This is a genomic window from Streptomyces zhaozhouensis (assembly GCF_900230195.1).
GTDB lineage: Bacteria > Actinomycetota > Actinomycetes > Streptomycetales > Streptomycetaceae > Streptomyces > Streptomyces zhaozhouensis.
Map to the genome: position 1 here is coordinate 1 of NZ_OCNE01000028.1, position 54,946 is coordinate 54,946.

63 protein-coding genes (1 of these 63 cut by a window edge) are annotated in these 54,946 nt (G+C 70.4%); 40 read left to right on the forward strand and 23 right to left on the reverse strand.

The genetic code is table 11. The annotated features are described in order from the left end of the window. The first annotated feature begins 528 nt into the window (after positions 1 to 528). Together CRP51_RS26340 and CRP51_RS26345 are read left to right on the forward strand one after the other, a co-directional pair. Positions 529 to 3,030, forward strand: a complete 2,502-nt coding sequence (locus CRP51_RS26340; protein ID WP_439333218.1) for a helicase associated domain-containing protein — start codon at positions 529 to 531, stop codon at positions 3,028 to 3,030. A 171-nt stretch (positions 3,031 to 3,201) separates the two neighbouring features. Continuing rightward, positions 3,202 to 3,699 (forward strand): hypothetical protein, encoded by a 498-nt coding sequence (locus CRP51_RS26345; RefSeq protein ID WP_245880817.1) that lies wholly within the window; start codon positions 3,202 to 3,204, stop codon positions 3,697 to 3,699. Between the two features lie 19 nt (positions 3,700 to 3,718). On the opposite strand, the gene CRP51_RS26350 is transcribed toward CRP51_RS26345, so the two are convergent. The 3 genes from CRP51_RS26350 to CRP51_RS26360 all read right to left on the reverse strand — a co-directional run bounded on the left by CRP51_RS26350 (position 3,719) and on the right by CRP51_RS26360 (position 5,282). Next, entirely contained in the window at positions 3,719 to 4,228 is a 510-nt protein-coding gene (locus CRP51_RS26350) for a HEPN domain-containing protein (protein WP_141514666.1), read from the reverse strand. Positions 4,229 to 4,393: 165 nt separating this feature from the next. Next, positions 4,394 to 4,825, reverse strand: a complete 432-nt coding sequence (locus CRP51_RS26355) for a DUF6233 domain-containing protein (protein WP_097233862.1) — start codon at positions 4,823 to 4,825, stop codon at positions 4,394 to 4,396. A 55-nt stretch (positions 4,826 to 4,880) separates the two neighbouring features. Beyond that, the gene (locus tag CRP51_RS26360; RefSeq protein ID WP_097233863.1) at positions 4,881 to 5,282 is read right to left on the reverse strand and encodes a hypothetical protein; all 402 of its coding nucleotides are present in this window, start codon (positions 5,280 to 5,282) and stop codon (positions 4,881 to 4,883) included. Positions 5,283 to 5,475: 193 nt separating this feature from the next. On the opposite strand from CRP51_RS26360, the gene CRP51_RS26365 reads away from it, so the two are divergent. After that, positions 5,476 to 6,162, forward strand: a complete 687-nt coding sequence (locus tag CRP51_RS26365; protein ID WP_097233864.1) for an HNH endonuclease family protein — start codon at positions 5,476 to 5,478, stop codon at positions 6,160 to 6,162. A gap of 90 nt (positions 6,163 to 6,252) precedes the next feature. On the opposite strand, the gene CRP51_RS26370 is transcribed toward CRP51_RS26365, so the two are convergent. Beyond that, a complete protein-coding gene (locus tag CRP51_RS26370) occupies positions 6,253 to 8,241 on the reverse strand; it encodes a pentapeptide repeat-containing protein (protein ID WP_097233865.1) in 1,989 nt (662 codons plus the stop codon). Positions 8,242 to 8,385: 144 nt separating this feature from the next. Here CRP51_RS26370 and CRP51_RS26375 point away from each other — a divergent pair, with 144 nt between their 5' ends. From CRP51_RS26375 to CRP51_RS29225, 3 genes are all read left to right on the forward strand, one after another. Next, positions 8,386 to 9,210: a hypothetical protein gene (locus CRP51_RS26375; RefSeq protein WP_097233866.1), complete on the forward strand. Its 825-nt coding sequence runs from the start codon at positions 8,386 to 8,388 to the stop codon at positions 9,208 to 9,210. 133 nt (positions 9,211 to 9,343) lie between these two features. Then, positions 9,344 to 10,443 (forward strand): IS630 family transposase gene (locus CRP51_RS30295; protein WP_439333214.1). Its coding sequence is split into 2 segments (ribosomal slippage): positions 9,344 to 9,790 and positions 9,793 to 10,443, totalling 1,098 coding nucleotides; the frame shifts between segments, so codons are not numbered across the junction. A 95-nt stretch (positions 10,444 to 10,538) separates the two neighbouring features. Next, positions 10,539 to 11,162, forward strand: coding sequence for a hypothetical protein (locus CRP51_RS29225; protein ID WP_212616009.1), 624 nt, complete (start codon positions 10,539 to 10,541; stop codon positions 11,160 to 11,162). Positions 11,163 to 11,298: 136 nt separating this feature from the next. Here CRP51_RS29225 and tpg read toward each other — a convergent pair whose 3' ends face one another. From tpg to CRP51_RS29230, 3 genes are all read right to left on the reverse strand, one after another. Continuing rightward, on the reverse strand, positions 11,299 to 11,856 hold the full coding sequence (tpg, locus tag CRP51_RS26395; RefSeq protein WP_097233868.1) for a telomere-protecting terminal protein Tpg: 558 nt from the start codon (positions 11,854 to 11,856) through the stop codon (positions 11,299 to 11,301). A 4-nt stretch (positions 11,857 to 11,860) separates the two neighbouring features. After that, positions 11,861 to 14,002: a telomere-associated protein Tap gene (gene tap / locus CRP51_RS26400; protein WP_097233869.1), complete on the reverse strand. Its 2,142-nt coding sequence runs from the start codon at positions 14,000 to 14,002 to the stop codon at positions 11,861 to 11,863. Positions 14,003 to 14,146: 144 nt separating this feature from the next. Further along, positions 14,147 to 14,464 (reverse strand): helix-turn-helix domain-containing protein, encoded by a 318-nt coding sequence (locus tag CRP51_RS29230; protein WP_212616010.1) that lies wholly within the window; start codon positions 14,462 to 14,464, stop codon positions 14,147 to 14,149. Positions 14,465 to 14,673: 209 nt separating this feature from the next. On the opposite strand from CRP51_RS29230, the gene CRP51_RS29235 reads away from it, so the two are divergent. Continuing rightward, entirely contained in the window at positions 14,674 to 16,149 is a 1,476-nt protein-coding gene (locus tag CRP51_RS29235; protein ID WP_212616012.1) for a 3'-5' exonuclease, read from the forward strand. A gap of 82 nt (positions 16,150 to 16,231) precedes the next feature. Continuing rightward, positions 16,232 to 16,483, forward strand: coding sequence for a hypothetical protein (locus CRP51_RS26415; protein ID WP_097233870.1), 252 nt, complete (start codon positions 16,232 to 16,234; stop codon positions 16,481 to 16,483). Positions 16,484 to 16,499: 16 nt separating this feature from the next. Here CRP51_RS26415 and CRP51_RS26420 read toward each other — a convergent pair whose 3' ends face one another. Together CRP51_RS26420 and CRP51_RS26425 are read right to left on the reverse strand one after the other, a co-directional pair. Then, on the reverse strand, positions 16,500 to 17,051 hold the full coding sequence (locus CRP51_RS26420; RefSeq protein ID WP_245880819.1) for a GNAT family N-acetyltransferase: 552 nt from the start codon (positions 17,049 to 17,051) through the stop codon (positions 16,500 to 16,502). Further along, the gene (locus CRP51_RS26425) at positions 17,048 to 18,346 is read right to left on the reverse strand and encodes an NsdA family TPR-like regulatory protein (protein ID WP_500691307.1); all 1,299 of its coding nucleotides are present in this window, start codon (positions 18,344 to 18,346) and stop codon (positions 17,048 to 17,050) included. The genes CRP51_RS26420 and CRP51_RS26425 overlap by 4 nt, the downstream gene beginning before the upstream one ends. 224 nt (positions 18,347 to 18,570) lie before the next feature. Here CRP51_RS26425 and CRP51_RS26430 point away from each other — a divergent pair, with 224 nt between their 5' ends. Further along, positions 18,571 to 19,761: a hypothetical protein gene (locus CRP51_RS26430; protein WP_141514668.1), complete on the forward strand. Its 1,191-nt coding sequence runs from the start codon at positions 18,571 to 18,573 to the stop codon at positions 19,759 to 19,761. Then, on the forward strand, positions 19,758 to 19,925 hold the full coding sequence (locus CRP51_RS29025) for a hypothetical protein (protein ID WP_170970686.1): 168 nt from the start codon (positions 19,758 to 19,760) through the stop codon (positions 19,923 to 19,925). The genes CRP51_RS26430 and CRP51_RS29025 overlap by 4 nt, the downstream gene beginning before the upstream one ends. Before the next feature lie 227 nt (positions 19,926 to 20,152). On the opposite strand, the gene CRP51_RS26435 is transcribed toward CRP51_RS29025, so the two are convergent. Continuing rightward, on the reverse strand, positions 20,153 to 20,470 hold the full coding sequence (locus CRP51_RS26435; RefSeq protein ID WP_097233872.1) for a DUF8825 domain-containing protein: 318 nt from the start codon (positions 20,468 to 20,470) through the stop codon (positions 20,153 to 20,155). Between the two features lie 225 nt (positions 20,471 to 20,695). On the opposite strand from CRP51_RS26435, the gene CRP51_RS26440 reads away from it, so the two are divergent. The 4 genes from CRP51_RS26440 (at position 20,696) to CRP51_RS26455 (ending at position 23,622) form a co-directional block, all read left to right on the forward strand. Continuing rightward, positions 20,696 to 20,932 (forward strand): hypothetical protein, encoded by a 237-nt coding sequence (locus CRP51_RS26440; protein WP_097233873.1) that lies wholly within the window; start codon positions 20,696 to 20,698, stop codon positions 20,930 to 20,932. Continuing rightward, on the forward strand, positions 20,929 to 21,522 hold the full coding sequence (locus tag CRP51_RS26445; protein ID WP_170970687.1) for an RNA polymerase sigma factor: 594 nt from the start codon (positions 20,929 to 20,931) through the stop codon (positions 21,520 to 21,522). Before CRP51_RS26440 ends, CRP51_RS26445 begins: the two co-directional genes overlap by 4 nt. Then, positions 21,519 to 22,742 carry a DivIVA domain-containing protein gene (locus tag CRP51_RS28585; RefSeq protein ID WP_141514669.1) on the forward strand — a complete coding sequence of 408 codons (1,224 nt, stop codon included), beginning with the start codon at positions 21,519 to 21,521 and terminating at the stop codon, positions 22,740 to 22,742. Before CRP51_RS26445 ends, CRP51_RS28585 begins: the two co-directional genes overlap by 4 nt. 74 nt (positions 22,743 to 22,816) lie before the next feature. Beyond that, a protein-coding gene (locus tag CRP51_RS26455; RefSeq protein ID WP_097233876.1) for an IS5 family transposase occupies positions 22,817 to 23,622 on the forward strand; the annotation gives its coding sequence in 2 pieces (ribosomal slippage) (positions 22,817 to 23,153 and positions 23,153 to 23,622; 807 coding nt in all). A 55-nt stretch (positions 23,623 to 23,677) separates the two neighbouring features. On the opposite strand, the gene CRP51_RS26460 is transcribed toward CRP51_RS26455, so the two are convergent. Beyond that, positions 23,678 to 23,977 (reverse strand): hypothetical protein, encoded by a 300-nt coding sequence (locus CRP51_RS26460; RefSeq protein WP_097233877.1) that lies wholly within the window; start codon positions 23,975 to 23,977, stop codon positions 23,678 to 23,680. Continuing rightward, positions 23,970 to 24,221, reverse strand: coding sequence for a hypothetical protein (locus CRP51_RS26465; protein WP_245880820.1), 252 nt, complete (start codon positions 24,219 to 24,221; stop codon positions 23,970 to 23,972). The genes CRP51_RS26460 and CRP51_RS26465 overlap by 8 nt, the downstream gene beginning before the upstream one ends. A 630-nt stretch (positions 24,222 to 24,851) precedes the next feature. Here CRP51_RS26465 and CRP51_RS26470 point away from each other — a divergent pair. The 3 genes from CRP51_RS26470 (at position 24,852) to CRP51_RS26480 (ending at position 29,217) form a co-directional block, all read left to right on the forward strand. Further along, positions 24,852 to 25,490: a hypothetical protein gene (locus CRP51_RS26470; RefSeq protein ID WP_141514670.1), complete on the forward strand. Its 639-nt coding sequence runs from the start codon at positions 24,852 to 24,854 to the stop codon at positions 25,488 to 25,490. 1,375 nt (positions 25,491 to 26,865) lie between these two features. Next, positions 26,866 to 27,528, forward strand: a complete 663-nt coding sequence (locus CRP51_RS26475; RefSeq protein WP_097233879.1) for a hypothetical protein — start codon at positions 26,866 to 26,868, stop codon at positions 27,526 to 27,528. A 234-nt stretch (positions 27,529 to 27,762) separates the two neighbouring features. Next, positions 27,763 to 29,217, forward strand: coding sequence for a hypothetical protein (locus tag CRP51_RS26480; protein ID WP_141514671.1), 1,455 nt, complete (start codon positions 27,763 to 27,765; stop codon positions 29,215 to 29,217). 199 nt (positions 29,218 to 29,416) lie between these two features. Here the strand turns inward: CRP51_RS26480 and CRP51_RS26485 are convergent, their stop codons facing one another. After that, a complete protein-coding gene (locus CRP51_RS26485; RefSeq protein ID WP_097233881.1) occupies positions 29,417 to 29,794 on the reverse strand; it encodes a toxin Doc in 378 nt (125 codons plus the stop codon). A 3-nt stretch (positions 29,795 to 29,797) separates the two neighbouring features. Continuing rightward, positions 29,798 to 30,043, reverse strand: a complete 246-nt coding sequence (locus tag CRP51_RS26490; RefSeq protein WP_097233920.1) for a hypothetical protein — start codon at positions 30,041 to 30,043, stop codon at positions 29,798 to 29,800. A 764-nt stretch (positions 30,044 to 30,807) separates the two neighbouring features. On the opposite strand from CRP51_RS26490, the gene CRP51_RS30305 reads away from it, so the two are divergent. Then, entirely contained in the window at positions 30,808 to 31,179 is a 372-nt protein-coding gene (locus CRP51_RS30305; RefSeq protein ID WP_500691306.1) for a DUF8825 domain-containing protein, read from the forward strand. A 326-nt stretch (positions 31,180 to 31,505) separates the two neighbouring features. On the opposite strand, the gene CRP51_RS26495 is transcribed toward CRP51_RS30305, so the two are convergent. The 9 genes from CRP51_RS26495 to CRP51_RS26535 all read right to left on the reverse strand — a co-directional run bounded on the left by CRP51_RS26495 (position 31,506) and on the right by CRP51_RS26535 (position 39,262). Continuing rightward, positions 31,506 to 32,156 carry a DUF3223 domain-containing protein gene (locus CRP51_RS26495; protein WP_245880821.1) on the reverse strand — a complete coding sequence of 217 codons (651 nt, stop codon included), beginning with the start codon at positions 32,154 to 32,156 and terminating at the stop codon, positions 31,506 to 31,508. Positions 32,157 to 32,239: 83 nt separating this feature from the next. Then, positions 32,240 to 32,374, reverse strand: coding sequence for a hypothetical protein (locus CRP51_RS30060; protein ID WP_281259711.1), 135 nt, complete (start codon positions 32,372 to 32,374; stop codon positions 32,240 to 32,242). Between the two features lie 463 nt (positions 32,375 to 32,837). Next, positions 32,838 to 33,410 carry a transcriptional regulator gene (locus CRP51_RS26500; RefSeq protein WP_097233882.1) on the reverse strand — a complete coding sequence of 191 codons (573 nt, stop codon included), beginning with the start codon at positions 33,408 to 33,410 and terminating at the stop codon, positions 32,838 to 32,840. Then, complete coding sequence (locus CRP51_RS26505) at positions 33,410 to 35,029, reverse strand: helix-turn-helix domain-containing protein (RefSeq protein WP_097233883.1); 1,620 nt, start codon at positions 35,027 to 35,029, stop codon at positions 33,410 to 33,412. The genes CRP51_RS26500 and CRP51_RS26505 overlap by 1 nt, the downstream gene beginning before the upstream one ends. Next, complete coding sequence (locus CRP51_RS26510) at positions 35,026 to 35,316, reverse strand: hypothetical protein (RefSeq protein WP_097233884.1); 291 nt, start codon at positions 35,314 to 35,316, stop codon at positions 35,026 to 35,028. Before CRP51_RS26510 ends, CRP51_RS26505 begins: the two co-directional genes overlap by 4 nt. 1 nt (position 35,317) lies before the next feature. Continuing rightward, positions 35,318 to 36,052 carry an RAD55 family ATPase gene (locus CRP51_RS26515; RefSeq protein ID WP_097233885.1) on the reverse strand — a complete coding sequence of 245 codons (735 nt, stop codon included), beginning with the start codon at positions 36,050 to 36,052 and terminating at the stop codon, positions 35,318 to 35,320. 55 nt (positions 36,053 to 36,107) lie between these two features. Next, positions 36,108 to 37,415 carry a hypothetical protein gene (locus tag CRP51_RS26520; protein ID WP_097233886.1) on the reverse strand — a complete coding sequence of 436 codons (1,308 nt, stop codon included), beginning with the start codon at positions 37,413 to 37,415 and terminating at the stop codon, positions 36,108 to 36,110. Between the two features lie 471 nt (positions 37,416 to 37,886). Further along, complete coding sequence (locus tag CRP51_RS26530; RefSeq protein ID WP_097233888.1) at positions 37,887 to 38,438, reverse strand: GNAT family N-acetyltransferase; 552 nt, start codon at positions 38,436 to 38,438, stop codon at positions 37,887 to 37,889. Beyond that, positions 38,435 to 39,262 carry a GntR family transcriptional regulator gene (locus CRP51_RS26535; protein WP_245880822.1) on the reverse strand — a complete coding sequence of 276 codons (828 nt, stop codon included), beginning with the start codon at positions 39,260 to 39,262 and terminating at the stop codon, positions 38,435 to 38,437. Before CRP51_RS26535 ends, CRP51_RS26530 begins: the two co-directional genes overlap by 4 nt. A gap of 126 nt (positions 39,263 to 39,388) precedes the next feature. On the opposite strand from CRP51_RS26535, the gene CRP51_RS26540 reads away from it, so the two are divergent. The 22 genes from CRP51_RS26540 to CRP51_RS29045 form a co-directional block, all read left to right on the forward strand. Further along, complete coding sequence (locus CRP51_RS26540) at positions 39,389 to 39,841, forward strand: hypothetical protein (RefSeq protein WP_097233889.1); 453 nt, start codon at positions 39,389 to 39,391, stop codon at positions 39,839 to 39,841. Positions 39,842 to 40,071: 230 nt separating this feature from the next. Next, a complete protein-coding gene (locus CRP51_RS29030) occupies positions 40,072 to 40,698 on the forward strand; it encodes a hypothetical protein (RefSeq protein ID WP_097233890.1) in 627 nt (208 codons plus the stop codon). Between the two features lie 27 nt (positions 40,699 to 40,725). Beyond that, complete coding sequence (locus CRP51_RS26550; RefSeq protein WP_097233891.1) at positions 40,726 to 40,914, forward strand: hypothetical protein; 189 nt, start codon at positions 40,726 to 40,728, stop codon at positions 40,912 to 40,914. 114 nt (positions 40,915 to 41,028) lie between these two features. Then, positions 41,029 to 41,178, forward strand: a complete 150-nt coding sequence (locus CRP51_RS29035) for a hypothetical protein (RefSeq protein ID WP_170970688.1) — start codon at positions 41,029 to 41,031, stop codon at positions 41,176 to 41,178. A 17-nt stretch (positions 41,179 to 41,195) separates the two neighbouring features. Beyond that, positions 41,196 to 41,459, forward strand: a complete 264-nt coding sequence (locus CRP51_RS26555; RefSeq protein WP_097233892.1) for a WhiB family transcriptional regulator — start codon at positions 41,196 to 41,198, stop codon at positions 41,457 to 41,459. A gap of 85 nt (positions 41,460 to 41,544) precedes the next feature. Beyond that, on the forward strand, positions 41,545 to 42,099 hold the full coding sequence (locus CRP51_RS26560; RefSeq protein WP_097233893.1) for a hypothetical protein: 555 nt from the start codon (positions 41,545 to 41,547) through the stop codon (positions 42,097 to 42,099). A gap of 69 nt (positions 42,100 to 42,168) precedes the next feature. Beyond that, positions 42,169 to 42,771, forward strand: a complete 603-nt coding sequence (locus CRP51_RS26565) for a hypothetical protein (RefSeq protein ID WP_245880823.1) — start codon at positions 42,169 to 42,171, stop codon at positions 42,769 to 42,771. Next, positions 42,771 to 44,693, forward strand: coding sequence for a hypothetical protein (locus tag CRP51_RS26570; protein WP_097233894.1), 1,923 nt, complete (start codon positions 42,771 to 42,773; stop codon positions 44,691 to 44,693). The genes CRP51_RS26565 and CRP51_RS26570 overlap by 1 nt, the downstream gene beginning before the upstream one ends. A 164-nt stretch (positions 44,694 to 44,857) precedes the next feature. Beyond that, positions 44,858 to 45,400 (forward strand): hypothetical protein, encoded by a 543-nt coding sequence (locus tag CRP51_RS26575; RefSeq protein ID WP_141514672.1) that lies wholly within the window; start codon positions 44,858 to 44,860, stop codon positions 45,398 to 45,400. Next, a complete protein-coding gene (locus tag CRP51_RS26580; RefSeq protein WP_097233896.1) occupies positions 45,397 to 45,630 on the forward strand; it encodes a hypothetical protein in 234 nt (77 codons plus the stop codon). Before CRP51_RS26575 ends, CRP51_RS26580 begins: the two co-directional genes overlap by 4 nt. A 1,034-nt stretch (positions 45,631 to 46,664) precedes the next feature. After that, positions 46,665 to 47,888 carry a hypothetical protein gene (locus CRP51_RS26585; protein WP_097233897.1) on the forward strand — a complete coding sequence of 408 codons (1,224 nt, stop codon included), beginning with the start codon at positions 46,665 to 46,667 and terminating at the stop codon, positions 47,886 to 47,888. Between the two features lie 3 nt (positions 47,889 to 47,891). Continuing rightward, positions 47,892 to 48,629 (forward strand): hypothetical protein, encoded by a 738-nt coding sequence (locus tag CRP51_RS26590; protein ID WP_097233898.1) that lies wholly within the window; start codon positions 47,892 to 47,894, stop codon positions 48,627 to 48,629. 101 nt (positions 48,630 to 48,730) lie between these two features. Then, positions 48,731 to 49,624: a hypothetical protein gene (locus CRP51_RS26595; protein ID WP_097233899.1), complete on the forward strand. Its 894-nt coding sequence runs from the start codon at positions 48,731 to 48,733 to the stop codon at positions 49,622 to 49,624. Continuing rightward, positions 49,621 to 51,285, forward strand: coding sequence for a transfer protein (locus CRP51_RS26600; RefSeq protein WP_097233900.1), 1,665 nt, complete (start codon positions 49,621 to 49,623; stop codon positions 51,283 to 51,285). The genes CRP51_RS26595 and CRP51_RS26600 overlap by 4 nt, the downstream gene beginning before the upstream one ends. A 54-nt stretch (positions 51,286 to 51,339) precedes the next feature. After that, entirely contained in the window at positions 51,340 to 51,489 is a 150-nt protein-coding gene (locus CRP51_RS29040) for a hypothetical protein (protein WP_170970689.1), read from the forward strand. A 100-nt stretch (positions 51,490 to 51,589) separates the two neighbouring features. Next, positions 51,590 to 52,135, forward strand: a complete 546-nt coding sequence (locus CRP51_RS26605; RefSeq protein WP_097233901.1) for a DUF6197 family protein — start codon at positions 51,590 to 51,592, stop codon at positions 52,133 to 52,135. Between the two features lie 26 nt (positions 52,136 to 52,161). Next, complete coding sequence (locus tag CRP51_RS26610; protein WP_097233902.1) at positions 52,162 to 52,638, forward strand: Pycsar system effector family protein; 477 nt, start codon at positions 52,162 to 52,164, stop codon at positions 52,636 to 52,638. Between the two features lie 13 nt (positions 52,639 to 52,651). Continuing rightward, a complete protein-coding gene (locus tag CRP51_RS26615) occupies positions 52,652 to 53,293 on the forward strand; it encodes a 2'-5' RNA ligase family protein (protein ID WP_097233903.1) in 642 nt (213 codons plus the stop codon). Between the two features lie 101 nt (positions 53,294 to 53,394). Further along, positions 53,395 to 53,904 carry an ATP-binding protein gene (locus CRP51_RS26620; RefSeq protein WP_097233904.1) on the forward strand — a complete coding sequence of 170 codons (510 nt, stop codon included), beginning with the start codon at positions 53,395 to 53,397 and terminating at the stop codon, positions 53,902 to 53,904. Further along, on the forward strand, positions 53,894 to 54,310 hold the full coding sequence (locus CRP51_RS26625) for an RRQRL motif-containing zinc-binding protein (protein WP_439333216.1): 417 nt from the start codon (positions 53,894 to 53,896) through the stop codon (positions 54,308 to 54,310). Before CRP51_RS26620 ends, CRP51_RS26625 begins: the two co-directional genes overlap by 11 nt. A 25-nt stretch (positions 54,311 to 54,335) precedes the next feature. Further along, entirely contained in the window at positions 54,336 to 54,791 is a 456-nt protein-coding gene (locus tag CRP51_RS26630; RefSeq protein WP_097233905.1) for an ASCH domain-containing protein, read from the forward strand. A gap of 105 nt (positions 54,792 to 54,896) precedes the next feature. Further along, positions 54,897 to 54,946, forward strand: the start of a protein-coding gene (locus CRP51_RS29045) for a hypothetical protein (RefSeq protein WP_170970690.1). Its footprint extends 121 nt past the window's final position; only the first 50 of its 171 coding nucleotides appear in the window; the start codon lies at positions 54,897 to 54,899; its stop codon lies off the right edge, out of view.

Genomic DNA, 54,946 nt, shown 5'->3' on the forward strand with positions numbered 1-54,946 from the left:
CCCGCGGAGCGGGTTATTGCGCGGCAAGCCGCGCAATAGGGGTGCGTCGCCGCAAGCGGCGACGCGGTTTCCCGCGCAAGCGCGGGAAACGCATTCCGCAAGCGGAATGCGAAAGCGAAGTGAAGCCTTTTCGCGCAAGCGCGAAAAGGCGGAGTCCCGCAAGCGGGACTCTAAAAGAAGCTGGCTACGGGGAGGGTGCCGTGCGCTGGTGATGCACCGTGTAGAGGCTGGGAGTTCAGGCCACCACCCCTCATCGGGTGACGCGTGAGTGAGGGGGGGAGTTGATGGGTTCGACCGCACATCGGAGGAGAGACCCGAGAGGGTCACACGGAGGGGGCAAGCCCGACCCACACTATCACGCGATGGGCGCGTATAGAGAGTGATGCGACAGCTTGTCATGCGTGGGGGTGAACGCGTACCCATGGTGATGCATCGAGGTGATGCACTGTGTATGCTCTGGTCCAGAGGCTCACCACCGGGTCCACGAATTCAGCCCCTGCCCTCTCGCGAGGAGTCTTTCCCATGGCTATGTCGAGACGCGATCTCCGAAATCATCAGATCGAGGCTGTTGACGCCATTGTGCGCGGTTTCGATATCCCTCCAAACGGAATCCCTGCAAATGGCTTTCGGGGGCAGGTCATTTCCGCGTGTGGTACGGGAAAAACTATCATGGCGGCGTTCGCCGCGAGGGAGATGCTGCCGCGCGGACGCATTCTGGTGGTGGTGCCGACGTTGGATCTGCTGTCCCAGACGGTGCGGGAGTGGCGGCGGGTCGGGCACACCGGGCCGGCGGTGGCCGTCTGCTCTCTCCAAGAGGACCCGCAGCTGTGGAACTTGGGGGTGCGCTCGACGACGAACCCGGTCCGCTTGTCGTTGTGGCACGGCACCGGCCAGGTGGTGATGTTCGCGACCTACGCCTCGCTTCCGGTGCTAGAGGAGGCGTTCGAGGGGGGCTACGGGCAGCAGCTGGCGCCGATGGACCTGGTGGTGGTGGACGAGGCGCACCGCACCTCCGGCTCCCTGGGGAAGCGGTGGGCGCGGGTGCACGATCAGGAAGCGATCCCGGCAGCCCGCCGGCTGTACCTGACGGCGACGCCGCGGATCTGGCAGGAGCGGGCCCCGCACTGGGAGGTGGCGGAGGGGGTCCGCGATCCGTTGCCGAAGGAGTTGGCCGCGAGCATGGACGACGAGGCCGTGTTCGGGCCGGTCCTCTACAAGCTGTCGTTGGCCTCCGCGGTCACCCGGGGCCTGTTGGCGCGGTACCAGATCATCGTGTTGGAGCTCCAAGACCCGGTGGTCACGCCCGCGCGGCTGATGAGTGAGGAACGGCACGACGAAGAGGTGCGCGGGCAGCGGTTGGCGGCCTTGCAGGCCGGCCTGCTGCGGACCATGGCCGAGCACAACCTCGGCACATGCATCACCTTCCACCACCGGACCATCGAGGCGCAGGCGTTCGCCGAGGGCCTGGAGGCGGTCGCGGGCAAGCTCCACGCCGACCAGTCCCAGACGTACCCGAAGAAGATCTGGGCGGACTGGCTGTGTGGCGAGCACGAGCCTGAGCGCCGGCAGCCGGTGCTGGCCGAGTTCGGGTCCACCGCGCGGCGCGCGGTGCTGTCCAACTGCCGCGTCCTCGGCGAGGGCGTCGACATCCGGGCGGTGGACAGCGTCGCCCTGATCGACCCGAAGGGCGCGCCGCACGACATCGTCCAGGCCATCGGCCGCGCTCTGCGGCAAAAGCCCGGGCAGGGGAAAGTCGCTTCGCTGATTGTGCCGGTCTTTCTCCAGCCCGATGAAGCTCCGGAGGATATGTTCACCTCCAGCTCGTACCGGCCGCTGGTCAAGGTACTGGCAGGGCTGCGGGCTCATGATGAGGAAGCTGTGGAACTGCTCGCCATTCCACAGGAACGGCAGAAGGCCATGGTGAAGCCGTCGATCTTCATCGGTCCGAAACCAGAGGAAGGCGAAGATGAATCTCGTCTGTTGCTGCGTTTCGCGGCGCGGCGTGACCCGGCGATGGTCGCGCGGTGGGTCAGCTTCAACGTGATCGATACCGAGCGTCAGGACTGGGCCCGCGGTTGGGAAGCCCTCCGCCGGTACGTCGAACGCGAGCAGCACGCCCGCGTCCCCTACGGCCACCGCGAGGGCGCCTTCCCCCTGGGGCAGTGGGTCGCGGAACAGCGGCGCGCCTACCGGGCCGGGGAGATGAGCAGCCAGCGGGCCCGCCGGCTGGAAGACCTCCAGATGGTGTGGTCCGAGGTCGACGAGCGGTTCCAGGAGAACCTGGCCGCCGCGCGGGCGTACTACGAGCAGCGCTTGACCCTCTGCGCTCCGAGGACCGCCGTAGCCCTCGACAAGCCCGTAGGACAGTGGCTGAGCAACCTGCGCCGACCCGGCGCGTTGGACGGGCACCCCGAGTGGGAGACGGCGCTGCGCGCGATCGACCCGCACTGGAACCCGGCCTGGCCGGCGAGCTGGCAACGCCACTACGCCGCCCTCCAGGACCTCATCGCCGAGGAGACCGGCCCGATCCACGTCGATCCCGGAGTCACCGTCCACGGCATGGACATCGGGCGCTGGTTGACCAAGCAGACCCAGCCCACGGTGTGGGCGAAGCTCCTCCCCGGCCAGCGGGAGCTCCTGGAACAACTCGGGATCACCCCGCCCGCAACAACACCCGCCGTGACGCCCGCGAAGGCCGCGCCGGCCCCGGCGACGGCCGGCGAGGAAGGCACGGGGCCTACGGCTGCCGGCGGTCTGCCTGCGACCGGGAAGCGCGCCGGAGGGCGCGGCAGCGCGGCGTTCGAGCGAGGGGTAGCCGCCGCCCGCCAATACCTCGCCCGCGAAGGCCACCTCACCGTCCCCCGAGGACACACCGAGCACCTGGCCCTCGATGCCGGCGCCGACGACGGAGACGGCCAGGAGCCGCAGACCGTCGCGGTGAAGCTGGGCGTCTGGCGCTCCAACATGCGCAGCAGGCGCCACACCCTGCCGCCCGAACAACAAGCCGTGCTGGAGGAGTTGGGGCTGTAGGACCAAGCGCTGCGCGCGCCCCTGCATCCCCGTTGAACCAGGGGCTGCACCGAGTTTCAGTTGCGGTGGCCGCTCCTCGGATGCAGCGGGTGGGATGCGGCGAGGGAAAGCTGGGAGGGCACGCGGTCGCGGCACACTCAGCCCACCAGCGCGTAGACGAGGAGAAGTGTGATGCCCAAGATGACTGACGCCCAGGCCCTGCACGGCTACGACGCCGAGAGCAACACCGTCCGGGTCGGGCAGCACGACCTGTCGCGGCTGCTGCTGATGTTCCGTTCGCTGGTCCGTGAACAGGCTCCCGACAGCTGGGCCCACATGGAGGACTACGACCTGTCCTTCGAGCGGCTGGCAGACGCCGTCGATGCCGGCGCCGAAGCGCGGCAGGGCGCTCGCTGGAAGGGACCTGACCTCCGGATGCGCTGTACCACCACCGAAGCGGTGTACGCGTGGCCAGAGGGCGCGCCCTACGACGGCGGGACCACGGGCACGTGGGATGTTCCGGGCCACGGCTCCCATGCGATCTCCGATGAGGGTGGGGGCCTGCTCATGGCGTTGTGTGGCTTCAGGTGGGCGGAAGAGGAAGGCCAGCGGGTGGAGGGCTTGCCCGACTGTGGGGAATGCCGGCGCGAGGTCCAACTGGGCGCCGTACGTCCCCACAGGGGCTGGTGAGTCGCGGGCCAGAGGGCCTCTATGGGGTGGCGGCGCCCTGTCGCAGGGCCAGCCTCGTCTGTGCGTAGGTGTGGAGGCGGTCGACCAGCGCGCGTAGTAGGGCGGGGTCGGCGCAGCACACATTGGCCAGGGCGGGAGTGCCGTTGCGAGTGGTCGGGTAGCGGCCTTCGTCGCCGGCGGAATCGCAGGCGTCGAGGTCGCGGATGAACGCGACCAGGTCGTTCTCCTCGCTCCCGCCGGCCAGGAGGTCGTCGCCGGCTTCGGCGAGGCTTTCCAAGAGTTGGTCCAGGCGGTGGGTGAACCGGTAGGGGCTGGTGTGAAGGGCCTTCAGGGTCAACTCGGCGAGTTGCCGGGCGAGGAAGAACGCCGGCTGGGGCGCGGAGCGTTCGATCGCGGCGACTGCGGCCTGGTGGTACTCCGCGAGAGTCTCCTCCGGCGCGCTCACGCAGTGGGTGCGCGACAGACACAGCGTGTGCGCCACGCTGTCGTGGTCGGCGTCAAGTCGACCGAACGGGCTTGCATAGCTCATGAGCAGCAATTATTGCTCTTTGCGACGGGCCGAGCGAACGGGTATCTCCGCTCGCGACAACACGAGTTGGCTACCACGGAGGACGGCGTCGCCGGCGTTGCACTGGGGGCGCCCGCCGCACCGTTGGTGTACAGCTCGGCGCCTCACGCAGTTCTCGAATCGTTCTCACGTCGGCGGGGAGCAGATCGAGCAGCGCGCAGTCCGGCCAGACGCGGCGGCCTCGCGTACCTGCTCGGCGGTCGCCGGCCGGAGCGGCCCCTGGCCGGCGGCGCAATCTCCCCGGTGCACTACCAACTCGGGCGCGTCGGGGCTCGGGTTGAGGACGTCTTCGAGGACCCAGCGCGGGCGGGCGGCAGTTCCTTGGGCCGGTTCGGTGACCACCTCGTCGTAGTCCTGCCCCTTCAGCGGGGTGCACACGTGCGCGGGTGCCCACCACTCCACCGTGAACGGTTCCGCGAGCAGGCGGTCACCGGGCAGGTGGGTAGCGGACCAGAGCGGGAGCGTGAGCCGGTACCACCAACCGCCGTCACCCAGGCCGGACTCGCGGCGCCGGGCGTGGACGACGGCGTAGACCTGCTGCCCATCGGGGAGGACCACGCGGACGCGGGGACCATCCGCCGTCGTCAGCTCCTCCCTGCGCGTTCCCTGCGACTCACAACGGTGGTGGACGGCCGGGAGTCCGAATGCCCCGCCACCCGGGGCCCAGCCCTCGACGCGGAGACCGAGCCACAGGCACCCCGTTGACCGCCGGCCGGCTCGATGCCGGCCTCGGCAGCGCCGCCTCCTGGACCAGCCGCCGCATCTCGGCGGTGCCGGCCGTGACCGGTGCCAGCGCAGCCACCGCGGCCGGGCCCAGCTGCCCCAGGGCCTCGGCCACGATGTCGACGGCCGCCAGAGCCTCCTCGACGGCCGGCGGCGTCCACCGGGCAGTCGAGTCCGCCAGCTCACACGCCCGATCGGCGAACTCTTCGGCTTGCGCGCGCAGATCCTCGTCCGCCTGCTCCCGACGCCGGTCGGTATGGAGCTGGAGGGACACCTCGCTGTTGGACGTCATACCCGGCCCAACGAGACCACTCGCCCCGGGTGGCGGACCGGCCACCCGGCCCCGCGTGCGCACCACCGGCGGCCGCCCCAACCTCCGGGCAGGTGCGCGCCCCGGCCCCGTACCCGGGCCGGGAAACCGCTCGGGTGGGTGAAACGCTCCGGCCGGCCGTCACTTCCCGGCCGGCCGGAGCGGTAGACGGGGCATGCGCACCCCTTCTACCGCCCTGCTACGGGCCGCCATCGCAGCCGCCGCTGTCGTGCCCGCCCTCGTCCTGGTGCCCGCCCCCACTGCGGCCGCCGCGCCGGGCGACACCGTCACCGCCCCGCTTTCCCAACTCATCAGCCAGCTGCCCGTCCAGGACGAGGACCGCACGGGCTACGACCGCGACGCCTTCAAGCACTGGGTGGACGCCGACCGCGACGGATGCAACGCCCGCGCCGAGACCCTCTTGGAGGAGGCCGTCGTCGCCCCCGAGGTGACCGGCCGGTGCTCGATCACGCCCAACACGGGCGAGTGGCTGTCCTGGTACGACGAGGTCACCGTGACGAGCGCAGGCTCCCTCGACATCGACCACATGGTCCCCCTCGCGGAAGCCTGGGACTCGGGCGCCAGCGAGTGGACCGCGACCGAGCGGGAGGAATACGCCAACGATCTCGGTGACGAGAGGTCGCTGGTAGCGGTGACCGCGCGGTCCAACCGATCCAAGGGCGACAAGGACCCTGCCGAGTGGCTGCCGCCCGCGGACTCCGCGACCTGCCGGTACGTCACCGACTGGGTCACCATCAAGACCCGCTGGGACCTGGCCATCGACAACACCGAGCTGACCGCGATCAACGAGACCGCCGCCGGCTGCGAAGACCAGGCCGTCACCGTGGAACTCGCCCGATGACCGTGCTCGGGTGCCGGCCGTCGGGATGGCCGGCACCCGAGCCCCGTCCGAGATCCAGCGGCGGACTTGGCCCGCGAGGCGGGCTCTTGGTCAGCGTTTGATGCGTCCGCGGACGGCCAGGACAGCCAGGGCGAGGAGAGTAGGTTCGAGGAGGCGGGAGGTCATCTCGATGTAGGTGCCGGCGGTGGTGAGGTCCTGTCCGCTGGAGCGGAAGACCACGGAGTTGAGCGTGATGCTCAGGGCCTTCTCGAAGCGGTCGCTGGTGAATCTGTCGCCGGTGGGGTTTTGCGGGGGTTGTTTGTCGATGGTGAGGGTGACCTCGCCTCCGCTGGGTGGGACGGTGCCGGTGGCTTCCTGTTTCGGGGAGGAGGCCGGCAGGCCGAAGCCCATCAGCAGAACGATCGTGGCGAGCATGGATACGGCAAGCCAGCCCAGGGCGCGGGAGGCGCGTAGGCCGTAGCCGGACAGCAGCCAGTACCCCCACAGCAGGGCGCGTTCCACTCGTGGGGTGCCGGTGTGGTCGTGGCGGCGCATCTCGCATTCGCCGTAGTAGAAATCAGCGGCGCCGGGCTCGTTTTTGCTGTCCTCGAAGGCCTTTCGGAGCTGCCGGTACAGGGGGGCGACGTCGTCTGGGTCGGGAGTGAGTTCCGGGTCGGGGTGGTCCGAGCCCGGACGCCACCGGTCGGTCGGCGGCGTTACTCCTGGAGGCGGGGGTGGCTGGCCGGCGGTCTGGGCTCGCCAGTGGTGTTCCTCAGCGAGTACACGCCGGCGTGTCCAGCGCACCGGCCGTATGCCTTGGAGGTGCCAGCCGGTGGGCGGTGACGCGAAGACCGTGCGGCCTTCGAGACGGAGCTGGTCGAGGTGGAAGGCCCCAGAGAACAGACAGTCGGACAAGTCTGTATCGGTCAGTACCAGCAGCGCAGCGTCCACGCCCTGCACCGACACCACGCGTACCCCTGCGGGGTCGGTCAGCGGACCCTCATCCACCAGCCTGCCCTCTGCCGAGGTGAAGGGGGCGGGGTGGGCGGCAACCGCGACAGGAGCCGCCAGCACCGCGTGCTTGAGATCCACGGAGGCGTAACGTAACCGTATGGTGGCGGTCGACTCCCACCGCGTCCGCATGAACAGCACCTGGCGCGCCGCAATATCCAACGTCACCGGCACCTCGAACACCGCACCCGACAGGTCCAACACCCCAACACACGTCACAGGACCCCAGAAGCTCCCCACGAACCGCGCTGCGACGAAGTCAGCGTTACCGGCGAACCACACCTCGCCGAACCAGGCGGGGCCGTCAAAGCGCGCCCCGCTGAAGCTGGCGTGATCAGAAAACCGGCTCCGCTCGAACCAGGCGCCACCAGCAAACTGCGCATCGCTGAAGCTGGCCTCGCCAGTGAACTTCGCGTCGAACAGGGCATGGGTGGTGAACTGCGCCCCGTCGAAGCTGGCCACGCCAGCGAAGCGCGCTTCGCAGAAGTTGGCGTTGCCGGTGAACTGCACCCCGCCGAAGCTGACCCTGCCAGCGAAGCGCGCTCCGTAGAAGCTCGTCTCGTCATCGAAACGCGTTCCGTAGAAGTTGGCGATGCCGGTGAACTGCACCCCGCCAAACCCTGCCTCGCCAGCGAAACGCGCCCCATAGAAGTGGGCACCGCTGGTGAACTGCACCTTGACGAACCTGGCCACGCCATCGAAACGTGCCCCATGGAAGTCGGCAGAGCCATCGAAACGTGCCCCATGGAAGTCGGCATTGCTTCCGAATCGCGCCCCGCGGAACCTGGCGTCGCCGAGGTGGGGGCGCTGTGTGGTGGGGTCTTGGAGAGCGGTCAGGAGCCGGGTCAGAAGGTCTTCGGTGAAGGTTGTACCCCGGAGGTCGATGTTAGCGCCAGGAGTCAGGCTCCTCAGGTAGATATCGCGGGAGGCCTCGCTCAGGTGAGCGAGGCAGAAGCGCATCGGGATCGCCCGGCCGGCGAAAGCAGAGACTCGGATGCCCCGGCAGCCGACAGGGTCGGTGTCCGGGTCCGCGCCGTGGGCGCAATGCGGCCATGAAGGCGTCAACGATCCGGCCGAGGATGTACTCATACTGCGACGACTCCAGGGACGAGATGGCGGTGACCTTCATCGTGTTCCGTTTCTTCCCCCTGGAAACGAACGTGTGCCTGTGACTGAGCGCCTCAGTTGGCCAGTTGAGCACTTCGGGCGAGGCGGCGTGAGCACCGCGGCGCAGTGGACCTCGGCGGGGCGATCCCGCCGAAGCTCGGCCGCTACGATCTGCTGATGTCCTGTGTCTTCTGCGGTAGATCTCCCGTCACCAAAGAGCATGTCTTCCCTCAGTGGCTGAACCAGTATCTTCCTCCCGGGCGGCAGCAGACTGAACAGGCCCGCTATGGCGCGGGCGCCTATGAGGTGACCAGAGAGAGCTTGGGCCTGGACTTTACGGTCAAGAAGGTGTGTGCCCCGTGCAACAACGGCTGGATGTCGAAGCTTGAAGCATCCTCCAAGGGTGTCCTCGAGCCACTGATCATTCGGCAGGACCTTGACCTCATATCCCTCCAGCGGCAACGAAAGATCGCGCTCTGGGCCACAAAAACTGCGATGATGGCCGACCAGGTTCAGCAGGAGCCCCTCCTGCCGTCCCATCAGCTCCGGAGAATGCGCACTCACCGAGCCATTCCTGGTGGGACGCGCGTCTGGCTGGGGTCCTGCCCCGAACGTAATCCCATTGTCACCAGTCACACCGTGAGGATCGACCTCACCGGTGTATCCGCTCCAGGCGCCCCCCAGCCGGTGGGGTTCTTCTGCCCCATGAAGATCGGGCACCTGTGCATCTACGTCTATTTCCCGGCCGTGGACGTCGTCATCCAGCACGCGCGTGAGTTCCACCTCTCCGTCGCCCGGATCTGGCCGCGTCGTTCCAGCGACCTACCTTTCCCCCCACCCGCCCAGCCGCAGAACGGGGAAGCCTTCGAAGCGTTGGCCGACGCGCTTCGCGAGAGTCTCTACCTCTACACACCCGAGCAGGCGGCCAAGCATGGGATCAGGGAATCCTGAGGTCGGGGTCAGATCTGGCAGCAAACCCGCTCAACAAGGGTGCCTCTGAGCGCTTCAGTTGGCCAGTTACTGAGCTTGAACTCGTGGAGTCGTGGGGGCTGACACCTCGTCATCCGTGCGGTATCACCGGGGCATGCGGTATCCACAAGGGGGCGGGCTGACTGCCGAACGGCAGCGGTTCCGCGAGGAGTTACGGCTGCGAGCTGCTGAACGATTCGCCCAGGGCGAGGCGAGTGCGGTGATCGCCAAGGACCTGCGGGTCAGCGTCCGCTCGGTGCAGCGATGGCGGCAGGCATGGGATGAGGGTGGTCCGCGTGCTCTGCGGTCGCAGGGACCGGCGTCGCTGCCCAGGCTGAGTGAGGAGCAGTTCGCCCAGCTGGAGGCGGAACTCGCGAAGGGTCCGGCGGCGCACGGCTGGGAAGACCAACGCTGGACCCTTGGCCGTGTGAAGACGGTGATCGGCCGACGTTTCCACCTCACCTACACCATCCAGGGCGTGCGCAAGCTCCTGGTGCGCAACGGCTGGTCCTGCCAGGTCCCGGCCCGACGCGCCGTCGAGCGGGACGACGACGCGGTCGAGGGATGGGTCAAGGAGGTATGGCCCCGCGCGGAAGACTCGCGGCGGCCCGTGGAGCCTGGCTCGTCTTCGAGGACGAAGCCGGATTCTCCATGACGCCGCCGCAGTCCAAGACCTGGTCGCAACGAGGCCGGACACCGGTCGTCCGAGTCTGCGGCCGATCCCGCAGACGGATCTCCATCGCCGCGCTGACCTGCTACAGACCCGGCCACCGCTCGCGGCTGATCTACCGGCCCCGCCGCGACGACGGCAACCGCGACGGCCGCAAGAGCTTCTCCTGGCGCGACTACCGGGACCTGCTGACCGCAGCACACCAGCAGCTCGGCGGCCCGATCGTGCTCGTCTGGGACAACCTGAACGTCCACAAGGCCGCCGACCTGCGGGAATGGGCGGCAGCCCGGGACTGGCTGACCATCTACTACCTGCCGCCCTACGCACCCGACCTCAACCCCGTCGAAGGCATCTGGTCCCTCCTACGACGCGGCTGGCTCTCCAACGTCGCCTTCACCACCCCCGAACACCTCACCCAGCGCATCCGACGCGGCCTACGCCACATCCAGTACCGCAGCCACCTCATAGACTGCTGCCTCACCGAGACCGGCCTGGCCATCAACCCCTCATCACCGAAGACGACATCACGAGTTCAAGCTCAGTAAGTGTTGGCGGGGCAGGTTACCAGCAGGTCACGGTTGTTGATGTTGGTTTCCGTGTTTCCTCGACGCACGGCTCGTCCGCGCAGTGTGCTGTCGCCATGGGTGATGTACCGGGCGTCGACGTACCGGAAGCTCCGGTGTGGTCGCATTCCTGCCAGCTGGATGAGCTCGTGCTGCCGTACGCGCTGCCCAGTCGGGCCACCGAGTGCCTGGATCTGGGACCGCGATGGCCGCGCACGTGGACGGTGACGTGGAAGGCCGGTACGTCCGAGGTCGTCGTCCCGGTAAAGGATCTGTCGGCCGGGCCGGCGATGGCGTCGGTGCCGGTGAGGCGGTTTTCCTGGAGGGCCGGCCAGCGTCATCGGCCGGGGCTGGAGTGCCTGGTGTCGACCGGGCGGCAGCACGGATTCGAGAGCCTGGCCGAGCGGTGGCTTTTGCTGGTCCTGGACTTCGTCGGCGGGTTCGATGAGGTGCTGTCCCAGCCGTTTCGCCTGCGGTTCTTCTCCTCGGAGGGGAAGGGCTCGCACATCCCGGACTTCCTCGTGCTCGCTGCGGGAGCCTGCTGGCTGGTGGACGTGCGGCCGGGGGGCCTGATCGAGGAGTCGCCCCACAACCGTCCGAATCCCGCAACAACGCCGAGCTCGACACGGCATGGAGCCAAGACCGGTTCAGCATCGGGCACTGGATCCGGCAGAACAAGGTGCCTCTCTACCAGCAGATGAAGCCACTGCTTGACGTCTTTGCCGAGCAGCTCGTCCACGGCATCGACATGGAACGCTCGAACGGCCAACTCGCACGCTCACTGGCCAACTGAAGCACTCAGTCACAGGAGCGTGCCGGGCGGTGCCTGAGGGGTGTTCAGAACTCCAGGTCGAGGTAGTCGATGTCGGTCAGTGCGACGTCGGACAGGCCGAGGGCGCGGGTGCCGCCGTCCTGGAAGTAGATGTCGCGTAGGCCCTCGGCGACGATGGCGCGCAGCTGGTTGTCGCCGGCTCCGGCGTCGCGGGCGGTGAAGAGGCGGTCGGCGTACTGGGGTGGGAGGTGGACGGTCAGGCGGCGGAAGCGGCCGTCGTCGGTGGTGCCGATGGGGGCGGTGTAGCCGAAGCGGGCGCGGGTCTCGACGGTGACACCGCCCGTGGTGGCGGCCCGCCGCCGCCGGCGGGCGCGGACTCCGGGTTGCCAGCGGGCGCGGACGGCCGCGTCGATTCGGTCGGCGACGGCCTTGGGCGGGTTCTTGCGGGCGCCGCGGCGGTAGCGGTTGATGGAGTCGGGGGTGACGCCGATCTCGGCGGCGACGGCCCGTGCGCTGCCCAACTGCCGGACCAGGTAACTGACTCGACCTTTGAGGGTCTTCGGGGGCTCGCGGGTGAACGCCTCCTGGTCAGCGCGGGCGAGGGCGTCGGCGATCTCGTCCACGGCTCTACTCTCCTTCGTCCAGGACGGCGTCGCCGCCCTTGATGTGGCGGGCGGGGTTGAGGCCCTGTTCCATCAGGTCAACGGCCCAGGCCATCTCCTGGACACCCTCCAGTTTGGCCAGTCCGGGGGTGGGTCCGAGGCGGAAGGCGCCGGGTTGGGGCTTGCCGGAGGTGGCGTAGGGGAGGAAGTCGAGTGGGGTGGGGCCGGGGCTGGGGTAGACGACGCAGTCGGAGAGTACGGCGAGCGGGTACAGCCCTGTGAACCGGGCGGTGTTGGCGAGTTTGCGGTGCATGTTGACGCGGGCCTTGGAGATGACGGCGGCGCGGATGTCCGGCCGCCAAGTCGGCCGCATCATGGCCGGCCACGGCTCGCCGGCCTTGTAGGTCTTGCCCTGCGGGTTCTCGAACAGCTTCCCGATGCCGCCCTTCACCGTGGCCTTGATGGCGGCCAGCACGGCGGCCATCGCCGGGTCGACGTCCTTGTGTCGTTCCATCGCCGCCAAGAACTCCACGTCGTTCAGGTCCCGGGTGACGCCGAGGTCGGCGAGGGTGTCGACGTAGGCGTTCTTGAGCCGGTCGTGCCAGGGGTCAAGGTAGGCGCCGGTCTCCCGCCGCAAGAAGGCTTCGATCGGGTGGACGTCGTGCCCGAGCGCTTGGGCGTAGGCGACGGTGTGTGTCTGGTACCAGGCGGGGCCGGTGGGACGTTGGCCGGTGGGGGTGAACGGGGAGGGCAGCCGCGGGTCAGTCTCGATGTGGGAAAGGTCTACGTACCAGGAGCCGGGGGTCTTCGAGCTGAACGCCGGCTGCTGGACGTGTTCGGGGGTTGAAAGGCCGACGGTCAGGCGGGCGGCGGCGGCGAGGAACGCGGTGTTCAGGTCCAGGCCGACAGCCCAGGGCAGCAGACATTCCTGGTCGGTGAGCAGTTCGACGGGGCGGACCCACTGGTACGCCTCCTCATGCAGGAAGCCGCCCTTCCACCCCATTCGGTGGATCGCGGGATGCTCGGGCTGCCCCTCCGGCGGCGCCGGGTCCACGGGCTGGGTGCCCAGCGAGCCGGGGTTGTGGCCGGGCACCCAGTTCCCCGTCGCCTCGTCCCGCACCGCCTTCGTCGGCGGGCGCAACGCGGTCATCAACTCCAGGCCGGAGACCGCCGTCGACCCACGCGGGGTGATCACTCGGGCCGCGTAGACGCTGAGGACGCGGGCGATCTCCGGCGAGGCCATGTCCGCGACGCCGGGCCAGGATCGGTCATCGAGAGCACCCCAGGGCAGGATGGCGAGCTGCACGCACTGCCGCTCGCGGCCCTGGGCCTTGCGGTAGACCCGCGCCCACGGGCCGAACCCGCGCTGCGTCAACTGCCACTTTCCGTGGGCGAGTTGCTTGAGCACGGGATGGTCCTCCGGCAGGCGCAGAGAGCGGCGCTGCTCGTGGCCCTCCAGGCGCTCGGGCAGCCCGAGCTTCACGGCGGCCGATGCGGTCAACACGACCAGCGGGTCGGAGTCCTTCCCGTGCCGGTTGAGCTTCGCCGCGCCGAGCCCCGACTCCTTCAGCGTCCACTCCACCAGAGCGGGAACGGTGGTCGCAGGGCAGTCCAACACGATCCCATCCGCAGCGTAGGCGCGGCCGTCGCCGTCCAGCACGGCGAGGGGGCCGTGTGGAAAGCGCGGGTCGACCGTGGGCGCGGGCGGCTTGCTCGCCCTCCCCTTCGCCGGACGACGCGACATCGACACGGCCGGACGGGAGGCACGCTCGCGAGCGGCCGGGGCTGCGGGGGCCTGTGTCGGTGCTGCGGCCGGCGCCTCGGGAGCGGGCTCGGGGACGGTCGGGCCGGTGGACGTGGCCGGCACCTCCGGCTGCGGCGCGGCGACCGGAACCGGAGCGGGGCCGGGGGCGCCGTGGGCGGGGTGCTTCGCCGCCCACCCGTTCAACAGCCGCTGATACGCCTCCAGACGCGGCGGCTTGGGCTCACTCCTGCCGTTCTCCCAGTTCTTGATCGTCTGCGTCGACGTCTTCAGCGCGATGGCGAGGCGGGCCTGGGTGATGCCGGCGGCCTCCCGCAACCGGGCCCGCTCCACCGGAGGCGGCAACTGCGGCTCTTCCTCCAGCAAGGCGTCCACGGACGCGAACAACTCTTCCTCGGTAGGCATACCCTCACCCTAGCAGCCACTTACCCCATCCTTTAACCCATTCATTTAACCTGTCCAGATCCATCCGGCGCCGCTCCGCGCTCTCCGTCCGGCCCGGCTGCCGCCCCTACCGAGACGCGCCACAGGGGGCGAGCCCCAGCAGCCTCAACTCAACTTCACCAACCCCTGACTGCCGACCGCGAGGGCCGCCCGCCTCATCGCGGCCCCCGCCGTTCGCCCCTGGACCGTGAGCGCGGTCTGGGTACCACCGATCGTCACCGCCCGGCGGTGAGCGGGGAGCTTGTGCACGGCGTGCTCGACGCCGGCGAACAGGTCGGGGACGGGGATGCCGTAGTGGCGGGAGACGGCGTCCACCTCGGCGAGATCCCACGCGGTAATGCCACTCTGACGCTTGCTGACCTGCGACTGCGCCAGCCCGATCCCGGCCGCCAGGTCTCGTTGGGTCTCTCCGGTGGCACGCATCAAGGCACCCACCGTGAGCAAGAAAACATGCTCCGTACCGGTCACATTCCCTCCGAGAATCATTGATTCTTTCAGAGAATACCTACAGGTGAGGGGCGAAGGAGGAACTCGCCTGGTCCGGCGGTGAGTTGGGCGATCCGTCTGTGAACTGTCAGTGTCGGCGGCCATGCTGGGAGTGCATGGGATCGAGATGACCGGGAGGGTTGAGCGTGGACGCGCCCTTGGTGACGTGGCTGGACGACGACCGTGACGACCACGGCCAGGAACAGCGGGGGATCGGCGCGCGCCGTGCGGCCGAACGCCTCGGGCTGGCCCTGCGGCTGGCCGGCGAGTACGGGGTGACGGTTCACCGGGTCGACGTCGAGGTGGTCGCGGAGGCCGGCCTGCTTGCGCGGGTCGGGGAGTGGCGCGGCCATGTCCTCTACGACGAGGCGGCGTGCGAGGAACCGGACTCCGAGCTGGCGGTTGGCCTGCGGGAGGCGATCACTCAGCGACAGGTCTGGACGGCCGCGTCTCTGACGCCCCGGGAGGCGGCCGACCTCGCCGAGCTGCGGCCGACCGAGTTCGAGGGCGCTGCCCGCGCGGACGGTATCGAGCCGGGACTGCTGGGCCGGTGGGAGAAGGCCGCGGTGGAGACGTGGTTGGCCGGCGGCGGCGCGGATCGAGCGCGGGCCGCCCGCCCCCTGGGCTGGCGCCAGACCGCCCAACGCCTCCGACTGCGCCGGGAGCGGGAGGTGGAGCACCTGGTCGAGGCCGGGCTCCTCGCGCCGGTCGACGGCGGCGACGTCGACCGGCCGGTGCGCTTCGCCTCCGGCGATGTCGACTTCCTCCTCGGGAACGCCGGTTTGGACTGGGCGGCGGCCCGGAACTCCCGGCGCGGCTTTTCGCCCTGGCGGGAGTTGGCCGGCCCGGCCGGCGAGCGCGACCGCCTGGTCGCCGAGCTGGTGGCGCGGCTGCGGGCGGACGGGGTGGACGCGTGGGCGCGGTGGAGCGAGACGGCCGACCGGTGGACGGTGGACTGGCCGCGCACCGGCGGCGGCCCGACACGAGGGGAGGTGGCGGCGGCGCTTCCGACTCGGTTGGCGCGGGCGGTGGTCGCCCGCCGCCTGGTCCTCCTCGGCCCGGTCGGCGAGACGATGCACTGGGCCTGGCGAATGCTCCACCCCGGGACGGCCGTCGTCGTGGACACGGAGACGACGGGCCTGGACTACGAGGCGCGGGCGGTAGAGGTGGCCGTGGTGGACGCAGCGACCGGCGCCACCCTGCTCGACACACTGGTGCACCCAGGCGTCCCGATCCCCCGCCAGGCGCAGCGCGTGCACGGCATCACGGACACGATGACAGCGGGCGCCCCCACCTGGGAACGGGTGTTGCCCGAGCTCCAGGCCGCCGTCGCCGGTCGGCAAGTTCTCGCCTACAACGAAGAGTTCGACCGACGGGTACTCCGGAATCACTCCCGGGCGCTCGGGCTGGAGCCCGGCCGACTGGTCGCCCCGGACACCTGGACCTGCCTGATGGCCGCCCGCTCCCGCTGGCTCGGCACCAGCACCCGGCTGCGGGCAGGCGGCCCGCATCGCGCGCTCGGCGACGCCCTCCACGAGCGCGGCCTCCTCGCGGAGATGACCCGGCGACCGGAGTGGACCCGAGACCTCACCGGCCGAGCCGTACCAGCCATTGATGTGTAGTAACTGAGCCTCGCGGGACGTTTTTTGCGATCAGGGGGTCACAGAGCGGAGTACGGTCCCTGGTGAACGCCGCCCACACGGGGTGGTCGAGGAGACGCGGGAGATCGCCGTGGCGACGCCGAATGAGCAGGACAGGTCGAGTGGGGCGGGCTGGGAGGTGGTCATACCACTCAGGCGCGAAACGCTGACCGCCGTCACCACCACCGCGGCGCTGGTCGCGCACGCGGTAGGCGTCGTCTCCGGCGCGGGCGCCGGCCTCCTGGTCCTCGCCGTTGTCACCACCGCGATCGCGGTGAGCACGGTGACCATCCGCCGTCGAAGCGGGCGGTCCTGAACGGTGGCCAGGTGGGTTATCGCAGGGTCAGCAGCATGACGTCGTGGAGGGCGGCTCCGTCCCACGGATACGCCGACCCGACCCGGCGGTATCCCCAGGAGCAGTAGGCGGCCTGGGCGGCCGGCGCGTCTGGCCTCGCATTGAGGAGGACGCGTTCTTCCGGGGCATCGCGCAGGACGATGGTGTGGAGGGCGCGGGCGATGCCCTGGCGCCGCCAGGCCGGGAGTACGGCCAACTCGATCAGCCCGAAAGTGCGGCGGCCGTCCTCGCGCCTCATCTCGTCCGGGACCGGGGTGGCGAGCCGGTCCCACCACCCGGTGGTGGGGCTGAGGGGGTACCCGTAGGCGATGCCAACGGGGTCGCCGGCCATGGTGCGGGCGAGCGCCCCCCGGAACGTCGCTTTGCGGACCTGGGAGCGCAGGCGGCGGGCGTTCGCTTCGACGTCGGCGGCCGTCTTGAGATAGGGCGGCTCGGCGAACGCCTCGGCGTAGACGTGGGTGATGTCGTCTTGGACAGCGGCGGCGGCCGGCCCGTCCAGGGCCTCGATCCGAACGTCGGCGGGGGTCACGCTGCCTCCCGGAGCAGGGCGCGGATGCGGTCGACCGGGTCGGTGGCTGCAGCGGCCCCGGTGGTCGCGGCGGCGGCGGCGAACTCACCGAGCCGGCTGCGGAGTCGGCGGCTGGCGACCTGGCCGGCGGTGTCCAGTACCCGGTCGATCTCCGCGCACGCCTCCTCGATGTCGCCGGCCTCCAGCAGGGTGATCGCGAGGCGGGAGCGGTACCAGGTGCTGTTGCGGGTGTAGCCGGCTCCGAGCTGGGCGACGGCGGCCCGGAGAAAGGGGATTGCCTTGGCCGGTCGGCCGCCGTGGCGGTGCCAGGCCGCAGTCGCGTAGTCGACTTCCACCTGGCCGGCGAATCGGGCCCAGGCCGGCACGTCCTGGTCGTGGTCGACGCGTGCATGGTGGTGTGTGGCGCGGCTGAGGGCGCGGCGGGCGGTGGTCTGGTCTCCGGCTCGGGTGGCCGCGCCGGCCTCTCGGAGGGCGATGACGAGGTGGACGGTGGGGCCGGCGCCGGCGGTGCGGGCCAGCTGGTGCGCGCGCTCAACGGCGGACCGTGCTTCCCATCTGCGGCCGGTGCGCATGGCGACCAGGGAGTGGGTGGCCAGGGCACGTGCTTGGAGGAGGGGGTGGTCGGTGAGCTGGGTGGTGGTGATGGCCTCGGTGGATGCCGCGCGGGCCAGGTTCTCGGGTCCGTCGTAGCTGAACCAAGCCCGATGACATGCGAGTTCGGCGAGCGTCGTCTCCAGGTCGCGGGCGACCGAGGGGGTCAGCGCGGCTGTGTCGAGGGCGTGGGTGATGTGCTGGGCGAGGGCGGCGGCGCGGGCCTGGGCGGGGATGCCGCCGTGCTGGTGGTCCACCTGGTAGAGGGCGGCCAGCTCGGCGCGGACGCGGGCGACGTCGCCGGCGCCGACCCGGCCGGAGAGGGCCGGGAGAAGTGCGGCTGCCGCGATCCCGCTGGGGACGCCGAGGACCAGGTTTCTGCGTCTCACCTCTCCATCGTGGCCGACCGGCGCCGTGGTGCGGCGGTGCTGCGGGACGACGAACCCGAGGTCTTGCAGCGGCAGCCCGAGGACGGCTTCGAGGACCTGCTGCTGGGCGGGGTAGGGCAGGGGCGGCGGGGACCTGTTCTCCCACCGACTCAGCTGGCGGACCGTCAAGGACGCCTTGGCACCTAAGCGCTCGGCTTCGGCACGGAACTCGGCAACGAACGCCTCCTGGGTATATCCAGCCGCCCGGCGTGCCTGAGCCAGTACGCGTGGAACGGCCACGGCATCCCCTCCCCTTCTCCGGCGATACACGACCACGGTAGCCAGATCTGGCCAGGGCCGGGCGAGAACAGCCATCACAGATGTCCGGTCAGAAGTCCGGTCCGAGCAGCCAGAACCCATGCGAGCGGACGGTGGACTGAGGGCGACCACCCCCCTCTCCGATCGTGAGGTGAACGGTGAACCACCAGGTGCACCACGTCGTCGCGGGCCTATCCGCAGAAGCCGGTCGCGCCTACCGGGCCCTCGGTGCCCTCGCAGAGATGACGCACCCAGATGCGGCGGATCTCGCTGCCGCCGGGGGCCTGTCGATCAGGGCGGCCGAAAGCGCGATGGCGTCGCTGCGGGACCGCCGGCTGGTCGAGTGGGTCGGAGACGACCCGGCGGGAGTGCGGCCGGCTGACACCCAGGTCCTGCGTCATGCGCAGATGACGTCCGGCACCGATGCGGAGCGGACGGCGATGACCCGGCGCTGGGTGGAGAGCCTGCTGGCCACGGCGAGCGAGGCGGAAGCCGCGCTGGTGCCTTACCGCCGGCGCCTTCGGAGGGAGTACACCCTCGCTCACCTGGAACATGTTCCGTGGCGGGATACGGCGGGCGCGGTGGCGTGGGTGCGGCGGCGGGCGGACACGCTCCTGACGGCCGCCAACGTCGCGCACCTGCGCGGCTGGTGGGGCACGTCCTGGCAGGTAGTGGACTCCTTGTGGCCCGCGCTGGTGTGGTTGTGTCCTGCCCCGGTGTGGGACGCGCACCGAACGGTGGGGGTATCCGCGGCTCAGCAGGACGGGCACGAGCCTGCGGTGCGTCGGATGCTCGTGGTCGGAGCATCCGGCTACCGGCAGGAGGGCGCCCTCGTCCGGGCTGGGGCGTGGTGTCGGCAGGCGTTGGAGTCGGCTCGCGCGGACCAGGAGCCGCTGGACGTGGCGGACGCCTTGTACGGCCTGGCGGCCATCCAGCACGTGGAGGGGCATCTGTCCCAGGCGCGGGCGCTGCTTCATCAGGCGATGCGGCTGCGTGACGACGAGGGGTACCAGCGGGGCGTGGCGCTCATCAAGGTCCGGCTCGGGCTCGTGGAAGTCGAGGCGGGCCGCTGGGATCACGGCGTGCACCTTCTGGCAGCGGCGCGCGAGACGCTCCGGGCGGAGAGCGCGCACGACGCGGCCCGCGCCCTGGCCGCGATCGGTCGGGCGCACGTGCACGCCGGACACCCTGACCGCGGCCTCGGTCTCCTCCTCGACGCGCACGAGGAGTTCACGCGCCTGGGGTCGCCCCCCTGGCAGGCACGCTGCCTGGAATGGGCGGGGCGGGCGATGCTGCTGGTCGGCCGGGGAGAGGAGGGGCTGGACCACCTCCAGCTCGCGGTGGCCGGCTACCGCGCGGTGGGCAGCGTGCAGGACGTGCGCAGGGTCGAGGCCGCCTACGGGCAACTGGACCGCCCCGAGGGCACGCGGTGACCGGCGGGGCGCTCGCCGCCCTCGCCATCGCGGTGAGCGCGATCGGCGCGGTGGGCGCGTTCGTCGCCGGAAGCGAGCGGGTGCTGAGCCGGTTCGTCGAGGTGTATCGGCGAGCCGACGAAGCCGAAGCGGAACGGGACGCTACCGGGCAGGCGAGGTCGTGAGCGTTCGCGGCCGGGACCTCGGCTACGGCCACGAAGATCACCCTCTGCTCCACACGCTGGTGCGCGACGCGGAGAGCGGGGTGGTTGGTCTGCTGTGCGGGGTGACTCGAAACCCGACGACGGCGGAACCCGGTGCGAGGATCACCATCCGCAGGGCCTGGATCAGGCCGCCCGGGAGCAGCCGAGAGGTCCCTGTCTCGGTGGACCGGCTGGAACCCGCCCCCGGATCAGGAGACCGCATCAGCCGGCTCGGCTGATCCTCCTTCTCCGGCCAGCTGCTTCAGGCGCATCCGGGCGGCGACGACGTCGTCACCACGCTCGCTCCAGTGGGGGTGATCCCCCACCGTGATGGAAAGCTCGCGTAGCCGCTCCCACAACCGCGCCTCCCGCTCGCCGTCGTCGGGGGTCCATCCGGTGTCGGCCCGGTGGACGGTACCGGCGGCGTCGGTCCACGGCCGCGGCGGCACCTGGCGCAGGGCGAGAAGGGCTTCCTGGCGCTGCTGTTCGGCGGCGACCAGGTCGGCGGGGAAGTCGTGCTGACTCACACCCAGAATGGTACGTGCGTACGATTCCATGGCGGGGAGGCTCGCCGCGCGACCGGGCGGGAGGCGAAGCCCGCCGGGAAGGCCGGGGCGCGTCAGGCTGCAGCGCGGCGGGTCCACGGTCGAGCCGCACCGAACGAAGAAGTGTGTCGCACGTCACGCTACCCGTTTCTGGGTCGTTCGGAGACTTCCCTTATGACGGCACGTCAAGGGAGGGAGTGGTACCAGATGGACGGCGAATTCTTCGCCCGACCGCCTGGCGGGGTACGGAGGCTGGCGACCGAGATGATCCAGGTGCGCGGGGCGGTGGCGATGGAACGAGAGAAACGCCGCACCATGACGGAGCTGGCAGACACGCTGGTTGACAGCGGGCGGGCCGGGCAGGTCACCCACCGGGATGGAGCCGGCGGCCAGTGGACGATCACCCTCGCCTCAGATGACGCCCAGGCGGAGTGGCACGGGTGACGTCGGAGGCCCGGCAGGGACAGGGCGGCACTCACGCCCAAGCGGGCTTCTACCGCGCTCACCACTCACGCCTGGTGGGCTTCCTCCTCCGGCGGACTGGCGACGAGAGAGAGGCCGAAGCGCTCGCCCATCAAAGCTGGGTGGCCTACCTGTCCAACTGGGACCGATACCAGCGGACGTACGACGACCCGGTCGCGCCGCTGTATGTCATCGCCCGGCGCCGACTCAGCGACTGGTACAAGACTCGCGGCTCCTGCGGAGAGGAGCTCCCCGCAGAGGAGGAGTTGGCCAAGCGCGTGCCTCTGGCCGACTGGCAGTCGGACATGGCACAGCACGTAGATACCCACGTCGACCTGTCCCGTGCTCTGGCACGGCTCCCCCACCGCCAGCGGGAAGCTCTCCATCTGCGCTACGTCGATGACCTGGCCCGCACACAGGTGGCCGCGCTCATGGGCATCAGCGACGACGGCGTGAAGAAACTACTCAGCAACGCTATCGCCCGGCTGCGTACCGCTTCCGGCCTGGCCGGCTATTCCAGAACCGTCGTCCCCTCATCCGCGAGGACCACCCGCAAGGAGGTGCGCAAGTGAACTACGACGATCACCCCGACCTGATTCGCGAAATGCTCGCTGATCTGCGTGGACAAACTCCTAGCTACTCCGACGACGTTCTGGAGGCCGGCTTTGCCGCCGTGCTCGCTGAGGTCGATACTCTTGATTCCGCTGGTGTCGATCGAACCCGACTGTTGGCCGAGGAAGCCGAACTCGGCGCTCACGCACACGCCTTGGGCCTGGAGCACTTCGAACGTGGCAATCTCACATTGGCAATTCGATGGCTGAGGACTGCGGTACGCTATGGAGTTCCGGAAGCCACCGGGCAACTAGAAGATGCCAGGGAACTGCACGCCGCAGTCTCGGACACTAACACCCTGGACGTTTCGTCCGACACGGAGAAAGCAGAGCAGGAAAGCTTCACCATCCCCTCTCCGGATTCGGCCAGAATCCCCTTGCCCTCCGATTCGTCCTGGCGTGACTCTCTACATAAGTCGGACAGCGGCCAACGTGCCGCCCAACGTGCCGCTGAGCAGGAGATCGCCTACGCCCGCCACAGGGCCGACAGCATCATCTCCGACGCTCGACAGGAAGCCCACCGCATCATCGGCGAAGCCCAGCGACAAGCGCACCACATCATCGGCAAAGCCCAGCACGATGGCGAGCCACCAGAGTCTGCGACCACGCCAACGCATGAGAGCTTCACGACACATGCACCAGGCACTGGAAAAACCTCTGCGATGGCTGACTTTGTCGTTATGACGAACACCGTCAACAGCTTCTGGGAGTACCAGAGAATCGAAGCGAAATCATTTCACCCCTCCACACCAAAGCGACTGCGGGAAAGGGCTGTGGTGGTGTGGGCGGACTCTTTCGACCTCGTGATTCCACTCTTTCGTACGCCCCGTGCAGCCACGAGCAGGGCAATTTGGCAACACCTGCTCGGCACTCGATGCCCAGAGTCATTCACCGCAGCAGAACGAGCCCTAATCAACCTCGTAGGGAAGGAAATGGCCCACGCCTACTGGCGAGCCAGGGAGGAGGAAGATACCACCGCTCTGGCATCCTTCCTTGATTCCGACAACACCCTGACGGACCGACTCCAACATTGGGCACAGACCATGGACCACAGCAGTGCAGCCAGGACGAGGAACTTCTTGGCCAACCGCGCAGATAAGCCTTCCCGACCCCTGCTCCTCCCTCCACAACATCAGCAAACCCGCCAAACGGGGCCATTGATTCTCGCAGGCGTCGACTAAGATCTCGTAACACGATCTTGTGATGCGGTGCTGGTGGCCGTGTCCGGTGTGAGGATTGGGCCGTTCGTGATGGTGTGAGCAGGCCGTGGATTGTGGACGACGCGTTGTGGGCGGTGATCGAGCCGCTGCTGCCGAAGTGGCCCGAGCGGTCACCGGGCCCGCGACCGGTGGACGACCGGCGGTGCCTGCAAGGCATCCTGTTCGTGCTGTACACCGGGATCACCTGGCAGCAACTGCCCCTGGAACTGGGCTTCGGCTCCGGCCAGACCTGCTGGCGCAGGTTGGGGCGATGGCAGGAGGCCGGCGTCTTGGACCAGCTGCACCGCATACTCCTGGCTGAGTTGAACGCGGCGGGGAAGATCGACTGGACGCGAGCCTGCGTGGATGCCTCCCACGTGAAGGCGAAAAAGGGGGCGAGGCGACCGGCCCGTCGCCGGTCGACCGGGGCAAGACCGGCAGCAAGCACCACCTGATCTGCGATGGGAACGGCACCCCGCTGAAGGTGATCACCACCGCCGCCAACGTCAACGACGTCACGCGGAACCTCGCCCTGGTCGACGGCATCCCGCCCGTCGCCGGTCGAGTCGGACACCCACGCAAGCGCCCTGACGCCCTCTTGGGCGACAAGGGATACGACAGCGACACCAACCGCCGTGAGCTGCGGAAACGCCGCATCCTGCCGGTCATCTCCCGCAAGGGAAGCCCGAACATCGAGGGCCTGGGCAAGCTCCGCTACGTCGTCGAGCAGACCTTAGCCCTACTGCACCAGTTCAAACGCCTGGCCGTCCGCTGGGAACGCCGACTCGACCTGCACAACGCCCTCGTCTCCCTCGCCAGCGGCCTCATCTGCTGGCGACGCCTGAAACACCGCACACCATGATCGTGTTACGAGCTCTAACGGCGAGAGGAAGGGGAACCCGTGCCGCCCCGGCCCGTCAGAAGGGCTGGACGCGGGTGAGGACGCAGTGCGGCGGGTCCGCGTCGGCGACGACAACGTACTCCGCGACACCGAGCAGCCCGCCGTCCCCGAGCGGGAGACGGCGCTGCTGAGGCCAGCGTTCCGAAGTGGTGTGCCCGGGGACCTCACCGCGGTGCTCGTTGATGGCGACGGTAGCGGCCAGCACGGCGGAGAACAGCGCTGGATCGGTCGCGGGATCGAGTAGGAGTGCTTCGACGCCGGGAGCGAGGTGGCAGGGCCAGCCCTCGTCGCTGGCATCGTGGTGCGGATCAGTCAACAGGGAGGCCTCGGGCCTGGCGGCGTGCGAGGACGGAGGAGACGCTCGCCAGCGGGAGGGTGCCGTCCAGCGCGGCGGCCGTGAGCCGGTCGCCCTCCGGGTCGGCGTCGAGCATCGCCTCGCACCACCACCGGCGCAGCACGGCCTCGGCTTGGTCGAGTTGGGCGGTGCCGAGCTCGCGGTAGAACTCCATCCGCCGCGCCGGGGACAGGGCTGCGGCGATGCCATCGGCCGTCCGCGGCACCCGCTCCCCACCTTCTGAAGTGTGATGGTGAACTGGCTGAGCACTCATGTCAGTCATCCTCCCGCCTGAGGCGTGGCGGTGTCGAGCGAACGGCCCCGGACTGAGGCTTTCCACTGTTGTCCCAGCGGTGAAGGGCGTCGGCACTGGCTGTACCCCGCCCGAAGGGCCGTTCACCAGGGCGGTCAGAGGGGCACGTCTGGCAGCCAGTCGACGGTCAAGATCCGGGCGATCTGGTGACGTCTCGACTCGATCCACCGCCGCCCTGCATACCCGCCTCGTGCCGACGGCGACGCACCACCGCCACGGCCTCCTGGCCATCCGGCAACACAACAGCCACCCGCGGCCCATCCGCAGCCGCGAGGCCGACCAACTCCAGATCCTCCTCCACGATCTGGACTACCCACCCCAAGCCAACCAGCTCGTATGCCGCAACGGGAGCGTTGAGCTGGTGCTGAGGGCGGTCGCTCCCGCAGCTCGGTGCGCGGCTTCTGCAGCGGCGCGCTGGACCATGGTGGGTTAAGCACCGCGCGTTGTGGTCGTGAGAACCTGGCGGTATCGCGAGAACACACAGCGTTTGCGGGCGAGTTGTCGACGTGGGCAGCTCGAGCAGACGCGGGGGGCATCCACGTGATGACTTCACGACTCCGCACTGCCCGAGGCCAGACCGCGTGGGCTGCAACCGTCAGCCTCGTAGCGGTTGCCCTGCTCGGCGCGTGTAGTAGAGAGGCCAGCGAGCCTGAGGAGCAGAGCCAGGAAGCGCTTCCGTCACCGTCCGCCCCAGCCGGCGAGGGCGACCAACAGGAGCCACCAGCGAACCCAGACGAAGTGGCCGTACTTGCGGCCTACCAGGGGTACTGGACGACTCACACCGCGGCGGTCAGTGAGGACGGTATTGATGCCCACCGGGAGGCCATCCGCGATGGTGATATCGGGCAAACCGATCTTCCCCTCTACACAGCCGGAGACGCTCAGGAAGAGCTCCTGAGCGCCATTGTGAGCTACTGGGAGAACGGGCGATACATGTCCGGGGAGCCGGAACGGCTCAACCCTGAGGTCGCACGACTCGATCTGGAGGCCGACCCACCCGCCGCCGAGGTCACCGACTGTCTGAATGTCGAAGACTGGTTGCTGTGGGACGCGGAGAGCGGCGAGCAACGGTACTTTCCCGAGGAACGCGCGGTCGAGTACTCCCTGACCGCGCGGCTGGAGAACTGGGAGGGCACATGGCGCGTGATCGAAGCACAGCCGGACGAAGAGTCCACCTGCTGACCAACATCTATCGGCTGTGAGATTTCGTGGACTCGGGCGAGTGAACTGCCCTGGCCAGCCGTCACCTTGTACTTCGCAGGGCGGTAAAGGAGGCATGCGAACCTTTTCTCTTCTTCGACAGGCCGCGCTGGCGGCCCGTCGCTGTTGTGCCCGTCCTCGTCCTGGCGCCCACCCCCACCGCGGCCGCCGCGCCGGGCGACATGGTGTCCCCCTCTCTCCGACCTGATCGCCGCGCTACCGCTCCAGGACGAGGACCGCACCGGCCACAACCGGCCGCGATCAACACGGTCGCCACAGGCTGCGAGGACGTCACTGTCACCGTCGCACTCGCCCGATGGTCACCGCGCCCGGGGCCAGGCGCCCGGTCGGCCGACGCTCAAGCCGGTCTTCGAGGCTTGCTGAGCAGCCCGCGCTTCGAAGGTGAGGGTGACGCCCTCGCCTTCGGCGGGTCAGCTGGGAGCTCTGACGCCTTGAGCTGACCGCAGGTGGGGGGTGCTTTCGTTCTTGCGCGCGCCCCCGTCGCAGTACGCGCACCAGTTCGTGCTCCCGGTGCCCCTCGCGTGCTCCGAAGACGCGCTGAGCAGCGGCAACGCTGCGTACAACCTTTAGGGAGAACGCGAGTTCGCCCGGGCGGCGGTAGAGCGTTCTCGCCCTTGCCGGAGAAGGACGCGGCAGGGGCTGAGGGGGGCATGACAGTGGTGACTGAGTGTCAATTCGTTGGGCTTGGGTTTTTGAGCTTGCCGACGTTGATCATTTGATATGCCTTATAAATATGACTGCGGCCGTTGTTTTTCGATGGAACATGGTCTCAAGTGATCGTGCTACGCACGTAGTTGACCGTGGCGGCGTGATTTCGTCGGTTACTCAGGTCACATCATCGCCCTTACGCCCGGTGACGCTGGCGCCTCGCACTGTTGACCATGTAGCGTCCCCGGCAATACGAAAGGGACCCCACCGGCGTCCAACCTTCCGGGGTCCCCTTCGTCCTCTGAAATGGCTCACGACCTGGAGGGCAGATGCCTTTCCCTGACCGCTCACCGCTGCCAAGCCTTGTGGGGGCGTGGCGGCTCGAAACTACCATTCCGTTGTCTCGCGCGTCTGAAACCCCCGCGAGGGTTGCCTCTTCCGGTAGTGGCGTCTTGTGCGGGTTCCTCGCGGTGCTCATCATGCCGCTGATCCTGCTCCGGGCGGTTGATCCCGCCGTGGCGGCTGGAGGCATCGCGCTGATCGCGGCGTGCCGCCCGCGCGCCTCGCTCGTCTGCTGACGCATGTCTGCGCCGGGTGTGCGCCGGCTCCGGTGCACACCCGGCTTCCCCCCACCGTCATACGGACGTCTATCCCCTCATGTCCTGAGGGCACACAAGCAGAGGCACTGATGCTTTCCTGCAAGAACGAGCGCTGCGACAACGGTGTCGAGCGCAACCCGCTGGGCCGGCCGCGCGAGTACTGCAGCCGCCGCTGCCGCGAGGCAGCACGCCGCGCCGACCAGGGCCCCAACCTGAACACGGCCCGGGCCTACGCCTACAGCGCTGAGGTACGCGAGTGCGCGGACGACCTCCTCGCTCTCGCGCGCACGGTGCACGACCTCGCCTACGCCGACGACGGCTCCCCCGAGACCGCTCTCGGGATCCTGCGGATGATCCACGTCCTGGACGGAGACCTTCTGGACCTCAGCTGCGTGGGCGTGCAGCACGCCCGCGCGCGGAAGGTCCGCCGCGACGACATCATCGCGGCCTCCGGGCTGTCCAAGGGCGAGGTGCGCGGCCGGACGGCGGGCCGGACGAAACAGCGGCTGCAGCAGCGCGAGCAGCGCCGGCGCCAGGCGGCCGGCGGTGCCCAACCCCCGCCCCGATCGGGCGGCTTAACACCGGTCGCGAGCTCGAGCAGAGGGCCGCAGCTGCCGGTCCGTCCTTCCCCCGCCGCCCGCTTCTTCGTCGCCGGGCCCACCATCTCCTTCTCCTTCTCGTTTGCCGCCGGAGGCCGCCATGTCCGTGTCCTGCCCGCTGCCCCCTCGCGTGTCGTCCCGTCAGGACCGTGACTCCATCAACTCCGCGATCCGGCGCCTGGTGAACCGCTGCGCGACAGCCTCCTGGGGACCGAGCGAGCGAGCAGAACTCAAGCGCCTCTACGCCGAATGGCACCGGGCCACCAACCCGCACGCCACCGCCTGACCCGCAACCCGCCGGTCGACCGCGCGGTCGACCGGCGGCCAACCACCGTCGGCCCACTGGGTTTCACAAGGGCCGACAGCAACCAGAAATCAAACGACTACATGCTGTTATACGCAAGGGAGACGGCCAGCGTGCCCAGGAAGCTCAACGACGACTTCTCCAACTCGCTGAACATGCTGCACAGCACCGTGATGCACACCAGCAAGGAGATCAAGGAAGACCTCACCCGCGGCTTCGAAGCCATCCGCACCTCCGGCGAGCAGCACCAGAACGCCACCGAGACCGCGGTGAACTCCGAGCTGTCGAGGATGCGCACCGACCTGCGCGAGACGAAGAACCGGCTGACGAACAACGGCGTCGAACTCAGCCAGGAGGTCCAGGCCCTCCTGGAGACCGTCCAGCGGGAGCTGCGCGACCTGTCGCGCGCTGTCCGGGACACCGCTCCCGCACGGGCGGGAGCGGCCGGCGACCCGCCGGCCGGGCAGGGCCTTGTCGAGGCGGCGCCCGCCCCGGCCGCCAACGGCCGCGGCCTCGGGACCCTCACTGGGACCAGCACCGAGTGGGCGACTTCCAGCCCGGTGCCGGCGGTCGCCGCGAACGACCGCCCGGAGGCTGCCGTGTCGGTCCCCGGCCCGCGGCGGGCTTCCGACGAGACGCCGCCGGCACCCGAGCACCCCAACACCGCCGACACCCCGCCCGACGAGCCCACCCTGGCCGACGCGGGGACCGCGGAGGCGCCGGCGTCGGAGGAGCGAGCCCACACCGAACCGGCGCCGGCGGCGCCGCCGGCGCTGGACGACCTTCTCCTCGCGGTGCGCGAGGCCGTGCGCGAGGAGGTCGCCGCGCTGAACGAGAGCGTCGCCGAGGCCCGCACGCAGACCGCAGTCCTACGCGACGAGGTCACCGCGCTCGCCTCCCGGGAGCAAGTCGACGGCCTGACCGCCGGCCTGCCGAGTCCCGCCGCCTTCACCGCGGCGGTCGAAGAGGCGGTCGCCGGCCTGCGTGCCGAACTGTGCGAGACCCGCGCCCGCCTCGAGGACGCGGTCGCGGCCAACGCCCCGGTACCCGAGGTCGACCAGGAGCAGACGCAGGCCGAGGCGGACCACGCCAGGCTGCTGCGCGAGGCCGCTCGGGTCTCCCGGGCCGGGCTGGTCTGCCACCGCGACCTGTGGGACTTCGTCGTCGGCCAAGCCGACCACCACCCGCACTTCCGCACCCCGCAGCAGATCGAGGTCGACGCGGACGACCGGGTAGAGGCCCAGCTGTCGGGCCGCTCCCTGATCGCCGTACTCATCAGCCTGTGGACCACGCAGAACACCGCGCCCGGCGACAGCGCGGACTGGGCCCTGGCCACCACCCTCTACCAGAGGATCAACGACGCGCTCTCCGAGCTGGAGACCGACGGCACCCAAGTCACCATCACTTTGGACGACCGCACCGCCGACCACGCACAGCTGCCCGCCTTGAACGAGACCGCGGCCAGCGACAACTCGGTCGACGAGGAAGACGTCGACGGAGAAGAGCCCGTTGACGGAACCGCGGACGAGCAGCACTAGCCGGGGCCGTCGAGCGTGCAGCCGGCGGTTGGCACCGCCGGCTGCACGAGGAACCCGAACCCGCCTCAGCGATGCGCCATGCAGCGAGGACGTGGACCCTGCGGTACACGGGATCGCATCGGCGTCTCAGGACGCCGTCTCGCGTTCTTCTCCAACGCTCGGGCACCAGCGCACCGCCATCGCTCCCCCACCCTGGGAACTACAGGCGCCAGGAGCGGATGCGGTCGGCGGCGGCGTAGACGTCGGCGCGGCCTTCGAGGAGGTCGCGGGCAAGGTCGACCAGCGCGCCGTAGGGCGGGTCGACGCCCTCGCCGGAGATGTGCATGTAGGCGACGGCGGTCGCGCAGGCGAAGCGGGCGTTCGCGGCGGGGAGGGGTTTGAGGAGGGCGAGGGTGTGGAGGAGGGCGGCGGCTCTCCAGGCCGGGTCGGAGTCGACACCGAGGCGTGGTGGGTCGACGCGGTGGCGGGCGACGGCGGCGACTAACGCGGAGAAGTCCGCGACGGAGGGCTGCTTGGGGAGGACTTCCTCGTGGCGCTGGAGCAGCCAGGGGACGTCGATGTAGATGACGGGTGGCATGGTTCAGGCGGCTCGCGTCCTGCCGTCGTGCTGGGGTTCGTCGTCGGGGAAGGCGGCGGCGAACTCCTCCTCGTGCTGGTTGAAGAAGCGGCGGAAGACGTCGGCGCCTTCCTTCAGCGCGCGGTGGCGTTCGATGTCGGCGGTCGTCGCTTCACGGACCAGAGCTTTGAGGGTGACCCCTCGCTCGGTCGCGATCGCGCGGAGCGCCTCGAGTTCGGTCTCGGTGAATTCCACGTTGAGTGCCGGCATGGCCACCACGATAGCGTTCGGGTACCAAACCGACAATAACTGCAGTTCAGAGCGCTATATCGGAGGTACCAGAGTGTCTGGGGCGGTCGATCTGGAGCTGCGTCGCCGGCCGGCGCGGCGTTGTCCGGCGGCTCCTTGGGCCGCCCCCTGGGTGGCAGCCGACCCGGCCGTTGCCAGGACGCTGGCCTGGCGACGGTCGGGCTTGGTAGGGCTAACGGGTCTGGACCCACACGACGAGCAGGCTCACCGCGGCAGTGCCGGCGCCGGAGCAGACACCGCGCAGGAATAGTCCTGCCGCGGCGCGGCGACGGCGCAGAACCCACTGCACCACGCGGGGTAACGGACTGCTGTGGGGCCTCGCTCCGTCGCGGGGCTGGTCATTAGGCTGCAAGGAAGTTGTCCTCTCCGTGTCTGTTTCTCGGGGTGGCGACGAGGGGAGGCTGCGTGACCCAACTCGGCCTAGGAATCGAATGGGTTACGCGGTTTCCTCGCCTCACGGGAGTCTACGGAGGGGCGCTGACGGCGCCGGCTTGCTCGCCCGAGCCGCCTGTAGGCACAAGATCGCAGGTCAGTGCGGGTACGACGTACTCAATGGGGGGTCAAGCACGCGCCAGCCTCAATGGGAGCCACCGGACCTCGCAACGCGTCTTGTGGGCCCGTCCGGGCAGGTCAGCGCGGCGATGTGAACCTGAATTTGCGGACGCTCTGGGCGTCTTTTGGGATGTGAACCTCAACAGGCTGTTGACCTCGCTCGTGAAGTGCTCGTGGAAGGCACCGACCTTGCCGTCGGTGCTGCTGGACGAAGCGACAGTCCTGTTTGCCGAGGACGGCGGTCTTCCCGGACGGGTGAGCTTGGGCAGCGGCCTGTCGTTCTTGTCCTTGTAGTCCACGTCGGAGATGAACACGCCGGGTTCCGACCGTGGACCGACGCCACCGGGACTGAGCATCGGGCCGACAACGGGTGGCGCCCGGACCACGACGACCAGGAGCAGCGGGTCCGCGCCCGGCTGCTGGAGATCTCCGAGGCGCTGCTGACCCATCCCTACTGGGCTACCGTCCCGGCAGGGACCGTGGCGGCCAGGGCCCGGCTGAAGCAGACCGCCCGCCCTACGGATGCCGCGACCGGCGACGACTGACACCGCCCGCCGGCAGGCCGGTGTGAGGTCGACGGGTGGCCCAGTCCCGGTGGGCGCAGGCGGGCTGGTCAGTACCGCGTGCGGATGCGCGGCAACGGGTGAGCCCCGGGCCGTTCGGTCCGGGGCTCGTCGTGCGTGGTCAGGATCGGATGAGCTGGAGGCCGGGGCGCGCGGGAGGTGAGGTTCGTCCTCCTCCGGCGACTTGGGTGGGGATCAGGCCGAAGACGTACTCGTTGAGGTCTGCGACGGTAATGGCCATTTCGGCTGCGATGTCGGCCGCCGTCATCCGCAGGACGGGCTCTTCCCGCTGTCGCCACGCTGAAGCCTCAGACACAGGGACGTCGAAGATTCTCCTTCGATGTCAGCAGCCCAAGGACGGCGTGCTCTTGGTGGTGAGCTTGCCACTTGGATCCAAGCTGCCGATCAGTGAACAGCGCAAGCCCTCGCTCTGTCTCTGAGGTGAGTTCGACGGCTTCCCATCCCCCGACATCAGCGATGAACTGAGTCGCGAGATCGTGGAACCTTGGCCCTCGGAAGTAGGAGACGTGGGTATCGGCGGGGTCCAGCGCGGCTCCGGACTCGTCCGAGACAAGCGTTCCGGCGGCTCTCCGGGACTCAAAGTAGCTGTTTACCTGCGCCTCGATCTCGGTGCGCATCGCAGCTCGAACACGCTGCGCGTGGGACGGCGGCTGCAGGCACTTCATGTATGAAAAGGGCTCTCGATGGCCATTGATATGGACCGCTTCAGGTCCATTATGATTCCCTCGGGGTGTCTTGATGACACGGAAATAGTCGACACCAGGGCCGATCTTTTCCTCTGCGTCTGGATGCATATTCAGCAGATCCCTCAGCAGCAGGTCGTCTTCTTCGTTCTCGACCACGGTGTGTGCGCGGTACCGACGCAAGATATCGCGCACAGCTTCTTCCCGCGCCTTCTTCGTTGGGTAGCGGCGCGTGCCAATCATGTACTCGGGCAAGACAGTACTCTCCCTGGCGTCGAAAGGACTTGCAGTAGAAACCGGATATCGGCCGGTACCGGGAATGGCGTTCGGGGTGCGAGCTACTGGGCGGCGACCTCGGGTTCCTCCGTCGCTGGCGCGGCGGAGTCGTTGACGGCCACCACGGGGACTTCGGTGGGAGGTTGACCCACCGTGATGCTGTCGATGGCGGGGGCGAGCGCGTCGCACATGCCCACGGCCAGAGGGTCGGAGGCGCCGCGCCAGTCGCCGGAGTGAGCGTCGTGGTCTAGGAGGCGTAGGTATTCGACGAGTTGAGGGCCGTTGAGGGTAACCGCGACGAGGCCGCCATCCAGGGGGTCGAGCTCGATGTCCTTCGGCTGGCGATTGGACGGCCAGTTTGGAGCAGCCGGTGGCGAGCATCAGCAGGACTGTGGTGATGGCCACCCGGTGGGCCGGAGTGGCGGTGAGATCGTCGTCACGACGGCATTCTGTGCGGCCATCGAGGAGCACACGGCTGCCTGACGGAAATCAGATGGTATGGGCGGCGCGCGTCGGCTTGGGCGCGCCGCCCGCGCACAACCCGGGCCCTGCGGGTCAGCCAGTGGAACCTGACGGTCGGCAGCGACAGGCCGGGCAGGTGGGCGTGCGTGCCGGAGCCCTCGACACGGTCGGGTGTCGAGGGCTCCGGGCGGGGGCGGTTCAGATGCCGAACCCAATCGAGCTGACGTGGGAGTAGGAGTCGTAGTCGGAGCCGAGGTCGGTGATGATTTCGTCCCAGACGATGTCGAGCATTTCGCCGTCTTCGTTGATCCAGGCGGCGATGATGTCGTCCCAGATGCGGTAGCCGCGGACCGTCACCCGTCGCACGGTCAGGTCGCGGGCGCGGCCGCGGGTGACGTTGCGTTGGTCGACGGGGTGGATCTCGATGCGGGTGCCGGTGCGGGCGAGGCGGCGTTGCCAGTCGATGGCGAGGTTGCGGCGGCGGAGGTCCCAGTACGCCTCGTCGATGCGTTGCCGGTTGACGGGGAGTGGGCGCCGGGTGCCGGCGGTCCAGGCGGCGATCGTGCGGGGCCGGGTGGTGATGCCGGCCCGGGCCATCGCTTCCCGGCCGGCCGGGGAGTCGAGGTAGCGCAAGCGCGCGGCGAGGCCGCGCTTGGTGTCGACCGGGCTCTTGATGCCGGTGACTTGGCGGTCCATTTCGCGTCCGAGGGCGACCCAGCCGGGAACGCCGTTGGCGCCGTAGAGGCCGAACTGTGTCCAGCGGCCGGCCATCAGCCGTCACCCCCGCGGCCGATGGTGTACTCCGACTTCAGCTTCATGTCGGTCAGGCGCCGGCCCTCGGTGAACACGGTGCGCCAGTCGCCGCCGGTGACGTGGAGTTCGTCGGTGCCCATCATCCGCACCAGCGTCAGCCCGGCTTGGTGGGCTTTCCACGCCTTGAGCCAGAGGTTGGTGAACGCCTGGGAGCGGATGATGTGCATCCAGTCGGGGCGGCGCATCTCGCGGTTCGCGCTGCTTTCGCCGATGGTGGAGATGAACTTGCTGTACATGGCCTTGACGTACTCGAGGGTGACGCGGTCGCCGTCTTGGAGCGCGGTGTCGCGGGCGGTGGCCAGTTCGCGGCGGAACCGCTCCAGCAGCGCCTCCGAGGAGCCGGACGTCCAGGATTCGTGGATCACCGGGGCGGCGCACAGCCGGTACTTGGGGCCGGACAGGCGGTTGAGGAGTCGGAGGGTGGGGTCGGTGACCCACAGCGGGCCGGGCTCCTCCCTGGAGCCGAGGGGGTTGGGGAGGTCCTCGTGCGCCCACTCGGGCGGGTCGATGAGGTAGACGCCGCTCCGTTTCCGGTCGTAGGTGCTGTCGGGGTTGTGGCGGAGGGTGCCGATCGGGAGGTGGGTCTTGAGCGCGGACAGGTAGGCGCCGTTGACGTCGAGGGCGGTGACGGTGCGGGCCGGCCCGGCCTCAACCTGCTGGTTGCGCCATTTCGGGCGGCCTTCCCAGATGAGGTCGGCGCCGTCCCGGGACGGTTTTTTCAGAATCGGAATGGCGTCGGTATCCACGTAGTTCGTGAAGTCGTACGTCGATCCGACGCGGGTGGAATTCAGCAAGGCCATTCCGTCCGGGATGGCTCGCTTGATGAGCGCGGCGAGGGCTGCGTCGACGTCCCCGCCGTTGTCTTCCAGCGCGGCGGCGACGTTCCGGGCGATCAAGCCGCCGGTGTCCTCCCGCCTCTGACCGGCACGGCGCGCCGGGCCGGCGGCGCCCGGAGAGCCCGCGGCGACGGTGGCGGAGCCGTTCGCGGCCGGCGGGGCGTCGGCGTCAGCCGGATTGGCCGCGCCGACGGCGACCGCGCCGGCGCCCCCGGTGTTGGGGGCGCAGAAGCCGCCGAGGTGCTGGGGGCGGCCGGCGGCGCGGTAGGGGGTGGGCTGCCCGCACAGGACGCACGGCTCGGGTGTGGCGGTGACGACGGCGCCGTCGGGGAGCCGGTCGGGGTCCCGGACCGGAACGGGCGCAGGCATGGGTTCCGCCGGGGCAGGAGTGGGGGTGGGGGGCTCGGAGGCGTGGGGCGGTGTGGTGTCGGACGGGGCGTCAGTGGCCGTCTGCGGGCCGGTCGCTGGGCTGCCCGGGCTCGGGGCCGGGTAGCGGGCCGCGAGGCCGTCCAGAAGGCGTGCGTAGGCCGCGCGGGTGGTGCCTTGCGGCTCGGTCCGGCCGGTCTCCCAGCCGGCGATCGTGCCGGGCGCGACTTGAAGTACGGAGGCGAGTTCCGGGCGGGACAGGTGCGCGGCTTCCCGCAGCCGCAGACGTTCCTCGGGCGCGGGCAGATCCCGCGGCTGCGCCAACAGGGCGTCAACCGCAGCGAACAGGGCGTCCGGGTCCTGGTCGGGGCTCATCGCGCGCCTCCGATCTCGTCGTCCATGGCGCGGTGGAACCGGTCCATCTCGGCTTGGTAGTCGGCGAGGTCCGCCAGGATCGGGCCGAACGCGGCGCGGGCCTGGTCGGCAGTGATGTCGCCGGCCTCGATCGCGGCCAGCAGCTGCATGACGGCGGGCAGCTCGATCAAGGCGCCCCAGCCAGGCAGGTCGGAGCGGTGCCGGGGGTAAGGCGAGCCCAGTTGGACCTTGACGTCGGCGATGGTGACCGGCCCGGCCTTGATGGTGCTGTGGGTGTCGAGCGCCACGTCAGCGCCCTCCTTCCGTGTGCACGAAACGGCAGTGTTGGGGTTCGAGAAGGAGCGTCGTCCGTTTCCCGCGATGAGTCCCTTTGAGGGTCTGGATGGCGGTTTCTTGGCCCTCGTTGCCGTTGTCGTTCCAGTCGTGCGTGGTGCGACGGAGTGAGACGACTGTGGCGGCTGCGTCGACCACCTCCGGTGGGAGGTGGTCGACGCCTTGCTGTTGGGCCGGCCGAGAGAGGTGGCTGACGATCAGGACTGCCGCTCCGTGCTCGTCAGCCATCGTCTTCAGGGCGGCCAGGTTGCGGGCCAGGGAGTCCGGTTCGCTGCGACGGCTGATGCCTTGGATGGAGTCCACGATGACCAACGGGGCCAGGGCTTCCCTTGCCGGAACGGTGCGTTCGATCTCGGTGATGGTGTGGCGGTCGTCCCCGAGTAGGAAGTGCAGCGTCTCAACACGGCTATGCATTCGGTGGGCCTCTCCCCGGTGTTCTGCGGGCAGGCCGTGTTGCTGGATGTCGAGCCCGAGGTGGGCCGCGAGGATTTTCTCCATCAGGTCCGTGAGAGAGATCTCGGTGGAGCAGTAGACCGTCGGGCGCTTGGCGCCTGCGTTATGAGTAGCCACGTTGATCGCGAAGGTGGACTTGCCGACCCCGCTCATCGACGTCACGGCGGTGAGTGCACCTGGCTGCAGGTCGAGCAATGGGGTGACCGCAGACCAGGGTGTCCCGAGCAGAGTGGTCATCGAGAACCTCCGACGTTCGTGAAGCGACGTGGTGCAGTCGCGGAGTCGATGGGCATCAGTGACTGCCTCCGCGTGTGGCGAGCTGCCTTGAGCCGGGCTTCTTGGCCGCTTCCTCGCGCCTGGTCACCCGGTAGCGGCAAGTGCCGCACAGGCCGTCCTCGTCCGTGGGGCGACTGTCCGTGCCGCACGGTGTTCCGTCCCACCCAGGGCAGGGTTCGGAGGTGGACCTGGCCGTCTGAGGCATGGCTTGGTCCTCCGGCTGGGGCTGGGGCTGGGGCGTAGGGCTGGTGGGGGTCTGTGGTGGGACGAACGGCCGGTAGCCGCCCGGGGGGCCGACCCTCGCGGCCTCTGCCAGTCGCTTGGAGACGATCGCGGCCACGCTCTTGCGGATCTTCTCTGGCAGTGGCTGGCCGGTGACGATCTGCCGGACTTGGGCGCGAGTCCATCCCGCGTCCAGCATCCCGGTGACCATCTGTGCCTGGTCGACCAAAGGTTTGCCCCAGATCGCGAAGTCGGGGTGCTGCTGACCGATGTCCAGCAGCAACTGGACTCCCGGCGTCCGAACCATCCTCGGGCTGGCTGGCGGCGCGGCGTCAGCCGCCGCCAGCCCGGCCCTCGGTTCGGGCTGCACTTGGTCTTCCACTTCGGCGGCGACTCCCTGGCCGTCCGTCCGTCCGTTGTCCTCGTGCGCGCGTACCCCACCTACAGGGACGGATGGACGGGAGCCCTGTGGTTCTTGATGAAGGGGTTCTAGAAGGGGTTCTAGATATTGGGCATCACGGGTGAAGCCACCCCTGGCTTCACCCGTGATGCCACCCCTGGCTTCACCCGTGATGCCACCCCCCTCGCCCAGGGTGGCATCACCGGTGAAGCCACCCCCTTGAGGGCGGCGTGCTGCCGACTTCTTCTTGCGGCCGCCCTTGCGCTCGATCCCCGACTCGCGCTTCGTCTTCCGGCGCGCCTCGAGCATCGCTTCGGCGGCCTGCTTGGCGCTCATGCCCGGCTCCAGCGGGTCGGTCCACTCCCCACGCCAGAACTGCGCGTCGTTGAGGTGATAGACGTTCGCCTCGTTCAAGCTCGGGTTGGCAGGGTCCGTGCGCGACTCAACCCAGAACAGGCCGGCGCACTCGCCTTCCACGATCGTGCGGTCCAGCGTGCTCTTCGAGCATCCGAGCTGTGCCGCCAGCTCCGAGCGGTACGGCCGGCCCTTGCCGGTGTCCCGCCCGCCGATGTCGGCGTAGGTGACGAGGATGGAGTAGAGCGTCCGTAGGTTCGTCGTGTACCTCGGATCGCACACCCACTGCGAGACGACCTGTCCGAACGGCAGGCCGCCACCGCGGCGGACTTCAGGCTTCAGCCCCACCAGGACACCTCCCCCAGCACCTGGAGGTGGCCGTCGGCGGTCGGCGAGGCTGGCGTGGTGTGGGCGGTCAAGCGCCCGAGTCGTGTGGTCACACCCACCCAAGGAGCGAGGCGACGGCGTTTGTGACAGGCGGTGGCGAACTTCTTGCCGGGCCGTCGGGTCCGCGCGTCGGGCGGGCGGTGTACCGCGGTGGCGCGGTGGTGGTGCGGGTCGTGCATGGGGTTCCCCTGGGATTGGGGAGCCGTGAACCAGTGCGGTGACGATACGTGTCCGGATGGACTCGCTTGGTCGTGGTCAAGGCCGTGCTATGCAGCACGAGCGCTGGCCGCTTATCCTGTTGTCCAGGTGACCGTCCGCGCGGCGGGCGCCGGCAGTCACCGCACTGCTCCACGACTCAGGGTTGCTAGGCCGGTGAGTCGCTTTCGATGGCCGTTCCTGTTGGCGCAGGGGCGGCCATCAACCTTTAGGAGATCATCTCAGTTGGTCGGCTGATGTGTGGTCGTGAAGCCCGGAACGGCAGCGGCGAGCGGGACGCTGGGCCAGCCAGCCGGCAACGCCAGCGTTGCCGACGCCCCCTCCCGTGACTGTCCGCACATGCATGAATCCGTGACTTTCCCAATACCGGTGGAGCTTGGTATTGGTCGTCCAGGCGTTAATTCGCAGCCATTCTTTCCCATCTGTGGCAGCCTTGTTGCTCGCCCAGTCCAGAATTTTGGTCCCGATTCCGAGGCCACTGCTTCGACGGCTAACGATCAGCTTGTGAAGGTGAAAGCTGGGAGTATCCAGCTCCTCTTTAGTCCACAGGTCGGGCTCCGGCTCATTATCCAAAGTGACTGTGGCCATTGGGCCCTTATCGTCTACCACGAGGTAGACATTTCCCCCCTCGATACTGGCGAGGATGTGTTCTTCTGGAAATGGGTTCGACCATTGGTTGATCCCGATTTCCGCAAGCCAGCCTGCTGCTTCTCGACGATATGCAAGGAGCAGCGGGAGGTCTGCCGGAGTAGCGTGCACGACGATCATGCAGCGTTCACCTCTTCAGTGGGCAGGGCATCCGTGTCACCGAGGTCATAGGTGACACGGTTCAGGTCCCCACGGAAGATGGTCACGGTGCGCCGCACCGGGCGCTTCTCTGAGGTGTAGCCAGTTCGCACCCAAACCAGGACGGGGATGCCAGGGCCGATTTGCAGCTCCCGGGCCTCGTCCGGAGTCGGCATTCGCGTCGCCCACTCATCATGGAATGCAACTTGCTTGACCCCGCGATCAGCAAGGTATCGCGTAGTTCCTTCCACTACGTCGCCCGGGTCTGATAGGCGCGGGTTTTCGCTGACCAACCATTGCGGATATTGCGTTGCCTGGATTGACCATGGTGTGTCATCCACAAAGCGGCGGCAGTACCGAAGGACGATTCTTCCGCCGTCCTCGATCTGTAGCCGCTGTGCCGCCTCGGCGCTCGCCTCCGTTACTTCTACGCGGAATTCTTGGTGTGGTGCTCGTCCAGCGTGCCGAACGTCGTTGCTGAATGAGTCGCCATCCTCCGGGCGAGAGAACAAGAGGTTCTCGTGTCGTGATGCGTCGAGGGTAAACACCTCGTGCTGTTGCACCTGATAGCCGCGCCCTTGAGCAGGCGTGATGAGCCCCTCGGTGATCAGCACGTTGAGGCCAGCTCGGACAGTGCCGCGGGCCGCCCCGAACCGGTCGATCAGCTCCCGCTCGGACGGCAGCTTGCTCCCTGGCGGGAACCGGCCGGCGGTGATGTCCGATCGCATGGTGTCGGCGATCTGGCGATACAGCGGTGCAGGGCTCATGCCCACATCATCGCTCACACGAGCGACTTGTTCATACATCCTGGACCACCTCCCTTGACATCTCAGGCTGCTCGGGTACATGCTCATCTCATTCAACTCGTTTGAACAAGTTGAATGAGATGGACGCTAGTCCCCTCGGTCCGCTGTGTCTAGTCCGGAGGCGTCATGCTCGACATCGATTCGCTCGCTCGGTCCCCGTACCTGCCGTCGTTGGTGGTTGCGCAGCAGCGCGCCATGTGGGAGCGGCAGCTGCTCGCCTACCTCAACTCGTCGCTTCCGCCGTGGGATTGGCGCCGCGCCGACCAGCTCGCGGACCGGGTCTGGGCCCGCGTCGAAGCGGCCGGCGCGGTCGACCTGGCCGCCGGCGCCGGACTCGACAACGCGTCCGGGCTCCCCGCCTACCTCGCCGCCGCCGCCCGCACCACGCTGCGCGAGCACCTCCACCCCGCCCCCGGCCTGACCCCGGAGCGGGTTCCGACCCGCCGCAACCCCTACCCCACCACCCCCGCCGGCGCCGTCGTCGGCGGTTCCGCGGTGCGCCTCGCCGACTGGGAGCAGGCGCTCCTCAACCAGCACGGCGTCACCGACCACTCCCCCGGGCTGCCGGCCGCGGCCTAACCCGACCGCCCCTGTCGTCACCAGCCCCACGGCTGGTGACGGCGGAGGTGGCCGGACCTCGTCCGAACCACCCGACCTGGGTCGATAGCACCACCGAAATCCTCAGGTCACGGCGCAGATGCGCTGTCTGTCCGTCAGGACCTCACCCCCAAAACGGGGCTGGGCCCCTGACGGGCGGAGAGAGCACCGCGCCCTTCCTCACCCTCGCCCCCGCCCTGAGGAGACCTCCGATGAGCAACTCCCCCACCACGGCCCGCACCCGCCCCAAGCGAAGCCGCACCCGAGCCCGAACCCCCTCCGCCCGCCCCGCCCTCGCCCTCTCCGCCCTCCCCCTCCTCCACCTCGATCTCCGCCCCGGAGCCCTCTGCCTCGTCTGCCCCGACTGCGGCACCTGGTGCGCCATCCTCGGCATCCAACGCCGCACCCCGCTGGTCACCCCCCACGACACCCAGAAGGCCGGCACCCCGAACCGCCGCCGCTGCCTCGGCAGCAACCGGGCGCTGGTCATCGACATCACGGTCGCCGAATGGGCCCGCCGCTACCAGCAGGCCCTCGAAGGAGCCGTCACCCCGGCCGCCCGCCACGCCACCACCCTGATCAAGCGCGCGGCGCCCGCTCCCCGCGGCCCCGGCCAGACCGACCTCGCGCCGGCCGAAGTCGCCCGCCGCGCGCACCGCGACCACCTCGCCCGCTGCACCACCTGCACTTCGACGAGCCGCTGCCCCGCCGGCACCCGCCTCGAGCAGGAGGCCCTGCGCCTGCTCGCCGCGCCGGCCGACCGCCGCGCCACCGAATGGGGCCGCGTCCTCCCCGCCGTCCGCCGCGCGAACAACGCCCGCACCACCCCGACCCGCTGACCACCCACCACTCAGACAGGAGACACCGTGCAGAACACGCCCCGCACCGTCACCAACACCATCACCGGCCAGGTCGCTGGCCACATCATCCAGGCCGGCACCATCACCGGCGGCCTCAACCTCAACACCACCCCGGCCAGCAACCCGAACCCCGACACCTCGAGGACGCCAGACACCCACCGCCAGGCATACGAGGACACCACCGAACCGCGCTGAACGCTGACCCCAGCCGCCCGCACGCCGCCGGCCCCGCACCCACCTGACTCGGGTACGGGGCCGGCGGCGTGCAGGGGACTGGACAACAGCCCCGCAACCCACCTGGAGAACCCCATGAAGCGACGCAAGGCGTACTACGCGATCTGGTCGGACGGCACCCGCTGGCTGGGCTGGGAGAAGGACTGGGTCAACGAGTGCTTCGCCGCGCTCGCCAACCCCAACAGCCCGATCGTCGCGATGCAGCGCGTGATCATCCACCGCTGACCCGAAGGAGCGAAGCCATGGATTGGCGACACAACGCCGTATGCCGCGACGAGGACCCCGAGCTGTTCTTCCCCGTCGGGGAAACCGGCCCCGCCCTCACTCAGACCGAGACCGCCAAGGCCGTCTGCCGCACCTGCCCCGTCATGGAGCAGTGCCTGCAGTGGGCCCTCGCCACCAGCCAGGAGTACGGCGTCTGGGGCGGCGCGTCCGAGGAGGAGCGCCGGGCGATGAAACGCCGCGCCGCCCGACGCCGCACCCGGCGCGCCGCCCCGGCGGCGTGACCAGCACCACCACCAACAACAACAGGCGCGGGCCCGGGGTGGCAGCCCCGGGCCCGCATCACAGACCAACCGATGGAGAAGTTCTGTGACGACCACCATGCACGACCCGCAGCCCCGAGTCGAGACCCCCACCCTCGAGGACCGTCCCTCCACCAGCGGCATCTGCACCACCTGCGGCTTCTGGCCCTGCCAGTGCGCCGACATGGCCTGGGTCAACGCCCTCGCCACCCTCACCGACCCCGACGACGAGATCCTCGCCGCCACCCGCACCGACATGCTCACCACCTACGGCCGACTCGTCCTCGGCACCGAGCTGGACAACGCCGGCCTGGACGCCGTCGGCGACATGGTCGACGTCGGGCTGATCCGGCCGGAGGACCTGGCCGTGCCCGCCCCGGCCGCCGACCTGCTGCTCGCCGCCGACGCGTGGATCGGCGAGGACATCGAGACCGAGGACGACCAGGACGGCTACGAGCCGGAGGACCTGACCAGCCTGGCCCGCCCGCACCCGCGCGTGATGCCGCTGACCCTCGGCAAGAAGGCCGACCTGAAGTGCCACTGCGGCACCAGCGTGGTGCGCGGATCGGCATGTCAGAGCTGCGGCTGCACCGCCGGCGGACCCAAACAGTGTGACCGCTGACACCCCGACACAACATTTGACCTGGTGAGGGCCCCCACAGCGGGGCCCTCACCCGTGTGAGGAGACGAGATGAGCGAGATGACGACCACGCCCCCAGCCCCCGGCGTTGCCAACGACTGGGACTGGGACGCGGAGGACGAGTTCGAGGCGCCCGGCGACGCGCGGGCGGGGTGGCTCCCGGTCGTGATGACCCGTGCGACGCGCGCCGCGCTGGAGGCCCGGATCGCCGGCCTGACGGTCGCCCTGGAGGCGGCCGTCAGGGAGCAGGAGGAGTTGGCCGCGCGGCTCCGGCGCGCGGACTACGACCGGCGCCGGGCCGAGAAAGAGGCCAGCGAGCTGGAGGATCAGCTGGCCGAGCTGAACCGCGAGGCCGACGAGATGCGGCTCGTCGCGGACCGGCCTCTGCTGGATCACGAGGACCAGGTGGCGCTGCGTGCGCTGCTGCGTCAGGCCCGCCGTCAGGCGCGGGACCCCGGCGTCTGGGTGCTGCTGGAGCGCGGCGAGCTGCACTCCGTTCACTCCACGCGGGAGGACGCGGAGGACGCGGCGGAGGCGCTGGGTGCGCCGCGCGACGGCTGGACGTGGCAGACCAGCCCTGCCGAGGACGTGCGGCGCACAGCCACCGAGGTGTTGTGGCGGATTCAGCGGATGCCGCTGGGGGGTGCCCAGTGATGATGCTGGACTTCTTGTCGCCCGTGACCGATTGGGTGATGGCCAACCCCTACCTCGTGGTGGCCATGACGGTCAGCATCGCGCTGACGCTCACCGTGGTGCTGATCGCCGCCCGGAAGATGCCCAAGCCCCTGGAAGGCATCGGCCCCCAGGCGGTGGTCGCGCTCGGAGGCGTCGGCGTCTCCGTCTACGGGCTGTGGCACTTTGCCATCGACCTGGCTGGCCTGCCGCCGGTGATGGCGGTCGGCTTCATCGCGGTCTTCGACGCCGCTGAACTGACGCTCCTGCTGATGATGTACCGGGGAGCCGACCCGGAGAAGGGCTGGACACCCGAGCTGCGGCTGATGCACCGCACCGCCTGGCTGCTGGTGTGCTTCTCCGCTGGGATGAACGCCGTCCACGCCCCGACTGGGTGGGCGATGCCCGTCCTCGGGGCGATCCCGCCCCTGGCAGCGTGGCTGATTGAGCTGAAGCTCCGCGCCAAGCTCTACGACCCGGACGCGGAAGACGAAGAGGCCAAGCCCGGCCCGCTCCGGCTGCTGATCCTGGCCTGGCAGCACGGCTGGTCCACTCTGTTCGCCGTCCTGGGCCTGGACGCCGCCGACCGCGGCTCTCAGATCGCCCGCGCCGCCATGGCCCAGCGGGCCGCCGCCCGCGTCTACCGTCTGCGGCTGGCCATCGAGGCACAGAAGCGGCTCACCGCCGCCGACGGGCCAAGGCAGCGGGGCCGTGCCGATCGCCGGGTCAGCAAGCTCCGGCGCGTCGCCCAGCGGGCGATCGACCGCGCGGACGTCGCCACCGACCCGGAGCAGGCCCTCGCCCTGGCCCGCCGGATGGCCGCGCTCACCGGCGTGGACGGCGTCGCCCAAGCAACCTACAGCGACGCCCCGGCGGTGATGGACATGCTCGAGACGCTCGCCGTTGTGCCGAGCGCGCAGCGCATCAGCGCGAACACGCGCGCCATGGAAGCCGAAGCCGCGCGGCAGCGCGCGGAAGACGCTCGACAGCGCGCGGAGACCGCGCGGCAGCGCGCGGTAGAGGAAACCGACGCCGCGCGGGAGGAGTTGAGTCGCCTTCACACCGCGCGCGCCGAAGCCGAAAAGGAGGCACAGCAGGCAACCGAACAGGCCGAGAACGCGCGGCAGGAAGCCGAGCGCGCGGAGAGCGCGCGGCGCGACGCCGACACCGCGCGGCAGCGCGCGGAAGACAACGCCGCCACCGCCGAGCGCCGCGCGCGGCAGCTCGCCGACGACGCCGACCTCTCGCGCGAGCGCCTGGAACGCACCGAGTCCGAGCTGCACCGCCTGGAGCAGCAGACCGACACCGCGCGGCAGGGCCGGCACGGCACCGAGGACCAGCTCGCCGCGCTGCGCCGGGACCTGGAAGGCCTGCAGGCAGCCACCTCGCGTGCCGAGGCCGCCTACAACGAGGCCGAAGGCCAGGCCCGCGAGGCCCGGGTGGCGGTCACCGAACGGCAGCAGGAGCTGGACCGGCTCGATCAGGCCCTCCACCAGCACAACGAGACCGTTCAGCGAGCCGAGCACTCCGCTCGGGAAGCGCAGCGCGAGGCCCGGGCCGCTGCCGAGCGGGCTGCCGCGCAGCAGCGGCAGGCCAGCGAGATCACCGCGCTGTTGGAGAAGCTGCGCGGTGACCTCACCGAGCACCTCACCGACGGTCCGACTCCGGGACGCGGCGGTCGACTCTTCGAGTCCGACGCCAAGCAAGCGGGTTGGGAGCTCTACCGCGCGGAGACAAGCGCTGGCCGCGCGGAGCCGAGCGCCGCTGAACTCGCCGAGCGTTTCGGGGTCGCCCCCGGCAACGCACGCAACTGGCTGCGCGAGTTCAGGGCGGCCCGAGCCCGGGAGCTCGCGCGGCCCGCCGCGCGCACCGAGCCGGTCAACGGCACCCCCATCCCGGCCTGACGCGCACCAGCCGAGCGCGTAGCCGCGCGTGGAACGTTCGGCCGCGCGTCCATCGCGCGGCCGCCCCGGCACCACCGGTGAGGCCCAGCCCGCAGCTATCGGGCTGGGCCTCGCCGCAACTGCCGGAACCGACCAGCAAAAGCACGAGAGATCGGGAGTTCATGATGACCGATGAGCAGCAGCAGGAGACACCGAGGTGGACCTCGGACCATCTCCAGACCGAGCAGGGTGTGGCCCTGTACGCGGACCAGATCCGCGCGATTTTCCGGGACTACGCCCGCGATTTCCGGGCCCTGGCGGACGAGGTCCGCCGGGACGCGCAGGCCGCCCCGGTAGAGGGCGACAACGCGGTCACCTCCTGGTTGCACGCCCGTCAGCTGGCGCGCGGGCTGCGGCAGATGGCCCGGCACTCCGAGCTGATCGTTAAGGCCGGCAAGCAGCTGGAGACCGACCACCGTCGGGTGCGGGTGCAGTTGCCGGCGGCGCGGCGGCAGAAGGCCGCGGCGAGGGCGGCGAAGAAGCGCGCCGCCCTCGCCGCACGCCAGCAGGGAGCGCTCGGGGCTGGCGGTGGCGGGGTTGAGGGGACGGGCGTGGGGCGTGCGGTGGAGCACGTGGCCGGCACCGACACCGGCCAGGGCCAGGAGCGGGTCGACCAGCAGCCGGCGACGCCGTTCGGGGCGCTCTTCGGGACCGGTGGCGGCCGGTGAACCGCGCGGCGCGGGCCGAGCGGCGGCGGCAGAACCTGGCGGACCACTACAACTCCCGTCAGGCCGCCGCCGGGTCGGAGCGGGAGCTGGCCGGAGTGATGTGGGACTACGCCCGGGGGATCGCGACGGGCCGTGCGGAGAGCGCGGACGATCCGGTGTGGCGGGAGCTGGCGGCGCTACTCCACACCTGGTGCCAACGCCAAGGAGGTCACAGTGGTCACGGTGGGTGACTTGTTGTTGTTGTTGCCGGCCCCCGGCGCTGCGGGTCCCGAGGGGGCGAGGCGCGCGCGCGACGTGCGCGCGCGAGGATGCCGTGCTCCTCACGGCCTGTCAACTCCCGAAGGAGGGCTGAACGATGCCTGACGACGGCGGGCGGGTGATCAACTTCCCGCTGGTGGGCTTGCGGCCGCCGGCGGACCCGCCCGGTGCGGGGCCGCAGAGCGGGGCCCAGCCGCCCCCGGACCCGGGGGGCCCCGGTAGTGGGGAGCCCACAACCGCGTGGCCGGCCATCACCGGCGGGCCAGGGGTGCTGGTGCCGCCGCCGGCGCTGTCCCTGCCCCCGATCGTCCCGGCCGGTGACGGCCAGGTCGACGGCCCCGGCGAGGGGTGGGTGTCGCCGTCAGGGGCCGGAGAGCGGCTGGGGGCGCGGGGCGGGGCGGCGCTGGGAGTGCTGGTCGCGGCCGGGATCACGGTGGCAGCGGTGCGCGGGACCAGCGGGCTGGCCCGGTGGGTGCGTAGCCGTGGCGAGCACCACCAGGCGGTGCGGCAACGCGCCGCGGCCGGCACGACCGGAGCCTCGGTTACGCCGGGCGGGGCGGGCGGGCGGCGGGTGCCGCCCGGCCCGGAATGGGGGCGGGGCGCTGGCCCGGCCGGCGGGCGGCTGGGCACCGGCCGGACCGGCGCCGGTCTCGGGGCCGGTGGCCTCGGTGCCGGCGGCGGCCGGGCGGGAAGCCCGAGCGGCGGCATCGGCCCGCGCTCGCGCGGCGGTGGGCGGGGAGAGGGCGGCCTGGCCGGTCACCGCACGGCCAGCGGACACGGAGCGGCCGGTGGCCGCGGCGCGGGTTCCTCCAGCCTCAGCTCCGGAACCGGCTCGCGAGCCAGTTCCGGGGGCCGGGGCGGTGGTGGCCGGGACGGGACCTCGTCCTCCTCCTGGTCCCCGCAGAGGTCGTCCTCCGGGTCAGGGACCGGCGCCCGCGGGGCCGGTCTCGGAGGAGGGGGAGGCCGGGGCGACGGCAGCGGTCGGCGGGATCGGCCCTCCAGCGGGGTGTTGGGGCTGGGCGCCAACCGCGTCCCCCACCCCCGCTCCCACCACGGCGGCGGGGGCGGGTTCGGCGCCGGCGCCCGCGCGGTCGGCGGGGCCGTGGGCGGGTTGTCCGGGCGGCTGGCCGGGCGCGTGCGGCGAGAACAGCGTGCCGAGGCCCGCGACCGGCGGGCGCGGGTGTTGGAGGCCGACACCTCTTCCCGCCAGCGACTGAAGAAAGCGAGGAAGGACGCGCGGACCCGGCGTGACGCGACCCGCGATGAGCGCCGGGCCAAGCGCAAGGAGCGCTGGGAGTCGGCCCAAGAGAAGGGCCGGACGTCGCGGGCGTGGTGGGACCGCCTCCAGGCCCGCCTGGAGCTGGGCTCGGTGCTGGCCGCCCACCAGGGACAGCAGGCCACCGACGAGGCCGGTGGGCAGGAGACCGAAGCGAGTCCGCCGCCCGACGGCGGTGGTGGCGCGGGCGGTTGGTCGCCGCCGCCCGGTCCGGGAGGGGCGTGGGCTGGGCGTGGAGCCCCGACGCCGCCGCCGGCCTGGACCGAGCCCGACACCTACCACGTCGAGCGCGTCGACCCCGAGCCCGAACCGGACCCCGAGCCGGCGCCGGTGGCGGCCCTGACCGCCGCCCCGCCCGAGGCGCCCCGGCCCGCCAGCAGTGAACAGGAGCCCCCCATGAACGACCAGGAGAGCGCCCCTCGGGTGACGTTGACGAAGACCACCACCGTGGCGTCCGCCACGGTCGTCAGCGAGTCCGTCACCGTCACCCCGACCCCACCGCCGCCGCCGCCGCCGGCGGCGGTGCCGGTGGCCGGTCTGGCCCGGTCGGCATCCCAGACGGTCGGCCCGGTCGACGGCGACGACGGCGAGCTGACGATCTACGACCTGATCGAGTCGGACGCCGAGGTCGCCGACGAGATCCTCGCCCGCGTCGACATCGCGCGCCAGGACGCCGCCGACGCCGCGGCCCTCGCACGCCGCATGGAACAGCTGCTGGAGACCATCACCCGGTGGCGTATCCCCGGCGCGCTGCGCCGCTGGGCGGTCCGGCTGGTCGAGCAGTCGACCCGCATCGCGGCCGACGCCGCCGCGCTCGCCGACCAACTCCCGCGCGCCTCCGAGGCCATCGCGATCGCCGGCCGCCGCGCGGCCGAACGCCACCAGCCGCTGGCCGACACCGTCCGCGACCTGGGCCACGCGGCACCGGCCGAAACCCCCTACCACAAGGAGTAGTGCATGAGCGACGACGACAGGCTGCCGGCGGTCCGGCGCGGCGGGCCGCTGGTCCCGCCACCGCAGGCCCGCACCCCGGCCGTGCCCCCCGACACACCCCCGGCCGCGCCGGCATCCCCGACCCCTCCGGGTCGATGGGCGGCCCTGTTCAACGGCCTGCGACCCGCAGCTCGGAGCGCGCGCCGGGAGGCAGCCCCGCCGCCGGTCGCCACCGAGACGCGTCCGGTCCGCGAGACCGCCACCCCGCCCCCCGCACCGCCGGAGCCGCCGACCGTGCCGCCGGCGGCGGTGGCGTCGCCCGCCCCGAGCCCCGGCGCGGGGTCGGGGGCCGCCGTGGTGGCCGCGGCCAACGGCGCGGTCGGCATCCTGGGCGACGCGGTCCGCTACGGACAGGTGATCGCCGGCCTCACCGCGGCCGGCCGGGCCCTGTCCGGAGTGGGCCGGCGCGTGCGCGAGACCTACGCCTACGTCGAGGACTGCGCCCGCTCGGTAGAGCACCAGGCAGACCTGGCCGCCGCGTTGGACGTCGATGCCGACACCGTCGGCGAGCACCGCCAGGCCGCCACCGTCGCCCGCGCCGCGCTGGCCTCCTCCCGCCAACTGGCCGCCCAACTGGACGAACTGTCCAGGGCGTTCGAGCAGGCGCGGGCGGCGCACGAGACCGACTACGGCCCCGTCGTCCAACAGGCCCAGGCCATGACCGTGCCGATGGCCGACCGGCGCTTCTACCGCAACCGATAGGACCCGTAGCACCCGACGTTTCCCAGCCGAAGGGGCGGCCCCGTGGTGCGGGGCCGCCCCCTCGCGCTTCCAGAACACAACCCCGGAGAGGAGTCGGGCAGATGATGCCCACGATCGAGCGGGTGCGCGGCGCGATCCGCGCGACCCGCGACGCCGCCGGCAGGGTCGCCACCCTGACCGGCACGGCCGCCCTGGTCGCCACGGCCGCCACCGGCCCCAGCCCCGCGGCGGTCTTAGTCGCCCTGCCCACCACGGCGGCGGCGACGGCCGGCGGCTACGCCGTCACCGTCCTGTCGCAACGCGAGACACCCCACTGGCTGGCCCGGGGCCTGTACCTGGTTCCGGGCGTCACCCTCGCCATCCAACTCCTCGCGGCCCAGCTGGTCGGTGGGTGGTGGCAGTGGGGGGCGGCGGCGGTCTGGACCGGGGCGGTCTGGGCGGTCCGCCCCGCGCGCTGGGCCCGCGACCTGATCTCCCCACCCACCGCCATCGCCGCAGAGGGCGAAAGCCGCATCGAGGAGGTCTACGGCATCGTCCAGGCCCCCCAGCCGACGGCGCCGGAGATCAACCTCACCGGCCCGCTGGAAGCCCGGGTCGCCTCGTTCTGGGCCGGCTACGTGGCCGCCGACGGCGGGCCGGCCCCCGGCACCCGCCTCGAACAGCTGGAGGTGAGCGGTCCGCGCCAGTGGGCCGCGCACATCGTCGCCCCCGCCGGCCAGCCGGTCGGCACCGTCTCCATCCCCCACCTGTCCGCCCTCATGGACACCCCCGAAGACCTCATCACCATCGGGCCGGTCCCCGGCTCCGGCTCCGGCCGCCGCCAGATCCGCGTCGGCACCACCGGCCCGGACACCTTCGCCGCGCTGTGGGAGCAGCAGATCGCTCCCGTCGCGATGCCCGGCACCACCATCACCCGCGTGCGCCTCGGCACCGCCGACGGCGCCGAGATCCCCACCCCCCGCCACATCCTCGCCCCACCGAAGGAACAGCCATGACCCGTCCCGCGACGACCCGTTCCGTGCCGGCCGCGATGCGGCCCGAGGTCGCCGAGATCCACCTCGCCGTCCCGCCCGGCCAGCTCGTCCAGTACGACCACTCCCGCCTCGTCTCCGCGCTGCGCCCCTACGGCGTCACCGACCCGTCCACCGTCCTGGTAGAGACCGACGGCGCCGGCGGCGCGATCCTGACCGTCTACGCACGGCCCCCGCTGGAGACCCTCCCCGCCGCCCGCGGCGAGGACCTCGTCATGGACGCCCACGGCTACATCACCGTCGGCCGCTGGCACGACGGCGAACCCGCCCGGATGCGCCTGTACATCCCGGGCTCCGGCGCTCAGCGGGCCGCGATGTTCGGCACCACCGGCGCCGGCAAATCCCGCGCGCTCCAGCTCCTCCTCGCGGCGGAGAAGCGCTCCGGGATCGCCTCTTGGGTCGCCGACCTCAAGGGCGGCCAGTCCGTCCCCGAAGCCCGCGGCAACGTCTCCGTGCGGGTCACCACCCAGGAGGGCGCCATCGTCATGCTGATGGCGGGCCTGTGGGAAGCCGAAGACCGCATGGAGCGGTACGCCGCCGCCGGCCGGTCCGCGTTCGTCATCGGGCGCCCCGACCGGCTGCTGTCCCTGCGGATCGACGAGGCCAACCGGCTGCTCGCCCCGTCCGCGTCCTACCGCGCGGTCGGCGCCCACCTGATCACCGAGGCCGGCCGCGCCGGCCGCTCCGTCGGCGAGGGCGTCGGCATCGCGGCCCAGGCCGCCCACATCGACGAACTGGGCGGTTCCGACACGTTGCGCGCGATGCTGCGGGAGGGCGAGACCGTCCTGCTGCGCTGGTCCTCGGGCATGATGGCCTCCCTCGTCGGCGACGGCCTGCTGCCCGACGACGCGGTCCTCGTTCCCATCCCCCGCGAGGCCGGCCCCCGCCGCCTCACCTCCCGGTTCGACCGCCCGGCCGGCGGCGCCCGCCCCCCGGGCGGATCCACCGGCGGCATGGCCTACCTCCTCGGCAGCCACCGCCCCAGCTCCCTGATGCGGTTCTTTCGCGTCGGGTCGCTGGGGGAAGTCGAGGGCGCCGACCCGGAGATCCTCGCCCTCTACGGCCCCGGCGACCCCCCGCACCTGGATACCATCTCCCCCCGCCTGGCCGCCTGGCACGACCTCGCCCGACAAGAGGGCGCCCTGGACCGCCACGCCGCCCAGCTCCCCCAGATCGCGGCCGGCTTGTGCGAGGAGAACCAGACCCTGGGGAGGAATCAGGCGCTGCTGGCGGCGGCCGGCTGGCTGGTGGAGAGCGCCCGACCGACCGAGTCCACCACCCTCACCACCCCCGAGAATCAGGAGCGCGAGCAGGAGCAGGAAGCTCCCGCCCCGGCCCTAGCGGTCGAAACGCCCCCTCCCGCGCCGTCCCGGCCCCCCCTGCCCGACCTCCCCGACACCAACACCGCCGGAGGAGGAAGCGGTTCCGGTCACCAGACGGCCGCCGCCCGTGTCCTGGCCGCCCTCGCCACCGGCACCACCCTCACCAAACAGCAACTCCTGGAGACGCTCGCCGCAGACGGAGGCCGGCAGTTGTCCAACTCTCGCATCAACACGGTGCTGTCCGAGATGACCCAATCCGGCCGCATCATCTCCCCCAACCGCGGCCACTACCAGCTCCCCTGACGGGTTCTCACAAGAACCCGCCCGACCCCCGCTTCTCCCGCCATCCTGGAATGCATGGACTTCGAGTACCACTGCTGGCGCTGCTGGGAGACCAACGTCATCTGGGGGAAGAAGGTCGCCTCCTTCTGGCACGACAAGTACCGGCTCCCGCCCGACTTCGAGTGCTGGAACTGCGGCGCCATCAACGACCTCACCGACGACTAACCACCCGCCCGGAAACCCGGGCCCAACCCGCGCCACCGAAGGGCGCTGCCAACTCCCGGCAGCGCCCTTCGGCGTTCCCGGACCCGAAAGGAAACCCGCCGTGGCCACCACGCACCCGCAGGCCGCCGCCACGGCGGCCGCAACCACCCTCACCTCGGTCACCGAGGTGGACCTGGAGACCCGCCTCGCCGCCGTCGACGCCAGCATGACCGTTCGTCTGGAAGCAGCACTGCTGCGCCTGGACATCGACGCCGCCGCCCCGGAAACAACCATTCCGTTCGAGGACGCCGACACCGAGGCTCTGAGCGCCTACGTCGCCCGTACCCAGCCCCCGCCGACCCCGACCTACCGCACGCCCGTGGCCGCGCTCCTCGAGCGCGCCGCCCACCGGATCGATCGCGACGGCTGGTGCCGCGACGCCACCCGAGACGCGGCCGGCGCCCGCTGCCTCTACGGCGGCATCGCGATCGAAGCCGCCACGGCCAGCGAAGAAGACGCCGCGCTCAAGCTGCTCCTAGAGACCATCCAACGCCATGACCCCAGCACCCGCACCATCCCCTCCCACAACGCCAGCCTGCGCAGCGGCGCCAACGCCGTGCAACTCCTCACCAAGGCCGCGCAGCTCGCGCACGCCCGCAGCCAGTGAATCCCGACCGAGAGGAACGAGATCCGATGACGGCCACCATCCGCTCGATCGCCCAGCCGACCGACGACCAATGGGCCGCCGCGCACGACGCCGTCTCCCACGACCTCGCCCGCGTCGAGGCCAAGGGCGGTGCGATCCTCAGCGCCGTCAGCCTGCCGCTGGCCGCCGCCGCCGTAGCCGCCCCGGCACTGGACCTCACCGGCCCCGCCCTCACCCTCACCCTGGCCGGCCTCACGCTCCTGACCACCGCCCTGCTCCTGGTCCTGGTCGTCATCCGCCCCGCCGGCCTGACCGGCCAGCCGCCCGGCGGCTCCTGGCTGTACTGGGCCACCGCTTCCACCCCCGACATCGCCCGCGATGTCGCCAGCGACCACCGTGCCGATCAATTGGGGCGCCGCGCCCGCCTCCTGGCCCACAAGATGAGGAGACTCCGGCAGGCCGTCACGCTGCTGATCTCCGGCGTCGTAGCCCTTGCCGCCGCTGCTCTGCTGGCGCTGATCTGACCTCGGAGGACCCTTGAACACGAGCACCGTCGCCGACTTCTTCGGCGAGATCGAGACCCGCCACCACGCCTGGCCCGCCGGCCGGGCCGACCTCCACTGGCACCTGCTCTTCGACCCAGCCACCACCGAACAGCACCTCGTCGAGCCCTACCGGGCGATCACCCACCACCCCGGCCTCGCACCCGTCCCCGCCCGCTGGCTCCACCTCACCGTCCTGCACGCCGGCCCCGTGGCGAACTACCAGCCCGACGAACTGGCGCACGTCACCAAACTCGTTGCTGACGAGTGCGCCTCCCTCAAGCCGTTCGACCTCCTCATCGACCGCCCAAGCGTCGGCCGCGTCGCGATCGAATGCGCCGCCCGCCCCGGCGCCCCCGCCAGACGCCTGTGGGAACTGACCTCGAACGTCGACGCGGCGGTGACCGGCGGCCGGAACCCACTCATCCCGAACACCTACTACCCCCACCTCAGCCTCGCCTACGGCACCGCCGGACCCCACCGCGCCACCCGCACCACCCTCAAAGCGATCCTGTCCGACCTGCCCGGCGGACCTGTCACCCTCCGCGCCACACACCTCTCGCTCGTCGCCCAATCCCACGACCGCCACCACATCACCTGGACCCCGATCACCAACATCCCACTCGGCAACCACTGACCCAAGTCCCCTCCCTCTCAACGAGCGCCCGCCCGACACCTCGTCGGGCGGGCGCTCTTGCGTTCCGCGTCCCATCCACCCGCATCAACGGAAGGCGGCACATGCACCTCGCCCCCGCGCACTTCACCCCCGGCACACTCGTAGTCCTGGTCGGCCCGAGCGCCGCCGGCAAGTCGACGTGGTGCCAGCAGTTCCCGACCACCTGGCGCGTCAACCTGGACACGTATCGCGGCATGGTCTGCGACGACCCGAGTTTGCAAAGCGGCGAGGCCGTCATCGCGAGGATCCAGGACCTCGTCCTGGACGCCCGCCTCGCCCGCAACCTGACGACCCTCGTCGACAACACCTCGCTGTTCCCCCACGCGCGGGCCCGCCTGCTGGCCCAGGCCCGCCTCTACCGCCGCCCGCGCGTAGCGATCCTCTTCGACCACGTCGACCTCGAGGAGCGGGTGCGGCGCAACGCCGCCCGGGACCGCCAGGTGCCGCTCGACATCCTGCGCTGGCAGGAGACCCTCATCCCCCAGCCCGAGCAGTTGCTCGCCGAAGGCTTCGACCAGGTATTCCCCGCCGCCGAGACGGTGGGAGCGGCCGCCGGAGGTCGTGTTGGCTGACTTCTCCACGTTCCCGACCTACGAGTGGGGGGAGGCGCCCGAGGGCCTGGTTACCCGCCGCCAGCTGCGGGAGATGGACCTGAGCCCGGGCGGTCATGGCCCGGTTGCGCAACTCCGGTGCCGGCGCTGCCTCTACTACCCGCTCCGCGACTGCACGCGGAAGGCGCTGCTGTACCGGACCGACGTCGCCCGCCCCAAGAGAGTCCCGACCCTCGCCCAGGAGTTGGCGCTGGACCGAGCGATGGCCGCACGCCAGACCTGCCCCCTCTGCCACCGCCGGTACACCTACTGCCTACCCCTGGCCCGGCTCGGCTCCTGCGTTCCCTGCCACGACGGCACCCCCGCTGACCCCACCACCTACACCACCCCCGCCGACGGCCCGCACGACCAGGCGCTCGCCGCCTGAGACCGCAGCAGCAACGGGAGCAGCCATGAACACCACCCCACCCACCACCCACGCTGCGGCCGCCGCCGCGCTACGAGGCACCGAGCCCGTTCGCGGCCTGACCGTACGCCAGCCCTGGACCAGCGCCATCACGCACCTCGACAAACGCATCGAAAACCGCGCCCGGGTGACCACGTTCACCGGCTGGCTGATGATCCACGCCGCCCTCCAGACCGACCAGGAAGCCATGCGCGACGCCCCGGCCGATCTGCCACACATCAAGGCCCGCGGCGCCATCCTCGCGATGGCCCGCCTCACCGGCTGCCACCGCTCGATCGACTGCCAACAGACCTGCAGCACCTGGGCACAGCCCGACCGCATCCACTGGCAACTCGCCGACATCGCAGCGCTGACAGCGCCGGTACCAGCGACCGGCGCGCTCTACCTCTGGACCCCCACCCAGGAGCTGCGTCAGGCCGTCGCCGCGGAACTCACCCGCTGACCCACCACACAACAACGAGGCCCTCACCGACTGGTGAGGGCCTCGTGGGCGCCCCTCGCCTGCAAGCACGAGCGCCCACCCTCCCCAGAAGGAAGGACCGCCAGTATGCCCGACGACTTCGCCAGCATCACCGGCCTCGAACGCGAACTCATTCC

Excerpts from the sequence above, each read along its gene's own strand:
- CRP51_RS26485 (WP_097233881.1), bottom strand. The coding sequence starts at position 29,794 with ATGCCACCCGTCATCTACATCGACGTCCCCTGGCTGCTCCAGCGCCAC.
- CRP51_RS26575 (WP_141514672.1), top strand. The coding sequence starts at position 44,858 with ATGACCGATGAGCAGCAGCAGGAGACACCGAGGTGGACCTCGGACCAT.
- CRP51_RS26620 (WP_097233904.1), top strand. The coding sequence starts at position 53,395 with ATGCACCTCGCCCCCGCGCACTTCACCCCCGGCACACTCGTAGTCCTG.
- CRP51_RS26535 (WP_245880822.1), bottom strand. The coding sequence starts at position 39,262 with ATGTATGAACAAGTCGCTCGTGTGAGCGATGATGTGGGCATGAGCCCT.
- CRP51_RS29230 (WP_212616010.1), bottom strand. The coding sequence starts at position 14,464 with ATGCGTGCCACCGGAGAGACCCAACGAGACCTGGCGGCCGGGATCGGG.
- CRP51_RS26630 (WP_097233905.1), top strand. The coding sequence starts at position 54,336 with ATGAACACCACCCCACCCACCACCCACGCTGCGGCCGCCGCCGCGCTA.
- CRP51_RS26345 (WP_245880817.1), top strand. The coding sequence starts at position 3,202 with ATGCCCAAGATGACTGACGCCCAGGCCCTGCACGGCTACGACGCCGAG.
- CRP51_RS26515 (WP_097233885.1), bottom strand. The coding sequence starts at position 36,052 with ATGACCACTCTGCTCGGGACACCCTGGTCTGCGGTCACCCCATTGCTC.
- CRP51_RS29040 (WP_170970689.1), top strand. The coding sequence starts at position 51,340 with ATGGACTTCGAGTACCACTGCTGGCGCTGCTGGGAGACCAACGTCATC.
- CRP51_RS26490 (WP_097233920.1), bottom strand. The coding sequence starts at position 30,043 with ATGCCGGCACTCAACGTGGAATTCACCGAGACCGAACTCGAGGCGCTC.
- CRP51_RS26555 (WP_097233892.1), top strand. The coding sequence starts at position 41,196 with ATGGATTGGCGACACAACGCCGTATGCCGCGACGAGGACCCCGAGCTG.
- CRP51_RS26430 (WP_141514668.1), top strand. The coding sequence starts at position 18,571 with ATGACGCACCCAGATGCGGCGGATCTCGCTGCCGCCGGGGGCCTGTCG.
- CRP51_RS26505 (WP_097233883.1), bottom strand. The coding sequence starts at position 35,029 with ATGAGCCCCGACCAGGACCCGGACGCCCTGTTCGCTGCGGTTGACGCC.
- CRP51_RS26530 (WP_097233888.1), bottom strand. The coding sequence starts at position 38,438 with ATGATCGTCGTGCACGCTACTCCGGCAGACCTCCCGCTGCTCCTTGCA.
- CRP51_RS29030 (WP_097233890.1), top strand. The coding sequence starts at position 40,072 with ATGAGCAACTCCCCCACCACGGCCCGCACCCGCCCCAAGCGAAGCCGC.
- CRP51_RS26610 (WP_097233902.1), top strand. The coding sequence starts at position 52,162 with ATGACGGCCACCATCCGCTCGATCGCCCAGCCGACCGACGACCAATGG.
- CRP51_RS26470 (WP_141514670.1), top strand. The coding sequence starts at position 24,852 with ATGACTTCACGACTCCGCACTGCCCGAGGCCAGACCGCGTGGGCTGCA.
- CRP51_RS29035 (WP_170970688.1), top strand. The coding sequence starts at position 41,029 with ATGAAGCGACGCAAGGCGTACTACGCGATCTGGTCGGACGGCACCCGC.
- CRP51_RS26570 (WP_097233894.1), top strand. The coding sequence starts at position 42,771 with ATGATGCTGGACTTCTTGTCGCCCGTGACCGATTGGGTGATGGCCAAC.
- CRP51_RS26590 (WP_097233898.1), top strand. The coding sequence starts at position 47,892 with ATGAGCGACGACGACAGGCTGCCGGCGGTCCGGCGCGGCGGGCCGCTG.
- CRP51_RS26595 (WP_097233899.1), top strand. The coding sequence starts at position 48,731 with ATGATGCCCACGATCGAGCGGGTGCGCGGCGCGATCCGCGCGACCCGC.
- CRP51_RS26440 (WP_097233873.1), top strand. The coding sequence starts at position 20,696 with ATGGACGGCGAATTCTTCGCCCGACCGCCTGGCGGGGTACGGAGGCTG.
- CRP51_RS26340 (WP_439333218.1), top strand. The coding sequence starts at position 529 with ATGTCGAGACGCGATCTCCGAAATCATCAGATCGAGGCTGTTGACGCC.
- CRP51_RS26370 (WP_097233865.1), bottom strand. The coding sequence starts at position 8,241 with ATGAGTACATCCTCGGCCGGATCGTTGACGCCTTCATGGCCGCATTGC.
- CRP51_RS26600 (WP_097233900.1), top strand. The coding sequence starts at position 49,621 with ATGACCCGTCCCGCGACGACCCGTTCCGTGCCGGCCGCGATGCGGCCC.
- CRP51_RS26480 (WP_141514671.1), top strand. The coding sequence starts at position 27,763 with ATGCTGTTATACGCAAGGGAGACGGCCAGCGTGCCCAGGAAGCTCAAC.
- CRP51_RS26540 (WP_097233889.1), top strand. The coding sequence starts at position 39,389 with ATGCTCGACATCGATTCGCTCGCTCGGTCCCCGTACCTGCCGTCGTTG.
- CRP51_RS26565 (WP_245880823.1), top strand. The coding sequence starts at position 42,169 with ATGAGCGAGATGACGACCACGCCCCCAGCCCCCGGCGTTGCCAACGAC.
- CRP51_RS26475 (WP_097233879.1), top strand. The coding sequence starts at position 26,866 with ATGCTTTCCTGCAAGAACGAGCGCTGCGACAACGGTGTCGAGCGCAAC.
- CRP51_RS26360 (WP_097233863.1), bottom strand. The coding sequence starts at position 5,282 with ATGACGTCCAACAGCGAGGTGTCCCTCCAGCTCCATACCGACCGGCGT.
- CRP51_RS26365 (WP_097233864.1), top strand. The coding sequence starts at position 5,476 with ATGCGCACCCCTTCTACCGCCCTGCTACGGGCCGCCATCGCAGCCGCC.
- CRP51_RS26350 (WP_141514666.1), bottom strand. The coding sequence starts at position 4,228 with ATGAGCTATGCAAGCCCGTTCGGTCGACTTGACGCCGACCACGACAGC.
- CRP51_RS29225 (WP_212616009.1), top strand. The coding sequence starts at position 10,539 with ATGGGTGATGTACCGGGCGTCGACGTACCGGAAGCTCCGGTGTGGTCG.
- CRP51_RS26500 (WP_097233882.1), bottom strand. The coding sequence starts at position 33,410 with ATGGCCGGCCGCTGGACACAGTTCGGCCTCTACGGCGCCAACGGCGTT.
- tap (WP_097233869.1), bottom strand. The coding sequence starts at position 14,002 with ATGCCTACCGAGGAAGAGTTGTTCGCGTCCGTGGACGCCTTGCTGGAG.